Origin of the sequence: Burkholderia sp. 22088 (genome assembly GCF_052045915.1) — a bacterium.
Lineage (GTDB): Bacteria > Pseudomonadota > Gammaproteobacteria > Burkholderiales > Burkholderiaceae > Burkholderia > Burkholderia cepacia.
The window spans coordinates 444888-502558 of the sequence record NZ_JBQEPY010000004.1 but is presented as its reverse complement, the minus strand read 5'-3'; the positions used below and the strand labels follow the sequence as shown (position 1 = coordinate 502558).

Here is a 57671-nt window from a genome sequence, read left to right as displayed (position 1 = left end):
TGGCGTGTTTAGTGCGGAGGTAAACCGTAAATATCGGCGTAATGAAAATGAATGCTTCGATGTGAAGCGATGGATCCGCGGGGCGGGGCACGCGAGGCATCCGGCTGGGTTCCGGCGGTTGATGTCGAGGCTCGTTCAGATTCGGACGGCCCGTGTTGTCGAAGCAAGGCTTCCGGACGAGGCACGCTTACGTCGTTGAGTCGATGGTTCGCAATGACCGGTTCTCGCAGGCCGATGACGGTGATCGCCGAAGGCCGCAAATACCTCCCTCTTTCTGGATGTGACAATCGTTCAAATCTAGCCGTGTGCGGACGCGTACCATCGTCAATGCTCTGTTACCGGAGCACTTCCCCTCGGATTTGACGCCAAGCTCACGCTTGGCCTTTTTTCTGATCGAGGTTTTTTGCTGGGCAGGATGCTTTCGGACGGCATCCGGTCACGACCGATCTCTGGATAACGTTTGTTCAACGACGGCTCGCGGTCTGGTTGAATTTTCAAACTGACACGTCGACGTTGGAAGGGCCCCCGGAAATCGCCGGTCTTCGACGCGTGCCCATGCAACACCGGCAAATCGGCATTGAGGCGGTAATGGATATCCAGCGTCCATATTCCGGGTCCGAACTGCGCTGCGGAACGTTCACTGCTGTGGACTGCTGATCGGAGTTGCTGTGGAATCGAATCTTGAAGATATCCAGTTGTGCTACGACAAGGCCATCGACGCTTATAACGCTGGCCAGCCTGAACTCGCTCTTCGGTTGGTCGAGGACGTTCTGAAGGAATGCCCCTCAAGTGGTGATGTCCTGCATCTGAGGGGGCTGATCGCTTTTTCGTTGGGTAAGGCCGAGGATAGGGCTGAGGAGGCAGAGGACTGGTTCAAGAGGGCTATTGACGCGTCTCCCAATGCCATCTTCTACAACAGCCTGAGCGTGGTGCAAACACGATTGAGGGCATTTTCGCAGGCGGCAGCAAGTGCGCGAAGCGGTCTGGCGTTTGCCGAAGATCACCAGCCGGATCTGGACACTTCGAAGTTGTTGTACAACCTGTGTCTGGCTTTGGTGCTGGACGAAAAACCGGAAGACGGCATCGATATTTGTCGACGCACGATTGAACGAAATCCGGCACGTTCGGATGCCTATAGCTATATGGGCGTGTGTCTCAGCCTGTTGGGCGAGACCGACCTCGCGATCAGTGCGTATCGTCGAGCAATCGAGTTGGATCCCAAAAATCTCGTAGCCTGCGGCAATCTTGGATATGCATTGCTTCGCGCCGGTGAATATAGGGAGGCCTGGCCATACTTCGAACACCGGTGGGTAACCATGCTGGCGGGCGATTCGTATCCCGGGGCGAAGTACCCGGCTTTGCCGATCAGTCGGTGGCAGGGGCAAGGGCTGCCGCCTGGCGAAAACCGCCTGCTCGTTCTGGCCGAGCAGGGATTGGGCGATACGTTGCATTTTTGTCGATATCTCGAAATGGCGCTTCGGCAATTCACTGCAGTTGGCCTTTTATGCCCGAAACCACTGCGCCGGCTGCTGACTGATTCGCTCTGCTCTCGGTGGCCAAATCTGACGTTGCTCGACGACAAGTCATTCGACCCGCTTCAGTGGGACTGGTATTGCCCGCTGCTGTCGCTGCCGATGGCCTTCGGAACGCAAGTAGACAACATTCCCGCCGATCTGCCTTATTTGTACGCGAATCGGCGACGGTCGCGAAAATGGTCATCGAAGGTGGCGAAGTTGCAGCCACGCACCTTGCCACGCATCGGGGTGGTCTGGGCGGGAGGGCATTCGGGCACGCCCGATGATCGCCGGCGTAGTATCGATCTGGATACGATGGCGCCATTGCTTGCGTGGCCTCACGCGCACTGGATCAGCTTGCAGAAGGCGGATGACATTTCGAAAGAGCTTTCTCACGAGAAGTATCCACACGTAGTCGACTGGATGCACGAGGTGAGGGACTTTGCCGATACAGCGGCCCTCATCGACGCGCTGGATCTTGTCATTTCCGTTGATACCGCGGTCGCTCACCTGGCCGCAGCCATGGGGAAGCGCGTGTGGTTACTGAACCGGTACGCGGGCTGCTGGCGCTGGTTGCGCAATCGCGACGACAGTCCGTGGTATCCCGGCATGCGACTCTTTACCCAGACCGCGCGTGGAAACTGGACTGACGTAATCGAACGCGTCTTGTCTGAATTGGAGCTCACGGCCTCGGCTTTGTCGACGAGATGAAGTCAAATGTTGCGTGAGGTGTATTGGCGTGAGTAGTTGGCAAACGGGTCAATCGGAACTGCTCCCGGATCGTGCCGAACTACGGCTTCCAGGCGCTTCTGACGACCGTGTCGAGTGTCCGCTGGCCGGTTGTGACCGTTCGATGCAGCGCATGAATATTCGATATTCCGATCCAGTCAACTGAAGTTTCGATGTCTTTGGCGGAGTAAAATTCGCGAGTATGATTATTTGCATTGCTAATAAAAAATATGGTGTGGCATTAAATCCGGCCTCACCCATGGGCGTCTATGACGCCCCTCTTCCGGGGCAACGAGTGCCTCCACCGGGGATGCGTTCAGGGAGCGTCGAAAAGTCCGGTCAGCCGTCGAGACTCGGGGCGCTCGTGACCGGTACGCCACCTCGTGACCAAGGCATCTTCATTGCGATCGACGCTACCACGGTCGACGCGACCGCCCCAATCACGCATCGTGCGGCCGACCATCGGGCGTTTGAATCGAGTCGACGCTTCCAGGCGCGGTCCAAGCGTAGGTGCGCAGATTTCCCGGTGTGGGTCGATCGGCGCATTCGGCCTAACGATGCAGTGGTGGCGCTGAAATGAATAGAGCGATGTTCGGCATGTGCGGTCTGCTGATCTGCGGACTTGTCGTGGCACTGGTGATCGTCCTGGAAACGGCGCCGACACCGCAGGAAAAAATCGCGCAGGTGGCAAAGCCCGCGAAGGTGAAGTGAAGATGCGTGTTCTGTTGACATTGTGGGGAAGCGCGATCGCACTGGCTGTCTGTGTGGCCTGGCTTGCCGATCGCCCCAAACATGGTGAGCCTGTGCCGCTTGCGTCTCGACTGATTCAAGGCTCGGCGAAGTCGATCGTCACGCCGCCGCGTGAGCAGGCTCGGTAACGGCGGCTCGCGCTGTCTCTGGTGCCGGTTGCGTACGTACCGATGCCGGAAGCGAAGTTCCGGCCTTGTGCAGCACAGAGTGAGACTTCATGCGGTGATATTCGGGGGTGATCGATGCGATTCGTGGCTTCCGATGTGAGGATGAAAATGCAACATTCCCTTTATCGAGTTCTGAGCGTCACGGCGTTCGCCTGGAAGTTGACGGCACCGGCAGAGCGGGAAGTCATGGTCAAGGGTGCGTCGACGATCGATATCGACCGCCGTATCGTGCAACCAGCCGTCGGCTTGCGTGACGGTCAGTGCGACGACGCGATTGTCTGACTGCAATCGCTCGGTGCCCACCGGGCAGCCGAACGAGCCGCGACAGCGCCGGGATCGCTGCAGATTGTCGTCGATCCCGGTTGCGTGTGGTTCGCAGCTGGATTCATCGATCACGTATGGCGTCTTCAGCATCGGTCTTTGCGCCTGTCTTGAACTCAAACCGCATATGTTGCTGCTGTAACGACGCTGGCGGGCACACAGAGCCGAATGTCGTGAGCGCTCTAGGAAGCAGCTACTCCCCATCGTCCCTGTGACTGGAATCGAGCAACTCCAACCGGTACCCGTGATTGTAAACAGCGCGAAGTCGAACACCGTTTTCGGGCGTGATTCGCAGCTTGGAACGCACGCGATAGATGTGTGTATCGAGCGTCCTGGAGATGTGGTCGCTATGGCGTCCCCATATCGACTTGATCAGCGCTTCGCGAGGCATTGCGCGACCACAATTTTGAAACAGCGCAACGGCGACGTTGAATTCTCTCGATGTCAGTTTAATCGGCTCGTCACTCAGGAACACGGTTTCGGTCACGAGATCCAGACGGTAACGACCGATGTTGATCGATGTCGGCGTCGCGTTCACGGGATAGGCCCGCCGCAGGAGTGCACGGACTCTTGCGATCAGCTCATGGCGCCGGACAGGCTTGACCATGTAGTCATCAGCGCCTGCATCAAGCGCAACGACAAGCTGTTCCTCGCGCACTCGATTCGTCAGGAACAACACGGGGAGGTCTCTGCCGACTCGCGCACGAATCCAGGCAAGGACTTCCAGCCCGGAAATATCCGGCAAGTTCCAGTCGAGCACGATCAGGTTGAAGGTATCGGTTTCGAGGAGGCGTATGGCTTCTGCGCCGCGGGTAGCGCTTCGGACATCGAACCTTTCTGCGATCAGGACATCGCAGATAAACGCAGCCTGTGCTGGCTCGTCGTCAACGGTAAGAATTTTCATTGGAACCATTTTTTTCGTGTTGCTTAAATCCGTGCATACCCTCGTGCGTGGGGCAGCTTGTGTTTTCAGATTTAAGTGAAAGCTAATCGAAATATTTTGTCTGGGCGTTGTATGGCCGAATGGCAGGATTGATTTGCGAAATAGAGTGACATTCTTGAGCGGTCTTTTTGTCAACTTTTATGAACAGAATGAATATTGGGGCGCGGTTGATGTGTGACAAATGTTGTCAATCGCTATTGCTCGTCGATATAGCATGTTTCATATGGATTGTTGGGCGAGTGCGAGTTCAGGTAGTGGAGTGTTTTCGTGTTGTCGACTCGATCGGTGCTTATTTTTATGTTTTACGAGATGTAATTGTATAAATGCGCAACCTGGAGTCTCATCGGCGGTATTTGGAAAGAAGGGCGAATCTGGAGGCTCGAATTGCTGAAGAGCGGCGAGCGGCTGCTGAGGCGATTTTGCTCGAGATTAGATATTGCGTCCGTGAGTTTGGATTTTCTCCTGAGGATATATTTACGGCCGATATCCTGCGCCGTGCGACGAAACGGCGGCCGCGTTATTTCGACCCGGTCAGCGGAGCGACGTGGTCAGGAGTAGGGCGGGCGCCTGAGTGGATTCGCGATAAGGATCGCAAGCAGTTTGAGATATCCAATTTTGATCGTGAGAATTGAGCAATCGGGTTTTCCCGATGAAGCGACGGTCGCGTGTGCATGTCTCCCGGTGTTGCGTCGGCAATTGTAATTGTGTGAAGGGCCGTCAATCTCTGAAGTGTTTGGGTCACGATCCATCTTTTAATGAAGATGGGTATTGGCGTCGACGGTGAGGGGTAAATATAAATTGTCGGGGTGAGGCGCGCGGCGACTGTTCCTGTTGCTGTGTGTTCGGTGATGTTTTTCGATAAAAAGATTAATTAGTTTAAAAACATATCGAAATAATTTTCATGATTTTCACGCGATGGAACTGACGCGCCTGCAGCGGAGGAATGGGAGTCGCTGAATGTCGGTGTAGTCGTTTCGATTGCAAGCACTTTTTATATTTTTGCCAGCAGTAGATGAAATCAGCATTCGGCATCTCGTATGGCGCTATGCCGACATGACACTGCGCGACATTTTCCGCAGCGGCCGGCCCGGCGAAGGACGGGGGCTGGGTGCAAAGGCATAAAAGTCGCCCACGATGAACTCCCCGCGGGGCTGCGGGGAATTGTGTTTCTTTCACAAGAGCCGCTGTTTTTTGGTGCGAATTCCGATCGGCCGGACAGTACAACAGGGAGAACAAAATGAACAAGATTTACAAGAATGTCTGGTGCGAGAAGACGGGCACCTATGTGGCCGCATCGGAAACTGCGAAAGGGCGAAGGGCGGGTGGGACGAGCGCCGTAGTGGGGGCGTTGACTGCTGTGGTGTTGTTGGGGGGAGGATCCTTCGCGTCGCCGGACGTGTATGCCGCTGCATTTGTCGTTTGTGGCAATGCATCGACTGCTGCTCTCATTCCGACGGGCCCGACAACCAGCTACAACATGGGCTGTACCACCGGCAGCGACGTGCTTTTCATGGGCGGCTATTCAGGGGGGCCGGGAATCAATTCGGGCGCCAGCACGTCGACCACATGGATCACTGTCAACAACGCGACGACGCCAAGTTCGAGCGTCACCGGCTCCATACCGGGGCAGTCGATCGAACTGTATGCACCGGGAAGCATCATCCTGAATGGCAGTAACGTCAACGTATCCAGCAATAAAATCATCAACCTTGCGAACGGTACCGTTGCCGCCGGCAGCGGGGACGCGGTCAACGGCGGCCAACTGTTTACGCTGTCGACTTCGACGTCGACCGGCTTGTCGTCGGCCACCAGCTCGATTTCTTCGCTGTCGACGTCGACTTCGACGGGGCTGTCGTCCGCGAACAGCTCGATCACGTCGCTGTCGACCTCGGCGTCGACGGGCTTGTCGTCGGCCACCAGTTCGATTTCTTCGCTGTCCACGTCGACCTCGACGGGCATCAGCTCGCTGTCCACTGGCCTGAATTCGGCTAATAGCACGGTGTCGTCGCTGTCGACTTCGACGTCGACGGGCTTGTCGTCGGCCACCAGCTCGATTTCTTCGCTGTCGACGTCGACTTCGACGGGGTTGTCGTCGGCGAACAGCTCGATCACGTCGCTGTCGACCTCGGCGTCGACGGGCCTGTCGTCGGCGAACAGTTCGATCTCCTCGTTGTCCACGTCGACCTCGACGGGCATCAGCTCGCTGTCGACCGGCCTGAGCTCGACCAACAGCTCGGTGTCGTCGCTGTCGACCTCGACGTCGACGGGGCTGTCGTCCGCGAACAGCTCGATCACGTCGCTGTCGACCTCGGCGTCGACAGGCCTGTCGTCGGCGAACAGTTCGATATCCTCGTTGTCCACGTCGACCTCGACTGGCTTGTCGTCGGCCAACAGCTCGATTTCTTCGCTGTCCACCTCGACTTCGACGGGCATCGGCTCGCTGTCGACCGGCCTGAGTTCGACGGATAGCTCGGTGTCATCGCTGTCGACTTCCACGTCGACGGGGCTGTCGTCGGCGAATAGCTCAATCTCCTCGTTGTCGACCTCGACTTCGACGGGTCTGTCGTCCGCGAACAGTTCGATCACGTCGCTGTCGACCTCGACGTCGACGGGCCTGTCGTCGGCGAACAGTTCGATATCCTCGTTGTCCACGTCGACCTCGACTGGCTTGTCGTCGGCCAACAGCTCGATTTCTTCGCTGTCCACCTCGACTTCGACGGGCATCGGCTCGCTGTCGACCGGCCTGAGTTCGACGGATAGCTCGGTGTCATCGCTGTCGACTTCCACGTCGACGGGGCTGTCGTCGACGAATAGCTCAATCTCCTCGTTGTCGACCTCGACTTCGACGGGTCTGTCGTCCGCGAACAGCTCGATCACGTCGCTGTCGACCTCGACGTCGACCGGTCTTTCGACGGCGAACAGCTCGATTTCTTCGCTGTCCACCTCGACCTCGACGGGCATCAATTCGCTGTCGACGGGCCTGAGCTCGACGGATAGCTCGGTGTCGTCGCTGTCGACTTCCACGTCGACGGGTTTGTCGTCGGCGAATAGCTCAATCTCCTCGTTGTCGACCTCGACTTCGACGGGTCTGTCGTCCGCGAACAGCTCGATCACGTCGCTGTCGACCTCGACGTCGACGGGTTTGTCGTCAGCCAACAGCTCGATTTCTTCGCTGTCCACGTCGACCTCGACGGGCATCAACTCGTTGTCGACGGGCCTGAGCTCGACGGATAGCTCGGTGTCGTCGCTGTCGACCTCGACGTCGACCGGTCTGTCGTCGGCCAACAGCTCGATTTCTTCGCTGTCCACCTCGACTTCGACGGGCATCAACTCGTTGTCGACCGGCCTGAGCTCGACGGATAGCTCGGTGTCGTCGCTGTCGACGTCAACATCGACCGGTCTGTCGACGGCCAACAGCTCGATTTCTTCGCTGTCCACCTCGACTTCGACGGGCATCGGCTCGCTGTCGACGGGCCTGAGCTCGACGGATAGCTCGGTGTCGTCGCTGTCGACTTCCACGTCGACGGGTTTGTCGTCGGCGAATAGCTCAATCTCCTCGTTGTCGACCTCGACGTCGACCGGTCTTTCGACGGCGAACAGCTCGATTTCTTCGCTGTCCACGTCGACCTCGACGGGCATCAACTCGTTGTCGACGGGCCTGAGCTCGACGGATAGCTCGGTGTCGTCGCTGTCGACTTCCACATCGACGGGTTTGTCGTCGGCGAACAGCTCGATCTCTTCGTTGTCCACGTCGACCTCGACGGGCATCAACTCGTTGTCGACGGGCCTGAGCTCGACGGATAGCTCGGTGTCGTCGCTGTCGACTTCCACATCGACGGGTTTGTCGTCGGCGAACAGCTCGATCTCTTCGTTGTCCACGTCGACCTCGACGGGCATTAACTCGCTGTCGACGGGCTTGAGCTCGACGGATAGTACGGTGTCGTCGCTGTCGACCTCGACGTCGACGGGTTTGTCGTCGGCCAACAGCTCGATTTCTTCGCTGTCCACGTCGACTTCGACGGGCATCGGCTCGCTGTCGACGGGCCTGAGCTCGACCAATAGCTCGGTGTCATCGCTGTCGACTTCCACGTCGACGGGTTTGTCGTCGGCGAACAGCTCGATCTCTTCGTTGTCCACGTCGACCTCGACGGGCATCAACTCGCTGTCGACGGGCCTGAGCTCGACGGATAGCTCGGTGTCGTCGCTGTCGACCTCGACGTCGACCGGTCTGTCGTCGGCCAACAGCTCGATCTCCTCACTGTCCACGTCGACCTCGACGGGCATCAACTCGCTGTCGACCGGTCTGAGCTCGACGGATAGCTCGGTGTCGTCGTTGTCGACTTCGACGTCGACGGGGCTGTCGTCGGCGAATAGCTCGATTTCTTCGCTGTCCACGTCGACCTCGACGGGCATCAGCTCGCTGTCGACGGGCCTGAGCTCGACCGATAGCTCGGTGTCGTCGTTGTCGACGGGCCTGAGTTCGACCGATAGCTCGGTGTCGTCGCTGTCGACCTCGACGTCGACGGGTTTGTCGTCGGCCAACAGCTCGATCTCTTCGCTGTCCACGTCGACTTCGACTGGTTTGTCATCGGCCAACAGCTCGATCACGTCGCTGTCGACTTCGACGTCGACGGGCCTGTCGTCGGCGAACAGCTCGATATCTTCGCTGTCCACGTCGACTTCGACGGGGCTGTCGTCCGCGAATAGCTCGATTTCTTCGCTGTCCACCTCGACTTCGACGGGCATCAGCTCGCTGTCGACCGGCCTGAGCTCAACGGATAGCACGGTGTCGTCGCTGTCGACGTCAACATCGACCGGTCTTTCGACGGCGAGCAGCTCGATTTCTTCGCTGTCCACCTCGACCTCGACGGGCATCAACTCGCTGTCGACGGGCCTGAGCTCGACGGATAGCTCGGTATCGTCGCTGTCGACTTCCACGTCGACGGGGCTGTCGTCGGCGAATAGCTCAATCTCTTCGTTGTCGACCTCGACCTCGACGGGTCTGTCATCGGCCAACAGCTCGATCACGTCGCTGTCGACTTCGACGTCGACGGGCCTGTCGTCGGCGAACAGCTCGATATCTTCGCTGTCCACGTCGACCTCGACGGGTCTGTCGTCCGCGAATAGCTCGATCACGTCGCTGTCGACTTCGACGTCGACCGGCTTGTCGTCGGCCACCAGCTCGATTTCTTCGTTGTCCACGTCGACCTCGACGGGGCTGTCGTCCGCGAATAGCTCGATTTCTTCGCTGTCCACGTCGACTTCGACCAGCATCGGCTCGCTGTCCACCGGCCTGAGCAGCACGAACAGCACGATCCTGTCGCTGTCCACCTCGACGTCGACGGGTATCGGCTCCTTGTCCACGGGTCTCAGTTCGACCAACAGTTCGATGACGTCGCTGTCCACGTCGACCTCGACCGCGATCGAAGCCGCGAAAACGCACTACTTCAGCGTTAACGATGGCGGTGCGCCAGGGGCGAACTACGCGAACAGCGCCGCGACGGGCCTCTACTCGTTGGCCGCCGGCGTCGGCGCCAGCGCGGCGGGCGCGAGCAGCGTCGCGGTCGGCTACGGCTCGAACGCGCAATCGGACGGCTCGGTCGCGATCGGTCAAAGCGCGTCGGCAACAGGTGGCAAGGCCGTGTCGATCGGCTCCGGCAATACCGCGAGCGGCGACGGCGCGGTCGCGATCGGCGACCCGAGCGTCGCGACGGGCACCGGCGCAGTCGCGATGGGCGCGAACGACACGGCGACCGGTACCGGCGCAGTGGCGCTCGGCAACGCGAGCACGGCAACCGGCAACAGCGCGCTCGCACTCGGCAACTCGAGCCAGGCCACCGCGGACAACACGATCGCACTCGGCAACCAGGCCACGGCCAGCGCGATCGGCGCGCAAGCCTACGGGTCGGGCGCGACGGCCAGCGCGACCAACGCACTCGCGCTCGGTTCGAATGCCACCGCGAACGTTGCCAACTCGATCGCGCTCGGTGCGAACGCGGTCACCGGCAATGCGGTCGCGGTGTCGAGCGTCACGGTCGGCGGCGTCACGTACTCGGTCGCCGGCACCAGTCCGGTGGGCGTTCTGAGCGTCGGTGCGCCGGGCGCGGAACGCCAGATCACGAACGTCGCTGCCGGCCAGGTGTCGGCCACCAGCACGGACGCGATCAACGGCAGCCAGTTGAACGCGACGAACCAAGCGGTCAACAACCTGTCGACGTCGACCGCGACGAACGTCGCATCGCTGTCGACGGGTATCAACTCGCTGTCGACGGGCCTGAGCTCGACCAATAGCAACGTGTCTGCGCTGTCCACCTCGACCTCAACCGCGATCAACGCGCTGTCGACATCGACGGCGGCCGGTCTCAGTTCCCTGTCCACCGGCCTGAGCACGACGAACAACAGCGTGGCCTCGCTGTCGACTGGCGTGACGAACATCAACAACCAGTTGAGTCAGCTTTCCACGTTGATGACGACGAACACGACGAACACCGGCGGCATCGCCGCCGACATGAACGGCACCGGCTCCGACAAACCAACCGTCACTGCCGGCTCGAACTCGGTGGCAATCGGCGCGAATTCGAACGACGGCGGTCGCTCGAACGTGGTGTCGGTCGGCAGCGACACGCAGCAGCGTCAGATCACGAACGTCGCGCCGGGTACGCAAGGCACCGACGCGGTGAACGTGAACCAGCTGACGCAGGTGCAGACGACGCTGTCGACGGCACTGTCGGGCCAGCAGGCGCAGATCAACTCGCTGGGTTCGCAACTGCAGCAGACCGACCAGATGGCGAAGCAGGGTATCGCGGCCGTCGGCGCGATGGCGTCGATCCCGCAGCTCGATCGCGACGCCAACTTCGGGATGGGTGTGGGCACGTCGACCTTCCTCGGCCAGAAGGCGATGGCGGTCAACATGCAGGCGCGCATTACCGAGAACCTGAAGGCGTCGATCAACGGCGGTTTCAGCGGCGGTCAGAAGGTGATCGGCGCCGGCATGCTGTATCAGTGGAAATAATTGCATGTTCGCGCACGGCCGACTGAAAGCCCGGAGCGGGAGCAAGGCGTATCGGCGGGCACCGGAATTTCGAGTGCGTGCATTGGAGATCGCTGTGGATGGTGCGGCCGTGCGTTGCAATACCGATGATCTTGTCGAAGACGCGGAGCGTGGATTGGCGCGGAAGGAGTTCTTTTTCGTTTATCAGCCAAAGCTCCGCCTTCAGACCGGATTGTTGTCCGGATTCGAGTCATTGATACGCTGGCAGCATCCGGAGCGCGGCGTGTTGATGCCGGCGGCGTTCATTGACCTCGTCGAAGATTCGCATCTGACATGCCGATTCACTGATTATGTGGTCGAGGAGTCCGCGCGCGTGCTCGCCGGTTGGGCTGCGCTCGGCTATGACGATTTGTCTCTGTCCGTCAATTTGCCCGCTCATGAAGTCACGCGGCCGGGAATGGCAAGAAGACTGGCGCTCGTTCTGGATTCCTACGCCGTCCGTGCCGCGAATTTTCAGATTGAACTGACGGAGTCCATCGATCCTGGCCCGATAGAGGCACTTGCCGCGGCCGTGTCATCGATTCGAGATCTTGGGGCGAGCGTTGCGATCGATGATTTTGGTTCGGGGTGCTGGTCGTTGACCAAATTGCATGGCCTGGCTGTCGATACACTCAAGCTGGATCGATCCTTCATGCGCGACGTTCATGAAAGTGCCGAATCGAGAGCGATGGTCGAAGCGCTCGTCGAGCTTGGGAGCCGCTTGAAGAAGAACGTCGTCGTGGAGGGTGTCGAAACCAGGGCTCAGTTCGAGTGGCTGAGAGAAATGATGCAGATTGATTGCCAGGGATACTACATCTCCGAACCCGTTCGAGAGGAGCAGGTGGATCGATTGATCGAACGATGCGGAATTCCGGGGTGAAGCGAGGGCGTTGTTGTTCCGGGTGAATGGGGATGGCCGGAATGCAACGATTCCTTCTCGTATATGTCGAGGGCGACTCGTTGTTTCCATGGCGTGCTTCTCAAGTCGCGACCGAGCGTCAGCGGAGCTGGCGCTTGTGGATCGCCAGGATCCGATTGACCGCGGCTTGGCAGGGGCGTGACGAGTGTGGCACTCCGTGACGGGTCGACATGGGCGGGGTGTCCACGCGATGCCTTCAGGGGATGATGCTGTCGCGTCAAAACCGGCATGCTTACGAGCGAGCGTGCGCATTATTTGCCGGGCACAGGCGCAGGCTCGATTCATCGAAGGCGCGGGATCGAACGTGCCATGTGACGCATGAAAGGACAGGCCGCAACCTTGAGTCGATATCGCGAATCGAAACCGAAAAGTACGATCAGGCCGATACGCGTGAGTGATGCGGTTCAAAGTCGCGAGTAAAGCAATCTCGCGTGAATGCGTCGATATAGTCCATCATCAAATCGGATGAGCGTCCGGCTTCCTGCTCGTCACCGGCAGCGACTGCTCGCGCGACTCTCGTGTGCTGCAGGCTCGCCGACGGCAAATCATCCAGCTGCTTGTGATACATGAAGTAAAAGCGTCGCGACAGGGCATGTAACGGTGCGATGGCCTCGGCGGCGAACCGATTCCGTGAAAACTGCGCGATGAGTTGATTGATCGCATAGACGCATCTCAAGTAGGCGACGACGTCTCGAGATTCGCCTGCCGCGTCGAGTTTTTTGGCGATTTCGCGGATCTGTTCGCGCTCCTCTGGCAATGACCGCCGTGCAGCGCGTTGCGCGATGAGGCGTTGGAGTTCACGGCGCGTTTCAAGTACGAGCAACTGATCATGAATGTTCGGGACGGTGATCATGATGCCGTGTCGTGGAACGATCTGAAGGAGATGCGACGCAGCCAGTCGTTGCGCGGCCTCGCGAACCGGCGTTCTCCCGGTATTCAGCTTTTCTGCGAGAGAGGCCTCGGACCAGACGCTGCCGGGTGCAAGCTCCAGCGTGACGATGAGTTCCTCGAGTTTATCGTGGGCTTGTTCGGCCAGGGTACTGCCAGTCAGTCCGTTCATTTGCCTAAGTGTTTGCCTGAAGAATATCACTAACATATTAGTCAGGTCCCCCCTTGTTTTCAACTCGAGACTTAAAAAGGGCAAGGTCAAGGAACGGGTTTACCCCCCTTTGATCTCTGGCAGGTGTCTCGATATCCTACTGATATGTCAGTAACATTTGAGTGGCATGGTATGTGGATGCGCCATTTCAAGCCAGGGCGGGCGATGAGTTTGCTCGACGCGTCGATCGCTATCGAGGCCGGCATGAAATGGCAATCCAGGTGCCGGCTTGCCTGACAGGTTCGCAACGGTCTGCCAATCCGCATCGTCGACGCCGCTCTTTGGTGTTGGGCACGGAACAGCGGGTACTTGGAGAAGTTGATGACGGGCAAGGTTGCAAGGTCGTGTATCGCTGGATTTTGAGGTTGATGTAGGGGTGAGATGAGGTTGGTTTCAATCGGTCGGCATTATCAAAAACAAAACATACGTTCAGACCTGTGTATTCAGGCGATCGATTTGGAGTGCGATGAAAATCATTCGGGTCGACGAAGGCTGGGGGTGTTATGAGTATCTTGTTAGTGGAAGGGGATCACGATCAGGCGTCGGCCCTTGAAAGGGCGCTGCACGGGTCGGGTCAGGAAATTTTCCGGGTGTGCGATAGCACACGGGCTGTTCAGTTTCTGAAAAAGGAGAGGGTCGAACTCATCGTGCTCGATTGGCGAATTCCAGATGCCAACGGCCTGAATTTGCTGCACTGGATTCGGGCCAACGTCGGAGATGAGCCGGTCGTTTTGTTCCTTGCCGCGAGAACGCTTGAAGCAGATGTTGCCGCCGCGCTGGACGCAGGAGCCGACGAGTACATCGGCAAGCCGTTCCGCGAGATCGAGTTGGCCGCTCGCGTCAACGCGCTGTTGCGTCGAAATGGCCGCAACAAGAAACCCGACAGCAGGGTCGAGGTCGGAGCGTATGTGTTGAACCCGCTGGCGCGCACAATCGCCGTGCACGGAAAGATCATCGACTTGACGGCAAAGGAATTTGCGCTGGCAAATTTCCTGTTCACCAACATCGGGAGCGTGCTTTCCCGGGATTCCTTGTCGACGCTGGCGTGGGGGCGAGCGCTCGATGGAACATCGCGGAGCCTCGACACGCATATCTATCGACTTCGACAAAAATTGGCGCTTCGTCCGGAAAACGGGCTTCAATTGAGTGCCGTGTATACGCATGGCTACCGGCTCGATATGGTCGACGACTTTTCGATGGCGGAGAATTTTGCGGCCCGCGGCCCGGTCCCGCAGCGTGCGATTGCCGAGAGCCCTGCTTCCGCGCTGGTTTAGACAATTCCGGGAGATTCGTCCGTCTAATTGTGTGAAGGTGATCCGGGCTGCTCTCGGCGGTTATCGCGCGGGCAGCCCGCTTCGCGCCAGCGATTTCGTGGATCCGATGCATGACGTGTCGACGGGCAGGTCGTCCGGGTCCTGTGCGATTCCGTGCGCCAGCCATGGCGCAGCAAGATGATGAACTTCTCTTGTCCAGAAGGGACGAATGCGGGGCAGTGCTTCCTCCCCGCAAGCGCAGTGGGGTATCCGTACCCCATATAATTTGCCTGGGTTTGCCCGGATACGCGGGATATCCCTGAGGGATCGTGGCCGTGCGGTTTTCCGGTGGGGACGGATCGAGCAAGTGGCGCGCGGCGTCTTCCCGGTTTCTCGGGCTGTCGCCCGGGTTTATGTCCAAGCTATTGTTTTTGCAGGACATATCGGGGGTGTTCCTGGTTCGTCGAGGTTGTCCCGGGTTCACGTTCGGGTGAGCAACGTTCGAGGTCGAGCGGGCTTCGCCGGCCCGAAAAAAACCGTCAATCCCCCTTCTTGAATTTGTCAAAACCCGTCCATATAATTAGCACTCGCTGCACGAGAGTGCTAACAATTCTCTGCCGGGCGATAAGCCGGGCAGATTCCCTAAGCGTTCTTCAATCTCAGTCAAGAGAGGAGTGAATATGAACCTTCGTCCTTTGCACGATCGCGTGATCGTCAAGCGCCTGGATCAGGAAACCAAGACCGCCTCGGGCATCGTGATCCCCGACGCCGCTGCTGAAAAGCCGGACCAGGGCGAAGTCCTGGCGGTCGGCCCGGGCAAGCGTGACGACAAGGGCGCCCCGATCGCGCTCGACGTGAAGGTCGGCGATCGCGTCCTGTTCGGCAAGTACGCAGGCCAGACCGTGAAGGTCGACGGCAACGAACTGCTGGTCATGCGCGAAGAAGACATCATGGCCGTGGTCAACGCCAAGTAAGCGTCCACCGACGGTACATATTCCCAAGAATTCAAGGAGTTAGAAGATGGCAGCTAAAGACGTCGTATTCGGCGATTCCGCCCGTTCGAAGATGGTCGAAGGCGTGAACATTCTCGCCAACGCAGTCAAGGTCACGCTGGGTCCGAAGGGCCGCAACGTGGTGCTCGAGCGCAGCTTCGGCGGCCCGACGGTCACCAAGGACGGTGTGTCGGTCGCGAAGGAAATCGAGCTGAAGGACAAGCTCCAGAACATGGGCGCGCAAATGGTCAAGGAAGTTGCTTCCAAGACCAGCGACAACGCAGGCGACGGCACGACGACGGCAACCGTCCTCGCGCAATCGATCGTTCGCGAAGGCATGAAGTACGTCGCATCGGGCATGAACCCGATGGACCTGAAGCGCGGCATCGACAAGGCAGTCGCAGCGGCTGTCGACGAGCTGAAGAAGATCAGCAAGCCGTGCACGACGAACAAGGAAATCGCACAGGTCGGCTCGATCTCGGCGAATAGCGACACGTCGATCGGCGATCGCATCGCTGAAGCGATGGACAAGGTCGGCAAGGAAGGCGTCATCACCGTCGAAGACGGCAAGTCGCTGGCCGACGAACTCGACGTCGTCGAAGGCATGCAGTTCGACCGTGGTTACCTGTCGCCGTACTTCATCAACAACCCGGAAAAGCAAGTCGCCGTCCTCGACAACCCGTTCGTGCTGCTGCACGACAAGAAGGTGTCGAACATCCGTGATCTGCTGCCGGTGCTCGAGCAAGTCGCGAAGGCTGGCCGTCCGCTGCTGATCATCGCGGAAGACATCGAAGGCGAAGCGCTCGCAACGCTGGTCGTGAACAACATCCGCGGCATCCTGAAGACCGTTGCGGTCAAGGCGCCTGGCTTCGGCGATCGTCGCAAGGCGATGCTGGAAGACATCGCGATCCTGACGGGCGGCCAAGTGATCGCCGAAGAAACCGGCCTGACGCTCGAGAAGGCAACGCTGGCAGAACTGGGCCAGGCGAAGCGCATCGAAGTGGGCAAGGAAAACACGACGATCATCGACGGCGCAGGCGAAGCCGTGAACATCGAAGCACGCGTGAAGCAAGTGCGCGCGCAAATCGAAGAAGCGACGTCGGACTACGACCGTGAAAAGCTGCAAGAGCGCGTGGCCAAGCTGGCCGGCGGTGTTGCAGTGATCAAGGTCGGCGCAGCGACCGAAGTCGAAATGAAGGAAAAGAAGGCACGTGTCGAAGACGCACTGCACGCAACGCGCGCAGCTGTGGAAGAAGGCATCGTGGCAGGTGGCGGCGTTGCGCTGATCCGCGCTCGCACCGCGATCGCAGGCCTGACCGGCGCGAACGCCGACCAGAACGCCGGCATCAAGATCGTGCTGCGCGCAATGGAAGAGCCGCTGCGCCAGATCGTCACGAACGGCGGCGAAGAAGCCAGCGTCGTGGTGGCGGCAGTTGCTGCAGGTACGGGCAACTACGGCTACAACGCAGCGACGGGCGAGTACGTCGACATGGTCGAAGCCGGCGTCGTCGACCCGACCAAGGTCACGCGTACCGCACTGCAGAACGCAGCTTCGGTTGCAGGCCTGCTGCTGACGACGGACGCAGCTGTTGCCGAACTGCCGAAGGAAGACGCACCGATGCCGGGCGGCATGCCGGGCGGCATGGGCGGCATGGGCATGGACATGTAATCGACTTCGGTCGATGGTGTCCGGAGCGCGCAGCGATGCGCGTTCCAGCCAAAAGAAAAGACCCGCAGCGATGCGGGTCTTTTTTTATTGGTGCCGTTGAATCGGCGGCGGGTGCGGGACGGCCGGGTGCGGCAAGGATGGCGCCGCGAGTTCGCCGCGACGGCGGGACGTGCCCGCCGTGTTCGGCTCAATGCCGGTGCGACGTCCTCGGCACCGGGTCGACCTTCACCGCCGGCGGGGTATCCGCGTCTTCATTGCTGCGCGCCCAGAAGAACCGGTCGGGCAAATACGCGCCCATGCCGGGCCGGAACGCGTCACGCACGGCCTGGTACAGGTATTCCTGCGCTTCACGAACCGCTTCGGGCGGCTCCTGGCCGTTCGCGAGCAGTGCCGCGATGGCCGCGCCCAGCGTGTCGGTGATGCCCATCAGCCGATGCGGCGAACGATCCCACATGTCCTCGCGCAACTGGCCTTCTTCGCCGTACAGCGTGTTGACGAGCCGATGCGAGCCGGTCTCGGACGACAGGATGTACTCGCAGCCCTGCGACAGCAGGTGCGACACGGCTGCGTCGAGATTCGGCGCCTCGGCGTCGCCGTCCGGTTGCGCGAGCGCGATCAGCGTCGCGTAGTCGGCAACCAGCAGCGTGGTTTGCGGCGCGAGCAGGTCGGCGATCGATTCGCGCAGGTCGTCGGCGGCGAGCACGTGTTCGTCGTCGAGCGTGAAGTCCGGCGCGAGCACGAGCGGCACGCCGTCGTAGTCGGCGACGACCTCGGCGATCGCGCTCACGACTTCCGCACGCGTCGCCGCGCCGATCTTGAACGCGGCAACCGGCATGTCTTCGAGCAGCATGCGGGCCTGGGCGGCGACCACGTCGGGATCGAGGCCGGTGACTTCGTCGCAGGCGGCCGAGTCGCGCACCGTGTAGCCCGTCAGGACGGACACGCCGTGACAGCCCATGCTCGCCAGGGTCATCAGATCGGCTTGGAGGCCGGAGCCGCCGGTGGGATCGGACAGGCCGAAGGTGAGGACGATCGGAGGGGCGTTGCTGGACATGTAAAAATGGGGCAAGAGAAAAACGGGAAAGCGACGGACATGCGGACGGCGAGGCGAAATGGGCGTTTTCGGCCCTGTGTTGCCCGGCAGGCCGCACTTTTCAGCCATTATGCGGCGGAATCCGGCCCGCACGACGGATTTTTTAGCGCAGCGCAACGTAGTCGCCGTACTCCAGCGCGATTGCTAGGCAGTCCGGCCCCGACACGGTACCATCATGGCTCCCGAATTTACCGACTTTCCCGACGCGGCTTAAGATGGAATACAAGAGCTGGATGTGCCTGATTTGTGGCTGGATTTATGACGAAGAAGCCGGGCTGCCCGAAGAGGGCATTGCCCCGGGCACGCGCTGGGAAGACGTCCCGATCAACTGGACGTGTCCTGAATGCGGCGCCCGCAAGGAAGACTTCGAGATGGTCCAGATCTGACCGGACCCTCGGCCCACGGCACACCGCTCAGGCCTCGCATCGGTCCGGCGCTCGCGCGCCGAGGCCTGCGCGAGCGACTTGACGATGACAGGCGCGCGTGTGCATGAGGCCCGAACCGGCGAACGTTCCCCACCCTGACGCATTGCCCAACCCGCGCGGCGGGGCCGTGCGCGCGGCCGACGCGTGGCTTGCGGCGGCTGCCGACGCATTCGAGCGTCGCGACGACGCAGCCGCGCCGCTGTCCGCCGCGGCGGCCGTGCTGGCGGAAGCCGGCTGGCTGCCGGCCGCGCGATTCGCGGGGCAGTTGTCGGCCGCCGTGCCGCTCGTCGCCGTCGAGCCGACTTCGGCCGGCTGGCGGGCCGCGCTGCGCGATTTCCGCGCGGCCGTCGGCCGCCACAACCTGCGCGAGCTCGCCTGCTCGCCCGTTCTCTTCGAACATTTCCGTGCCTTGCGCGCGCAAAGCGCCGCCGACCTGCGCGCGAGCGCGCCGCTCGACGCGCTCGCGCTCGTCGGCCGTGCGGTGCCGCCGGCCACGCTGCGCGCGTTGCCCGATGCGTTTGCGACCCGGATTCGTGCCCGCTACGAACAGGCGCTGCTTGGCGTGCTGCGCGCGGGACACGGCGCGCCCGATGCGGCACTCGCCGAACTCGACGCGATGATGGCCGTGCTGGCGGGCGACGATCCCTACGATTTCTGGCGGCTCGCGGCCGCGTGCGTGCGCGCGCTGCGCGCCAGCGGCGCGCCGGAGCTGAAGCGCTTTCTCGCGCGGACGAATTTGCTGCTAGGCGAGCACGCGCAGGGCCGGCGCAGTGCGCCGCCGGAACTCGTGCGCGAGACGGTGGCGCTGCTGTGGCGCGATTTCGCGCTGTTCGGCGCCGCAGCCGAGGATGTCGCACTCGTCGACGTGCTGCACGACTACGGGCTGACGGTCGACTGGCACGTCGCCGGCACGCCCGCATCGGAGGCGCTGTGGGAGGCCGATGCCGCCCGGGCCGAGCACGATGCGGTTGCCGCCGCGCCGACCCGCGCGCTCGGTGTCGTGACGGTCAATGCGCATGCTTATGAGGATTTCCTGCAGACGGCCGATGCGTCGATGGCCGACCTCGCTGCCGATCCGGCCGCGGCCGACGCGGGGGCCGCATGGCACGCGTCCGGCGCTGCCTACCGGGTCGGTACGGCCGCATGCGCGCTCGGGCTCGGCCATGCGGCGCTCCTGGCCGACACGCTGGGCCTGGCGTGGCGGCGTGCGGCGCACGGCGTGCCGCTCGCCGACGGCGGCCTCGATGCGCACGGCCACGCGTCCGACATGCTGCGCGCGGCGCTGCTGAAGATCGCCGCCGGCGTGGCGCCGCCGGACCTCACCGCGGCGTCCGGCGCGCTCGGCGCGGCGCTCGGCCGGGCCTGACGAACAGGGGGACGAGCAAGGGGGCGAACACGCGGCGGTGGCCCTTGCCGCGCGGGCCTGCAACACGCTGCCGACAGCGCCCGCGCGCGTGTTAGAGTGCCGTGTGATCCGCGCGCGCCGTTGCCAGCGCGGCGCGGCGTTGCTTGTTGATCGCGGCCCGGTCAGGCCGCGGCGTCTTTGCTAAAATTCAAACCATGTCAAAGCCTTCCGATCGCATCAATCTCACCAACCAGTTCCTGATCGCCATGCCGAACATGGCGGATCCGACGTTTTCAGGAACGGTGGTCTATCTTTGCGATCACAGCGAGCGCGGTGCGCTCGGCCTCGTCATCAATCGTCCTACCGACATCGACCTCGAATCGCTGTTCAACCGCATCGACCTGAAGCTCGACATCGAGCCGCTGCTGCACATCCCGGTGTATTTCGGCGGCCCGGTCCAGACCGAGCGCGGTTTCGTGCTGCATGAACCGGTGGAGGGCGCGAGCTACAACTCGTCGATGTCCGTCGAGGGCGGGCTGGAGATGACCACGTCGAAGGACGTGCTCGAGGCGGTCGCGACGGGCAACGGCCCGAAACGCTTCCTGCTGACGCTCGGGCATGCGGGCTGGGGGGCCGGGCAGCTCGAGGAAGAAATTTCCCGCAACGGCTGGCTGACGGTTGCCGCCGATCCGCGCATCGTGTTCGACACGCCGGCCGAAGAGCGCTTCGAAGCCGCGCTCGGCCTGCTCGGCGTCAGTTCGTCGATGCTGTCCGGCGAAGCAGGGCACGCATGAGTGGCGCGAGCGCGCGCGATGCGACGCTGCTCGCGTTCGACTACGGCGAAAAACGTATCGGCGTCGCGATCGGCAATGCGCTGACGCGCTCGGCCCGTGCGCTCGTCGTGATCCAGAACCTGAACCGCGAACACCGCTTCAAGGCGGTCGGCGACCTGCTGGCCGAATGGCGGCCGGACGCGCTCGTCGTCGGCCTGCCGATGCATCCGGACGGCACGCCGCACGACATGACGCAGCAGGCGAAGCGCTTCGGCAACCAGCTGAACGGCCGCTTCGGGCTGCCCGTCACCTGGGTCGACGAGCGTTATTCGTCGGTCGAGGCCGAGGCCGGGCTGCGCGAGCGCAACGTGCGCGGCCGTGCCCGGGCCGAGATGCTCGATGCCGAAGCCGCGCGCGTCATCCTTCAACAGTATCTCGATCAATTGTCCGACCATGAGCACCATTGACGCCGAGGCGCTTTACCGCGTCCTGCTCGACCAGATCCGCGCCGCGTACGGCACGGCTTTCGCCGAACCGGGCGGCCCGCGGCTCGCCGGCATTCACAGCGGCGGCGCATGGCTCGCCGAGCGCCTCGCGCGCGATCTCGGCGCGCCGGCGTTCGGCGTCGTGAACGTCGCGCTGCACCGCGACGATTACGCGAAAAAGGGGCTGCACAGCCAGGCCAGCCCGACGTCGCTCCCGTTCGAAATCGACGGCGCGCGCATCGTGCTCGTCGACGACGTGTTGTATACCGGGCGCACCGTGCGCGCGGCGCTCAACGAGCTGTTCGACTACGGCCGTCCGGCCGCGGTCGAGCTCGCGGTGCTCGCCGATCGCGGCGGCCGCGAGCTGCCGGTCGCCGCGCGCTTCGCGGGCGGCACGCTGGACGTGCCGGCCGGCGCGACGCTCGTGCTCGCGCGCGACGACGCGCAGTTCACGCTACGCGTCGAGGCGCACGGCGCCTGAGCGGCACGCGAACCGTATCCCGGGCCGCTGGTTTGCACCGCGGCCCGTTTGCATAGTTGGAATCACGCACACCATGACCACCGACACCACTGGCCGCACCGGCAATCCCGCTGCGGCCGCGAGCCCCGACCGGTTCCGCTACGGCTTCCTGAAGGGCAATCCGCAGCTCACGAAAAACGGCGAGCTGAAGCACCTGCTGTCGATCGAGGGCCTGCCGCGCTCGATCGTCAATCACATCCTCGATACGGCCGAGCAGTTCGTCAGCGTGACGGACCGTGAAGTGAAGAAGGTGCCGCTGCTGCGCGGCAAGTCCGTGTTCAACCTGTTCTTCGAGAACTCGACGCGTACCCGCACGACCTTCGAGATCGCCGCGACGCGCCTGTCGGCCGACGTGCTGAACCTGAACATCAATGCGTCGTCGACGAGCAAGGGCGAATCGCTGCTCGACACGATCAACAACCTGTCGGCGATGCATGCCGACCTGTTCGTCGTGCGTCATGCGTCGAGCGGCGCGCCGTACCTGATCGCCGAGCACTGCGCACCGCACGTGCACGTGATCAACGCAGGCGACGGCCGTCATGCGCACCCGACGCAGGGCCTGCTCGACATGTACACGATCCGTCACTACAAGCGCGACTTCACGAAGCTGCGCGTGGCGATCGTCGGCGACATCCTGCATTCGCGCGTCGCCCGCTCCGACATCCACGCGCTCACCACGCTCGGCGTGCCGGAAGTGCGCGCGATCGGCCCGCGCACGCTGCTGCCGGGCGGCCTCGAGCAGATGGGCGTGAAGGTGTTCCACAACCTCGACGAAGGGCTGAAGGGCGTCGACGTTATCATCATGCTGCGCCTGCAGAACGAGCGGATGAGCGGCGCGCTGCTGCCGTCGGCGCAGGAGTACTTCAAGACCTGGGGCCTGACGCCCGAGCGCCTCGCGCTCGCCGCGCCCGACGCGATCGTGATGCACCCCGGCCCGATGAACCGCGGCGTCGAGATCGACTCGCAGGTCGCCGACGGCCCGCAGTCGGTGATCCTCAACCAGGTCACGTTCGGCATCGCCGTGCGGATGGCGGTGATGGGCATCGTCGCCGGCAACAGCGACTGAGCCCGCTTTCGCGCATCCTGATCCAGGCACTCAACGCATTCAACGCATTCACAGACAGCGCATGAAGATTCATATCAAAGGCGGCACGCTGATCGACCCGGTCGCCGGCACCGAACGGCAGGCCGACGTTTTCGTCGCGGACGGCAAGATCGCCGCGATTGCCGACGCTGGCACCGCCGCGCCGGCCGGTTTCAACGCCGGGAAGACCATCGACGCATCGGGCCTGATCGTCGCGCCCGGCCTCGTCGACCTGTGCGCGCGGCTGCGCGAGCCGGGCTACGAGCACAAGGCGACGCTCGCGTCCGAAATGGCCGCAGCCGTCGCGGGCGGCGTCACGACCCTCGTCTGCCCGCCGGATACCGACCCCGTGCTCGACGAGCCGGGCCTCGTCGAGATGCTCAAGTTCCGCGCACGCAACCTCCACCAGGCGAACGTGCATCCGCTCGGCGCGCTGACGGTCGGCCTCAAGGGTGAAGTGATCACCGAGATGGTCGCGCTGACCGAGTCCGGCTGCGTCGGCTTCACGCATGCCAACGTGCCGGTGCGCGACACGCAGGTGCTGCTGCGTGCGCTGCAGTACGCGAGCACCTACGGCTACACGACGTGGCTGCGCCCGCAGGACGCATTCATCGGCCGTGGCGGCGTTGCCGCGAGCGGCGCGCTTGCGTCGCGGCTCGGGCTGTCCGGCGTGCCGGTCGCGGCCGAGACGATCGCGCTGCACACGATCTTCGAATTGATGCGCGTGACGGGCGCACGCGTGCACCTCGCGCGGCTGTCGTCGGCGGCCGGCCTCGCACTCGTGCGCGCGGCGAAAGCCGAGGGGCTGCCCGTGACGTGCGACGTCGGCGTGAATCACGTGCACCTGATCGATGTCGACATCGGCTACTTCGATTCGCAGTTCCGGCTCGATCCGCCGCTGCGCAGCGAGCGCGATCGCGAAGCGATTCGCGTGGCGCTCGCCGACGGGACGATCGACGCGATCTGCTCCGACCACACGCCGGTCGACGACGACGAGAAGCTGCTGCCGTTCGGCGAAGCGACGCCGGGCGCGACGGGGCTCGAGCTGCTGCTGTCGCTGACGCTGAAGTGGGCGGACGAAACGCGTACGCCGCTCGCGCAGGCGCTGCGCCGCATCACGTCCGCGCCGGCCGACGTGCTGCAGCTGCCGGCTGGCCGCCTCGCCGAAGGCGGCGCGGCCGACCTGTGCGTGTTCGACCCGCGCGCGCACTGGCGCGTCGAGCCGCGTGCGCTGAAGAGCCAGGGCCACAACTCGCCGTTCCTCGGCTACGAACTGCCCGCCTGCGTGCGCACGACGCTCGTCGCCGGACAGATCGCGTTCGAGCGCCCCTGAACCACGCCGGACCTTCGCCATGATTGCCCTTCGCAAGTTGCGTCTCGTCTTTCACCTGTTGCGCGGCATGGCGATCGTCGCGCTGCGTTTTTCGCACGTCACGCCCGCGCGGCGTGCCGAGATGACCCGCCGCTGGTCGCTCAAGCTGCTGCGGATCTGCGGGATGCGCCTCGTCGTCCACAACGACGGCGCGCGGCTTGACGCGAGCGCGCTCGTGGTCGGCAACCACGTGTCCTGGCTCGACATCTACACGATCAACGCGTGGCGGCCGACGCCGTTCGTGTCGAAGGCCGAGGTGCGGCAATGGCCGGTCGTCGGCTGGCTCGCCGAGAAGCTCGACACCGTGTTCCTGCAGCGCGAGAAGCGCACCGAGGCGATGCGGGTCATGCACGAAATGGCCGAGCGCCTGCGCAACGGCGGGCTGATGTGCGTGTTTCCGGAAGGCACGACGACCGACGGGCAGGAGCTGCTGCCGTTCCATGCGAACCTGTTCCAGGCCGCGGTATCGGCAGGCTGCGCGGTGCAGCCGATCTGCCTGATGTACGAGGACGCGCAGCGGCGGCAGTCGGTCGCGCCGGCCTACACGGGCGAGCTGGCGCTCGGCAAGTCGCTCGACATGGTGTTGCGCGGCGGCCCGATCGTCGCGCATCTATACGTGTGCGAGCCGATCGCGCCGGGCGGCGACCGGCGGGCGACGTCCGCCGCGGCGCGCGATGCGATCGCGGCCGCGCTCGCGACGCTGCAGGAGAAGGTCGGCAAGCCGTCGGCCGAGTCGCTCGCGGAACTGGCGAAGCATGCGTATCCGGCGACCGAGGTCGGTGCCGGCGCGGCAGGCAACGAGGCGGCCGACGCGCCCGTGCCGGGGCGAGAGGGCTGACGCGTTGGGGCCGACCCACCTCCGGCCCCGCGAATCAGTCTCTCGTCACTCTCCGCCCGGTGAGCGGCACGCTTCGCACTGCACCTGCGTGACCGTGCGCTGCGCCGGATCGGCCGTCAGCCGCACGGCCGACAGCTGGTTACCCCACACACATCCCGAATCGAGCGCGACGAGGTTCTCTCGCAGCATCAGGCCGAGCGCGGCCCAGTGCCCGAACACGACCGTCACGTCCTCCGTGCGGCGCCCCGGTACGTCGAACCACGGCAGGTAGCCGGGCGGCGCGCTGTCGGGGCCGCCGTTCGCCTTGAATTCCATCGCGCCGTCGGGCGTGCAGAAGCGCACGCGCGTGAATGCGTTGAACGCGACGCGCATCCGGTCGCGTTTCTTCAGGTCCGGGCTCCATCGATTCGGCTCGTTGCCGTACAGCTGCTGCAGCGTATCGCGCCAGTCGGGCGCGCGCAGCGCGCGCTGGAGTTCGTCGGCGAGTTCGAGCACCAGCGTGGTGTCCCACTGCGGCAGCACGCCCGCGTGCACGAGCAGCATTCCGTTTTCCGCATGCACGAACGGGCGATGGCGGACCCAGTCGAGCAGCGCGTCGGCGTCGGGGTCGTCGAGGATTTCGCCAATCGTGTCGCCCGGGCGCTCGGTGCGCAGGCCGGCGGAGACCGCAAGCAGGTGGAGGTCGTGATTGCCGAGCACGACGGTCGCGCGCGGGCCGAGGTCGACGAGCGCACGCAGCGCGGCGAGGGAGCCGGGGCCGCGGTTGACGACGTCGCCGGCGATCCATAGCGGGGTGTCGGCAGGCGGGGACAGCTTGTCGAGCAGCGACTGGAGAGCGGAATGACAGCCCTGGATGTCGCCGATTGCGATGGGGGTGCGGGTCATGAGAGGTAGGTTGTTACAAATCCTGACGCGGGTCGAAAAAGGATGCGATCGCTGCAACGCAACTGCGAACGTATTCGGGGAATTTTAACGTATTGATTTGAATGAAGATTTTTTCGGGGGAGGGTCCGGGGCGCTGTTTCAAGTTGTTAGCGACGTGGATTTTGACCCAACCCGCTTCTTATAATTGGTGGCCCCTCAACAAAATTAGCATTTCATGGTTTTGAGGGTTACGGTCAGCAGTTAGAATGCCCGCCTTGGGGGGACGTGCACGTCATCGTCGCGTCCGGAGTTCGTGGCGGCTCGCGCTTGAGGCACGCCATGCATGACTAGAGGGAGCCTCATGATTCTGGTGACGGGCGGCGCGGGTTTTATCGGCGCCAATTTCGTAATCGACTGGCTTAGTCAATCCGACGAGGCCGTGCTCAATGTCGATAAATTGACCTATGCAGGCAACCTTCGCACGCTGCAATCGCTGAACGGAAGCCCGAAGCACGTATTCGCCCGCGTGGACATCTGCGACCGCGCGGCACTCGACGCGCTGTTGGCCGAGCACCGGCCGCGCGCGATCCTGCATTTTGCGGCGGAAAGTCACGTCGATCGCTCGATTCACGGTCCGGCCGAGTTCGTTCAGACCAACGTCGTCGGCACCTTCACGCTGCTCGAGGCCGCGCGCCAGTACTGGAGCGCGTTACCCGACGCGGAGCAGGCCGGCTTCCGGTTCCTGCACGTGTCGACCGACGAAGTGTTCGGTTCGCTGTCCGCGACGGATCCGCAGTTCTCTGAAACGACACCGTACGCGCCCAACAGCCCGTACTCGGCGACGAAGGCGGGCTCCGATCACCTGGTGCGTGCGTATCACCATACGTATGGCCTGCCGACGCTCACGACCAACTGCTCGAACAACTACGGCCCGTACCAGTTCCCCGAAAAGCTGATTCCGCTGATGATTGCGAATGCACTCGCGGGCAAGCCGTTGCCGGTCTACGGCGATGGCCAGAACGTGCGCGACTGGCTGTATGTCGGCGATCACTGCAGCGCGATTCGCGAAGTGCTCGCACGCGGCACGCCGGGCGAGACCTACAACGTCGGCGGCTGGAACGAAATGACGAACCTCGACGTCGTGCATACGCTGTGCGATCTGCTCGACGATGCCCGACCCAAGGCACAAGGCACGTATCGCGACCAGATTACGTACGTGAAGGATCGTCCGGGGCACGATCGCCGTTACGCGATCGATGCGCGCAAGCTCGAGCGCGAACTCGGCTGGAAGCCGGCCGAGACGTTCGCAACCGGCCTCGCGAAGACGGTCTCCTGGTATCTCGACAACCAGGCGTGGTCGGACGAGGTGGCTTCGGGCGAATACCGCAAGTGGGTCGAGACCAATTACGCAGCACGCGTTTGACAGGAGAGGCGATGGCACGCAAGGGCATCATTCTCGCCGGCGGTTCAGGCACACGGCTCTATCCGATCACGCATGCAGTATCGAAGCAGCTGCTGCCGGTGTACGACAAGCCGATGATCTACTATCCGCTGTCGACGCTGATGATTGCAGGCATCCGGGACGTGCTGATCATCTCGACGCCGCAGGACACCCCGCGCTTCGAGTCGATGCTCGGCGACGGCAGCCAGTGGGGGATGAATATCCGGTATGCGACGCAGCCGTCGCCGGACGGGCTCGCGCAAGCGTTCGTCATCGGCCGGGACTTCGTTGGCAACGAGCCGTCGGCGCTCATCCTCGGCGACAACATTTTCTACGGGCACGATCTCGCGAAGCAGCTCGAGCGGGCCAGCGCGAAGGATACGGGCGCGACCGTATTTGCGTATCACGTTCAGGACCCCGAGCGGTATGGCGTGGTCGAGTTCGACCGCGAATTCCGCGCGATATCGATTGAAGAGAAGCCGGCAAAGCCGCGTTCGAGCTATGCGGTCACGGGGCTGTATTTCTACGACAGGCAGGTTTGCGACATCGCAGCCGACATCAAGCCGTCGGCGCGCGGCGAGCTCGAGATCACCGATGTCAATTCGCGCTACCTGGCGGCGGGCCAGCTCGACGTCGAGCTCATGGGGCGCGGTTATGCGTGGCTCGATACGGGTACGCACGATTCCTTGATCGAGGCGGCGACGTTCATCGCGACGCTGCAGAAGCGTCAGGGGCTCATGGTTGCGTGCCCCGAAGAGATCGCGTACCGCCGCAACTGGATCGACGCGGAGCAGGTGCTGAAACTGGCACAGCCGCTCGCGAAGAACGCCTACGGGCTGTATCTCCGGAACCTACTCACCCATCAGGTCGCATGGCAATCCACGTAACGTCAACGGCACTGCCCGAAGTCAAGCTTATCGAGCCGAAGGTATTCGGAGACGCGCGCGGGTATTTCTACGAGAGCTTCAACGCGCGCGAGTTTGCGGAGCACGTCGCTCCGGGTATCGAGTTCGTGCAGGACAATCACTCGCGGTCCGCAAAAGGCGTGCTGCGCGGGCTGCACTACCAGATCGAACACACGCAGGGCAAGCTGGTGCGCGTGGTTGAGGGCGAGGTGTTCGACGTCGCAGTCGATGTGCGCCGCAGTTCGCCCAATTTCGGCAAGTGGGTCGGCGTGACGCTGTCCGCCGACAACCATCGGCAGCTTTGGGTTCCGCCGGGGTTCGCGCATGGCTTCCTTGTGGTGTCCGAGTCTGCTCAGTTTCTCTACAAGACGACCGATTATTGGTTTCCCGAGCACGAGCGCAGCATTGTCTGGAACGATCCGGATATCGGGATCGCGTGGCCGCTGGATGGCGAGCCGCTGCTGGCCGTCAAGGATGCCGCGGGCATGCGGTTGATGGACGCAGATCTTTTTGAGTGAGGTCGTGATGAATTCCGAGTCGACGATCCTCGTAACCGGTGTCACGGGTCAGGTAGGTTTTGAACTGCTGCGCTCGCTGCAGGGGCTCGGCCGCGTGGTGGCGTGCGACCGCTCGATGCTCGATCTGTCTGATCTCGACCGGATCCGTGCTGTCGTGCGGGCGTTGCAGCCGGCCTTCATCGTGAATCCGGCTGCCTATACGGCCGTCGACAATGCCGAGGACGACGTCGATGCGGCAAGACGCATAAATGCCGATGTGCCGCGGGTCCTGGCGGAAGAGGCTGCGCGCAGCGGTGCGGTGCTGATTCACTACTCGACCGATTACGTGTTCGACGGAGCCAAGGCGGGCGCGTATACCGAGACCGATGCAGTGAATCCGCTGAACGTGTATGGGATGACCAAGCTTGAGGGCGAGCGTGCGATCGAGAACGCAGGGTGCGCGTACCTGACCTTGCGAACCAGCTGGGTATACGGGCGACGTGGCAGGAATTTCTTGCGCACGATGCTCAAGCTGGGCGCGGAGCGACCCGAATTGCGTGTGGTTGCCGACCAGGTCGGCGCGCCGACCTGGTCGAAAACAATTGCAGCCGCGACTGCGCACATCCTCTCCAAAGGGCTGGCGGCCCATGATGAGGCCTGGTGGCAGGCGCGCTCCGGAACCTATCATCTGAGTGCGGCCGGCGAGACGTCCTGGCACGGTTTCGCCAAGGCGATTCTCGGCATCGCGATGGGGGATGACGCACCCGCTGTGGTGCCGATTTCCGCGAGCGAGTTTCCGGTGCGCGCACGTCGCCCGGCGAATTCGCGCTTGTCCCACGGCAAACTCGCCGAGACGTTCGGCTTGCACCTGCCCGATTGGGAATACGCGCTGGGCCTCTGCATGGCCGACTGAAAGGGATCGCCGGTGGTCGGACCCCTGCATCGCCAGGTATTGACCGGGCGCGTCAGGGTAACGGGCAGTCGAGCAAGCGGCGGATCCCGTCACCGAGTTTTATCGTCTTGTCAGCCTTGCGTGCCGAAGCGAACCGCGATCAGGCAGTGATAGAACACTAGCCGAGAATGCCTGTTGCCGCGAAACGGGCGGCCCAGCTGTTTGCGCTCCGGATCCGCGATACCTCGTCGTGCGTCGTCCGGTATTCGAGTGCCTCGACAACGATTGAAGACAGGTTCTCGGATCCGCCCGAGAGGAATGTACCGGGTTCGTCGCACCGTGTTGCCATTTCTCCGAAGGGGGTCGAGATGACCGGTAATCCGAGCGCTCTGTATTCGTAATACTTGATCGGATCGACACCGTCCGTGAGCGAGTTGCGCAGGAACGGAATCAGGCCGACGTCGAAGTCCGACATCGCGGCGAGAGCGGCGGCGTGTTTCAGCGGCGGAAGAATCTGCACGTTCTCGGGCAGCGCGATTTGCGGGGGATGGAATAACGGCCCGATCAATCGAATCGTGTCCGCGGGGCGGCATTGCGCAAGCGCAGCGAGCCATTGCCAGTCGAACCAAGGCCCCATGGTGCCCAAGTAACCCAGTACATGCGGCCCGGCATGATCCGACGTCTTTTCGCGGAACGCCGGAAGGACGGCTGGATCGAGCCCGTTGTGGACCAGCTTGGCGTCAGGCCGAATACTGCTCCAGCTCGAGCGCAAGCCCGAAGACGATACGAAAACCGTGTCGACCTCGCGCGCGACAGCGAGTTCGGTGCGTTTCATCGCCGAGCGCGAAACGCCTCGATAGAACGACGGGAAGTCGTCCATCCTGTCGTAGAGCGACCGGGCGGGACGAGCCGCTCGTAACAAGTCGAGCGCGAGCCCGGACGGCTTCCCGACCGCGAGAAGCGTGTTGCGCTCGGCGCAGAATTGCACGACGCGACGCGTGATGTCACGCCATCCGAATCGATTGATTGCGGTGCCGAGGGGCAGTGGCTCAAGCGGAAGGCTGCGGATGCGGACGACGTCGAGCCAAGGCGGCGCGGCGGTATGCGCGTCGGACTTGCCTTCGCCGGATGGACGGCGCAAGTCTTGAAGCATGGGCAGGCGGGTTGGATACGGATCGATCCAGAGCACACGGCCATGGGTTTCTTGATGAAACCACTCGACGAACTTGTGAGGTCGCTGTGCAAAGCTGCTCCATGGCACCGGCGACAGATAGACGAGTTGTTCGATCACACGCATTGTTCCCGGATGACGTCGAAAATCCGCTGGGCTGCCTTTCCGTCACCGTAGGGCGAGACGCCGCGTGCAACCTTGCCGTATTCGTCGGCGTTGTCGAGCATCAGTTGGACCGCATTGACGATCGTATCGGTTTGAGTGCCGACGAGCCTGACGACACCGGCTTCGACAGCTTCCGGGCGCTCGGTCTCGTCGCGCAACACCAGGACCGGTTTGCCCAGAGCTGGCGCTTCTTCCTGCACGCCGCCCGAGTCGCTGAGGATGAGGTACGAGCGCTGCATGGCGGCGACGAACGGCACATAGTCGAGCGGCGGGCAGAGTCGGATCCGGGCGTGGTGCGACAGCAGTTCGCGCGTCGTACGCTGGACGTGCGGATTGGGATGTACGGGAAACAGCACCTCGATGTCGTCGTTGGCGTCGACAATCTGGCGAATGGCATGGCAGATCCGTTCGAGCGGGGCGCCGAAATTCTCCCGGCGATGCGCGGTGACCAGAATCAGCCGTTTCGTGTCGTCGATATCGACGCCGCAGGACGGATGTGTCCGCAAGACAGTGTGAAGCGCGTCGATGACGGTGTTCCCGGTCACCCAGATCTGGTCGCTGGGGATGTTTTCATGCAAGAGGTTGTCGCGCGAACTCGCTGTCGGCGCGAAATGCAGCCTTGCGAGACGCCCCGCGAAAACGCGGTTCATCTCTTCAGGAAACGGATTGCCGAGATCGCGGGTACGCAGGCCCGCTTCAATATGACCGAACGGTATATGCCGATAGAAGCATGCAAGCGCCGTGGCCATGACCGTCGTGGTGTCGCCTTGTCCCAGTACGAGATCGGGACGCTTGTCCACGAGCACGGCATCGATACCGTCAAGCAGACGCGACGTCAGGCTGGCAAGCCCCTGATTCGGACGCATGATGTCGAGATCGACATCCGGTTTGATATCGAAACAGGTCAGGATCTGGTCGAGCAGATCGCGGTGTTGCGCGGTCGCGAGCACGTGCACCTTGAATCCCGGATCCGCTCGCAAACGCAGGATGACCGGCGCCATCTTGATGGCCTCCGGTCGCGTACCTACGACGCACAGTATGGTTCTAGACATGCTGTCGCTACGAATCAATCGATGTAGTCCAGATAGAAATGCGAGTAATCGCGCCACTTCTCCTTGAAGTAGTTCGCGTTGCGAAGGAATAGCTTGCGATAGGCCTCGCTGCCGCTGTCGGCGCCGGTCGTTTGATGGGGCTGATGGCGGATTCCGGACAAATCCCGGTAAGTGACCTTCATTCCGAGTGCCTTGACCTGGAAGCACAGGTCCGTATCTTCAAAGCAGGTCGGGTCATAGAAGGTATCGAATCCTTGCGTCGCATCGAACGTGCGCCGACGCATGAAGAAGCCGCTGGTGCCGAGGAAGCCGATGTCGGCACGATAGCCGTCGCGGATTGCCGCCGCGTTCATCGCCCGATTCGGACAATAGTCGGCGATCATGCCGCCGAGATCGGTGCGCGTGGCGTCGAACCATCCTGCATTCCATCCGATGACACCGACGCTCGCGTCGTTTTCCAGGACGTGCAGCGCTTCCTCGAAACCCGACGCGCCCACAAACCACTGATCGCTGTCGAAGAAGACGATGTACTTGCCCGTGCTGTGCTGAACGCCGAGATTACGTCCCGACGAGCAGCCATTCTCCGGGTTGCGGACCAGCCTGACGTTGGGAAATTCGCGCTCGACGAGTTCTGCACCACCATCGGAACTTGCGTTGTCGACGACAATCACTTCCGCTATGTACGGCGCAGCATGCTGGAGCAGGGTCTGCAGGCAGCGTGCGATGATGCCCGCGTTGTTGTGAATCAGGATAACGACGCTGACGTCGTGCCGGGGCTGCGGCGGGCACAGCTGCTCGACGCGGCCGAGCCAACTGTTGCCCGCAACGAAGATGTCGTCGTTTTGTGTGACGGGTTCTGCCGCAGCGAGTGCGCCGCATTGCGCCGCGAACGACGCAAGGTCCGTGCGAACGTGTAACAGCGGGGTGGCTGTCACGCCAAGTTCCATCGAACACACGACCGGCTTGCGCTGAAGCAGTGCTGCATAAATACCTGCGGTGGAGTCGGCGCTGCGCAGGCTCCGCGCGCCAAGCGGGAAGAACATGAAATCCGCATGGGCGATGTAGGCCGGCACTTCGCTCGTGTGCCGCATGCCAAGCATGACGACGTTATCCGGCAGGCCCGGCGTCAGTTGCCCATCGGCGATCACGCAGAACGTGACGTTGACGTTGCGCTCCGCGGTTTCCTTGAGCCACTGGTAATCCACCGAGTCGAGTCCGTCGACCGAGTAGAACAGTGCGACGCTGCGGCGCTTGGACGGCATGTCGCCCGGACGGTTGTACTGCTTGTAGACGTCGAAGACCGTATGAACCGCGGCACCGGGCAGCAGCTCGATTTTTTCCCGGGCACGCTGCGGGATGGTGTCTGCAAGTGCCGGCATGCCGACGGTGCATCGATCGGCATCGACGGCGATCGACTCGAGGATGCGCATGGCCTGGCCATCGTGGCTCCAGTCCTGTGCGACGTCGAGGATTGTTTCGAGCCCGCGATTGCGCGCGAACTCGAAAAAGGGTGTGACCCGGGAGTCGGGCACGCCGATGATCAATTTCGCGCTTTCCGATACCTGACCGAAAATGTCCTCGATCTTCGTCGGATCGATATATTCGTGAATCAATCCGGGAATGCGGGGCGTGAGCGGCGCGGGTGTCGATCCCGTATCCGGAGGCGCGACCAGATAGACAACGCGATGGCCCGCGGCGAGCGCCGTCGTGGTCAGTTGTGCGTAGCGATGCCCGGAACCAGCCCAGTCGTACGCGTGAGCGGCGATGACGATGATTTCTTCGCGTTGCAGCTTGGCTGCTGCGCGGAACGAGAGGCGTTGATCTTCCGCAGTCGGAGTGCCGCTTGCCACTTCGATGGCGGCCTGCTGGATCTGCTGCTGTGCTTGCTGATACCGGTAATGGCGTCGTGCAGCAGACACGAGCGCGCGTACGCCGCCATTGCGCAGAATATAGGCGGCACGGCTCATGTAGGTGAGAGGGGCGGACATGTACCGGCGAAAAAGCATAGAGGATCCCGAAGTGGAGTGAATTGCGGCTGCGGCCACATTGGGTTGCGGGGGTGCTTCGGACTCGGCGTGACCCTGCTCGAATTGCCGGATCGTTGCCTTGAGGCTTGAAATTTTATCAGCTTGTTCCTCCGCCGCTTTTCGAGCGGAGTCCTTGAGCGTCGTCGTTTGCGCGGCATGCACTTGTGACGCGTGCTTGACGAACGCTTCCGCCGCGAGCAGTTTATGGTTCGCCAGTTCCAATCGGTTCTGAAGCTCGGCGACCTGTTCTTCCTGTTGCGCAAGCTGTGCGTCGCGGAAATGCAGCAAATCCACTGTTTTCCCGAGTTCCGTCTCAAGCTGGCCGACCCGTGCGTCTTTCTCGGCGAGTTGTGAATCGCGGTAGCGCAGCAGGTCGAGCGCCTTCTCGCTCATGCGAGCGGCGCCATTCTTTTGCCAGACGAGCTGCTCGAGCCATGTGCTCATCCAATCCAGCTGCTGGCTGCTCCAGCGGCGCGGGGCTCCGCCCGACGCGGAGCGAACGGCCGCAAAAGCGTGGTCCAGGACGGTTGAATGTACGCACGCCGAAGCGTTTAGCGCATCGAGCTTTTCCTGCGCGATGATCCAGGGCGCGCCATCCGGGTGTGTCAGCCTGCGCACCGCGGCAGTGAAGTCTGCTGCGTCGTCGTTCAGTTGAAGGCGCAGCGACGCCGGAAGGCCCGCCATATCGTGCGCACGCGCCATCTTGACGTCATATTCCAGCGCCGCGACCGGGATCGATTTTCCGAGTGCGAGGATGCTTCCGTGCAGGCGCATCGAGAACGCGGCGTCGCACTCGCCGATAACCGCGAATGCCTCGTCGGGCGTGATCCCGTCAATGATGACACTTTCGATATGGGGCGACACCGCGAGCTTGAGGTGCTCGAGAAAGGATCGATCGGTGAGACGCTCGTGGTCGCCGACGCTCCATTGGAAGCCGAGCCACACGATCGACCAGCTGTCGTCCAGCGCTTCATTCAACGCGGAGACGAGTTTTTCTTCCCAGTTCCGGTTGAACTCCCACGATCGGGCAATGACCGCCAGCTTCTTCTTTGTCCCCAACGGGGCGAGTGTGCCGGAAACGTCGACTTCGGCGGGCGGGCGGCTGACGAATGCCCAGCCCGGATCGGCGCCGACGGGAATGTCCCGACTTACGCCGATATCGTGCAGAAGCGCCTCGGAGTCCGTATCGCGCAGCGAAACGTGATCCACATGCGTGAACACGTCGCGCGTGATGTCGCGGCTGTCCGGGTTGACCAGCGGTCCGACGCCGTGTGCCCAGATGACCGTGCGGACCCCGAACTGCCGAGCCATGTAAAAAATCCGCGCATAGCCCGCGATATCGTTTTGGGTCGGGTCGTAAAGTGCCTCGACGTTGAACGGATGATGATCCTGAAAGATGCCGCCACCGCCGAATACCAGCAGATCGGCGTCGGACAGTGCGCGGCCGACGGCACCGAGATTGAAATAGTCGACGGCGGCGATGCCGTGGGCATGCGTCGTATATTCGGGGTTGATGCTCAGTGCGACGAGCTCGCCGCCGCGCTCCCGAACCTGGCGAGCGAGCAGGCCCAGCAACAATTCGTCGCCGACGTTGGGTGCGCCGTAATAGCCGACCGCGACGACCTTGATGCTGCGCGCTTGCATGGTGTCGTTCTCCGTCATCATTCGAACTCGAATACCGGACACGGCGCGAGCCACCCCGATCCACTGTTGTTTTCCGGAAGCACGTCGATGTGGCCGCCATAGGGCAGGCGCGCGTGCCGCTTGTATTCGCCGGAGGCGATATCGCCGACGCCGACCGCCAGCACATAGCGGTTGCCGGAGAAGCTCGCGCGCATCTTCCAGGTGAACTGGTACGTTCCGGCGGACAGGGGCGGCAGCGCAATATTCATGTGCTGGGTGGTCGCGCTCCACAGCACGATATCGTCGATGCTTTTGATCTGAAGTCCGAAGCAAGGCTTCGGGTTCGGCTCGGACACGCTGATCGATACGACGACGCGGAACGCTTCATTGAACGAGAAGGTCGTGCGTTCCTTGCCGTTCGCATCCTCGATCTTCACGTCGAGAATCGACGTCCGGTCCGACATGGCCGTCATGGCATCGCTTACCGCCGAGCTGGCGGGGGAATCGGTGTCGGTGTGCTGTGTCGGCACCTCGATGTCGATCGCGCTCCCGCCTTCTTCGTCGACGAGGTCGTTCGCATAGAGCTTGACCACGTCGCGGCACGGACCGTCCTTTACCAGCCGGCCCCGCTTCAGGTAGATGGCCCGGTCGCAGTACTCGACGAGGGTGTTGGTGGAGTGTGTTACCAGCAGGATCGTGACGCCTTCCTTCTGCATCTTCCGGATCCGCGTCAGGCATTTGGTCTGAAACGCGGTATCGCCGACCGCAAGTGCCTCGTCGACCACCAGGATATCGGGGGAGACGTGAATGGCTACCGCGAATGCGAGCCGGACGTACATGCCCGACGAGTAGGTCTTGACGGGCTGATCGATGAATTCGCCGATGTCGGCGAACGCTTCGATTTCGTGAAAACGCGCGCGGATTTCTTCCGACGTGATGCCCATGATCCGTGCAGACAGCATCACGTTCTCGCGGCCGCTGAATTCCGGATTGAACCCGGCGCCGAGTTCCAGCAGTGCGGAGATCCGGCCGTTGACCGTGACCGAGCCGTCGCTCGGCGACAGCGTGCCGGCAATGATTTGCAGCAACGTCGACTTTCCGGAACCGTTTCTGCCAATGATTCCGATGGTCTCGCCCCGCCGGACGGGGAAAGAGACGTCGTGCAGCGCCCAGAAATCGCGACCGTATTGCCGGGAATTGCTCCCAGGGAGCTTGATGCGAGTCGCGAGCGAGTGCCGCAGCCGGTCCGCCGGTTTGTCGTAGATACGGAAGCACTTGGAAAGGTGCTCGACGTTGACGAGCAGCTGTTCCGTTTGGCTTGTAGGTTCAGGCTCGCGAGTTTGCATGAGAGGGAGCGAGTTAGCTTTCACGTGTTCAGCGCAGGCGGAAAAAAGACGATCGCACAGTAGGCTCAGGGGTCGGATGCTGACTTGCCTCGCGGCCACCACGGTGGCACCGCGAGGTCAGCATTCGTTCGGTTACCGCGAATGCATCAGCCTATTGTAGAGGTCCCGTTTGGTGCGAACGCACGCATCGAGATCATACTTGTCCTTCAGGAGCTGACGGGCGTTCGTGGACAGCGTCGCCAGCATCTCGCGATTCTGGGCGAGCTCGATGATCGAGTCGGCAAATTCAGCCGCCGTATCGCAAATGACGATATCCCGACGGTTGACGGCGCCCAGCCCCTCGCAGCCCTTTGCCGTGCTGAGAACGGGAATGCCGTTGCTCATCGCTTCCAGAATCTTGACGCGCACGCCGCCGCCTGAAAGCAGGGGAACAAACAGTAGATGTGCATCCGCCAGAATCGGGTCGAGCGACGGCACGAAGCCGTGAACGAAGATGTGTCGTCCGTCGTGCAGCGCCTTGAGATCGTCCGGCGGGTTGCCTCCGGTGAAATGGAGCTTGATGTTGTGCGTCTCGAGCTTGTCGCGTACCAGTGGGAGAATGTCGCGGACAAACCACGCAACGCCTTCCGCATTCGGATACCACCAGAAGCCACCCATCCAGAGCAGGTTGACCTCGTTGGTCGGCTTCGCTCGGTAGTCGGTGTCCTTGATCGGGAAGCACAGCGGCAAATAGTGCTTCTCCACGGGCGCCTTCACGCGCTCCATGTCTTCGCGTGAAATGAACGTCATGGCGTCGAAGCGCCAGACGTTGTCGATTTCGACGCGTCGGGCGTTGCGGCGGCTGATCTCGGCGATGCGCGCGACCGCTGCTTTTTTCCAGCCTGTCAGCTGCGCGGGAATCCAGAACGGGAAGAGATCGGATTCGATGTTGTGACTGACCAGGACGGCCGGCAACGCCGGGAAGAACTTGCGGAAAAACGCCAGATGACTGCTGTGCACCTCAAGCATGTCGATCTTCTTTTCCTTGACGATCCGGCGCGCACTGCGAATTGCCGCAGGGCTGAAGTAGCTCGCATCCATGAACGGAAGGCCATGGAAGCAGTGGACCAGTGAATGCCATGCTCGTCCGGGCGTACCCATGTCGGCAGGCATGGCAGCCCGCGGCTCCACGTGGACCGATTTGAAATGTCGTTCATATAGCGAACGATTTTCCTCGATCTTCTTTTTTTCCTCGTCTCCACCGATGGTGAACAGATGGAAATCATACTCGTCGACCAGCGGCGCGAGCGTATTCATCACGTAGATCGGGCCCCCCGCGCTGGCAGGAAGCGGCGGAGATAGCGTAAAAACGAGGATGCTCTTTTTCTGCATATTAGCCACGGGATTCGTCAAACACGTCGGTGTCGAAGAAAGGAGAAAAGTCGGTCAGATAGGCAATGTCGGGATTGCGTTGACCGATGATTTTTGCAGGCACACCACCGACCACGGTGAAATCCGGGACGTCCTTCGTGACGACCGCGCCGGCCGCGACGACTGCGCCTTTGCCGATCGTCACGCCTGGCAGGATAATGGCGCGCGCGCCCAGCCATGCGTGGTCGTGGATGGTCACGACGCCGCCGATCGACATGAAACCCGGGTGGTTGTGATCGTGATGCAGGCTGAGAAGGCAGCACTGGAACGAGATGTTGACGTTGTTTCCGATCTCGATGCCCGTGCGACCGTCCAGGTAGATCTCACGATTGAGCACGCAGTTGTCGCCGATGCGCACGTTGCAGCGCGTGTGGTACCCGGTGAAGAACTGCCGCATGCTGACGTGCGTTCGTTGGCCGATGACGATACCCAGCACGCGTCGATAGTAGAAGTTGCGGACTCTTTCAATCGGCATGCGCGCAATGAAGTTGTTGCCGATGTAGTACTTGAGCGCGGCCAGAAAAAAATACGTCGACGACGCTAGCAGGCGGGCCTTGATCCTGCTTTTCATGCGGCCTCGGAAGCTTGCATTGGTCATGATGTGAGGGAGCGGTTGATCAGACGGTTGCTGTCGTCGCGCGCCGGAAAGGACGACGACTGCAACCGCCTTTGCGCGATGGCAGAAGGCTAGCTTCGACCGTAGTTGTCGTCGAAGCGGACGATGTCGTCTTCGCCGAGGTAGTCGCCGCTCTGGACTTCGATCATCACGAGGTCGACGACGCCCGGATTGGTCAGACGGTGCTTGTGTCCGGCCGGGATATAGGTCGATTCATTGGTGCGCAGGTAAAACTCCTCGTCGTTGTTGACGACGAGGGCCATGCCGCTCACCACGATCCAGTGTTCGCTGCGATGATGATGCAACTGCAGGCTGAGGCTTGCGCCCGGTTTGACCTCGATTCGCTTGATCTTGAAGCGGGTGCTTTCTTCGAGAACCGTATACATGCCCCACGGACGGCCTACCGTTCGATGTACGCGGAAGGTTTCGTGTCCTTGCGACTTGAGGGCCGCGTAGACGTGCCGAACGTCTTGCGCGCGATTGCGATCGGCAATGAGGAGTGCGTCTGGGGTGTCGACGACCAGGAGGTCCTTGACGCCTACGGCGCCGACCAGCCGGTTGTCGCTACGGATGTAGCAATTGCTGACATCGTGGAGCAGCGCTTCGCCGTCCACACGATTGCCGTGGTCGTCCGGTTTCAACAGGTCGCCGAGCGCATTCCACGAACCGATATCGCTCCAGCCGATATCGCAGCGCACGACCTCAACCTTGTCGGAGCGCTCCATCAGCGCGTAGTCGATCGAAATATCGGGCGTGCGATTCAGCAGGTCACCGTTCAGTTCGACCAATGAAACGCCGCCGCCTTCCGACTGACGAGACTGCGCGATGCATGCACGCGTGGCTTCGAGCACGTCGGGGCAATGTTTTGCCATTTCCGCCAGCAGGAATGCGGCGGTAAAGCAGAACATGCCGGAGTTCCACAGGAACGATCCCGACTCGACGTATTGCCTGGCCACGTCCACCGTCGGCTTTTCCACGAATCGCTTGACCCGCGTGCCGTCTGCCTCGATGTATCCGTATGCGGTTTCCGCAAACGTCGGCGTGATGCCGAAGGTGACCAGCGCACCCTTGAGCGCCAGGGCGGCAGCTTCCTGGACGGCGGTCGCGAAGGCGGCATCGTCTGTCACGAGGTGGTCCGCGGGAAGCACCAGCAGGATTGCATTTTCGCCGAGCGTTGCGGCAACACGCAGCGCGGCGGCGGCGATCGCGACGGCCGTATTGCGGCCGAACGGCTCGAGGATGAACGACGTCGACAGATGCCCGGTATTGACGGTGCTGAATTCGTCGCTCGTCTTGAAGTACAACTCGCGGTTCGTGACGGTCACGACTTCGGTGACGCCCGGAAGCTGGGCGCCGCGCTTGAATGCCTTTTGCAGCAGGCTCTCGCCATCTTCGAGGCGGATGAACGGCTTCGGATGGGATTCGCGCGAAACGGGCCACAGGCGAGAGCCTGCGCCGCCACACAGGATGGTGGGAACTATTTGGGGCTGCGTCGACATGTGCAGAATATCTCCGGTGATTGCTCTATCGCGTCATGATCCGATCGGTCGGCGATCTATCCGCGTGCCCGGCCACTGCCACTGATGCAAGGCGGCAGGCGAGCGCGCTGGCATGGATTACAGGACGTCTGCGAATCCCTTTCGGGTCCGCTGGAACCACCAGAATCCGAACCACGCGAGAAGCAGCGATGCGATCATGCAGGTTAGCCAGTTCGTCCAGTCGGGGGGGTGCCCGAAGATCAGCGTGTTGCGTCCCTCTTCGATGATGAACGTAAGGGGGTTGAGTTCGATCCAGGACCGATACTGTGGCGGCAGATTCGACACGGGGTAGAAAACCGGCGACAGGAACATCAGCACTGACGTGATGACACCGGTAATCTGCGAAATGTCTCGAATGTAGACGCCCAAAGCCGACAGAAACCATGCGAGCCCCAGTGAGCCGACGATCAGCGGCAGCATGACGACGGGGAACAGGATGGCGGTCCAGGGCAGCGAGTGGATAAGGATGCACTCGGCGATGATCAGGACCAGCAGGCTGATCGCGCTGTGGAACAGCGCTGACGCGAGCGCGACCACCGGCAGTATCTCGAGCGGGAAAATAACCTTCTTGACGTAGTTGACGTTTGCAAGGATCAACGTCGGCGCCCGGTTGATGCACTCTGCCAGCAGGCTGTGGAGGATCAGGCCGACGAACAGGACGATCGCGAAGCTTGCCTTGTCGTCGCTCGTGGTACCCCACCGCGACTTGAAGATGACGGAGAAGAAGAAGGTGTAGACGACGAGCATCAGCACGGGATTGAAGAACGACCACGCAAGACCCATTGCTGACCCGCGATAGCGCCCGACGACCTCGCGTTGAGTCATTTGCAGAATCAGTCCGCGATTACGGTAAATGCTACGGGCGATCGCCATCGGCGATGCCGGGTGCTTCGAGTTCGGATTCATCAAGTTGCGTGTCGTTGCATTCGGATCGGTGATGGAGCCCCCAACCCCTCGCCCACGTGGCGCAGCCATTGTTGCGGGGTGTCGTGAGTCTGAAAAAGGCGGCAATCCAGTTGACCGCGACGTTTCAATGTGCTCCCGACTTCAATCCTGAGCGATCGGGCAAACAAGGTGCCATCGCCCGCAACGTATTCTAATGCAGGCCATCCGTCCAGCCCTGGACTGAAGCGCTCTCTGCCTTGATTGGCGGCGCTTGGTGACGCTGGGTTGAGACCGGACCGGTACCGACTGACGACGGCTCGCCCATGGAAACCAAGCATGATCGCCGGAATGCCGATGACGCGCAATAGATGTTAATGTTTTCACATCTTTTAACAACTAGGCGTCCGGCGGGGGATTGACATGCTCAGGCCTCCTGGTGTTTATGAGATACGGCATTCGGCGCCGCGAGAGAGGCGCGTCCTGGAAGGGGGCGTATCTCGTGCTGGAACCCGTCCGGCCGTGGCTCGCCCTGGTCGCCGATCAGGGCCGAACGCGTTGGGCCGGCACGGATCGAGGGCAGCGGCATTGCACGGCGTCCCGGGACGGGCGCGTCCGGCAAGGGTGCGAGCAGTTAGAATTGCACCCGTATCGCGAGCACGCGGCAGGCATTCCCTGCACGCCTGACAAATGAGTAAGCCCGCTGTCTCCCAGACGGGCCAGCCAACCCATCGCGCTTGCTGCAGTCAAGCGCTTAGCCGAATTCCGGATGAATGTCATAAGCGCCCCACAACGTCAGTCCGATGACGTCGATGGTCTCTCCATTTCCCTGGTCGTATACCGCCCCGATATCGCGCAGCTGCGGCAGACGCTCGACAGCCTCGGCGCAGCGTGCGAGAACCTGCGGGTGGTTTCACCTGAATACCCCGTCGAGCTGTTCCTGGTCGACAACGGCGGACTCTGCGACATTTCGGGGGCGGTCGACCGGCTCAGCGCGCAAGGCGTGGTATGCCGAATATTGACGGGGCATGGCAACGTCGGTTATGGGCGTGGCCACAATCTTGCGATCGAGCATTCCAGCGGGTCGTTGCACTTGATCCTGAATCCGGATATCGATCTGGATCCGCAGGCATTGGTGTTGGCCCGTACGTTTTTCAAATCGCACGCCGATACGGGCTTGATCGCTCCCTGGGTCGGGGATGGAGCAGGCGGGTTTCAGTATCTCTGTCGACGGTTTCCGTCGATCGTCGACCTGCTGGTTCGCGGCTTCTTGCCGACCTGGGCCAGACGGCCGTTCCGGAAGCGACTTGCCCGCTATGAAATGCGCGATACCATCGACGGCATGTCCGTCGTCTGGGATCCCCCAATCATCAGCGGTTGTTTCATGCTGTTTCGAACGAACGTGCTGAAGACCCTAGGGGGCTTTGACCCTCGTTATTTCCTGTATTTCGAGGACTATGACTTGAGCTTGCGCACCCACAATGTCGCGCGTGTCGCCTATGTCCCGTCCATCCGCGTGATTCACCACGGCGGAGGCGCCTCGCGCAAGGGCTTCGCGCACATTCGGATGTTCGCAGTGTCCGCGCTGAAGTTCTATAGCCGGTTCGGCTGGAGGTTGTGGTGAGCCGCATTGTCGTAACCGGTGCGAACGGTTTCGTCGGCCACGCTGTGTGCCGACTTGCGCTGGCGGCGGGGCATACCGTCACGGCGCTGGTGCGCCGGCCGGGTGGGTGTATCGAGGGCGTGCGAGAGTGGGTGCACGACGCACCCGACTTCGAGGGAGTCGCTGGTGCGTGGCCCGATGATTTGCAGGCCGATTGCGTGATCCATCTGGCCGCGCGGGTACACGTGATGCACGACAAATCCTCCGATCCGGACGCCGCCTTCGATGCGACCAACGTAGCGGGCACGTTGCAGGTTGCCGATGCCGCGCGCATGCATGGTGTGCGCCGGTTCGTCTTCGCGAGCAGCATCAAGGTAGTGGGCGAGGGCGACGCGGGCGTACCGCTCGCGGAGGATGCCGTCCCGGACCCGCAGGATGCATACGGGCGCTCGAAGCTGCGTGCCGAGCAGCAGCTGGCCCGGCTCGGTGAGGCCGGTCTCGAAGTCGTCGTCGTCCGTCCGCCGCTCGTCTACGGGCCGGGGGTACGCGCCAATTTCCTCCGGATGATGGATGCCGTATTCCGCGGTGCGCCATTGCCCTTGGCCGCGATTCCTGCTCGTCGCAGCGTTGTCTATGTCGACAACCTTGCCGATGCCCTGCTGCACTGCGCAATCGATCCGCGTGCGGCGGGCGAGTGCTTCCACGTCGCTGACGACGATGCGCCCTCGGTTGCCGGATTGCTGCGGATGGTCGGTGACGCGCTCGGCAAGCCGGCAAGGCTGTTCCCGGTGCCGGCAGGTGCGTTGCGCGCGCTCGGTCGGCTGACCGGTCGAAGCGCTGTCGTCGATCGCCTGACGGGCAGCCTGCAGCTCGACACGGGGCGCTTGAGGCGGGTACTGAATTGGCATCCGCCCTATACGACGCGGCAGGGCCTCGAGGCAACGGCCGCATGGTATCGTTCGCGCCACTTACAGAAATAGGCAACATGCACTTCACGATTAACACGTGGTTTGCCGCGGTAGCAGTGGCAACGGGCGCGGCCGTCGCCACGACGACGATCCTGCGCGTGCTGCTCGCCACCGGACTGGCGTGGCGACTTGCCACCGACATCCCAAATGAACGCTCGCTGCATACGCGCCCGACGCCGCGCGTCGGTGGCTGGGGCATCGTGCCGGTCTGCGTTGTCGCATTGCTGTGGCTCGCGCCACAGATGTGGTTCATCGCCGTGGCGGCGGCGGGGCTGGCGGCCCTGTCGCAGCTCGACGATCGGCGCGGGCTACCCGCTCGTGTGCGGTTTGCGGCGCATTTGACCGCGGTCGTGGCGCTGATCGTCATCTACCCGGCCGCCGCCCCATGGTGGCTGCTCGTGGGGATTGGTTTCGTGATGGTCTGGCTGACCAATCTCTACAATTTCATGGACGGAGCGGACGGCCTCGCCGGCGGCATGGCGCTGTTCGGCTTCGGAGCCTACGCCGTTGCGGCACTGGCCGGCGCGCAACCGTCCCCGGATCTCGTCGTCGCGGGCGGGGCGATCGCGGGGGCCGCGTTCGGCTTTTTGCTGCTGAACTTCCATCCGGCGCGACTGTTTCTTGGCGACGCAGGTTCGATCCCTCTCGGATTCATGGCCGGCGCGCTCGGCTATTGGGGCTGGCACGGTGGCATTTGGCCGGTCTGGTTTCCGGCGGCGGTGTTCGCTCCGTTTATTGCCGATGCATCTGTAACGCTTCTGAGACGTTTGTTACGCGGAGAAAAGTTCTGGCAAGCGCACCGGGAGCACTATTATCAGAGGATGGTGCGTTCCGGCATGAGTCACGAGCGTACTGCCGTTTATTGGTACCTCATCATGCTCCTGGGCATCGTCGTCGCTTTCTGGGCGCTCGGTCGTCCTGTCCTGCTGCAATGGTTGGTGTTCCTGGCGTGGTATGGCGTGCTGATGTGTATCGGCGTGGCGATCGACATGCGCTGGCGCCGGCTGCGGACGGTCATTGATAACAATTCGTGAGGTCTCTCGCCGATGTTGCGATCCAAAGCATCATGGCTGTCACTCAGTGCTTTCCTGTTCGATCTGCTGGCGGTTGTCGTCGCGTGGTTGTTCGCCTATCTCGTTCGCTTCAACGGTAGCGTTCCGCCCGATTTCCTGAGGGGCTCGCTGACTGCGCTCGCCTGGGTGCTTCCCGTCTATGCGCTGACGTTCCACCTGTTCGGCCTGTATCGCGGACTGTGGGTGTTCGCGAGCCTGCCGGACCTGGTGCGGATTTCGAAGGCGCTTGCGGGCGGCGGCGTGATTGTGATGATCGGCGCCGTGATGTTCCAGCCGTCGCCGATCATCCCGCGTTCCGTGCTGCTGGTCTCCCCGCTGATGCTGTTCCTGATGATGGGCGGCGCTCGTGCGCTGTATCGCGCGATGAAGGAGTTTTACCTGTACGGCGGCCTCGTCGGGCAGGGCAAGCCGGTGCTCGTGATCGGCGCGGGCACGGCAGGCGCGAACCTGGCGCGCGAATTGTCGCGCTCGGGCGAATGGCGTCTCGTCGGCCTGCTGGATGACGACAAGACGAAGCAGGGCCGCGAAATCTACGGCTACAAGGTGCTCGGCTCGCTCGACGACGTCGCGCACTGGACCGAGGCACTGAAGATCGAATACGCGATCGTGGCGATTCCGTCCGCGTCGGTCGAGGTGCAGCGCCGGACGGCGACCCTCTGCGTGCGCGCCGGCTTGAAAGTGATGGTGCTGCCGTCGCTGACCGCACTGATGCCGGGGCAGGGCTTCCTGTCCCAGATCCGCGAGATCGACCTCGAGGATCTGCTCGGCCGCGACGCCGTGACGATCGACACGCCGCACGTCGAGGCGCTGCTTCGCGGTCGTGTCGTGATGGTGACGGGCGCTGGCGGCTCGATCGGTTCCGAGCTGTGCCGGCAGATCCTGCGTTTCGCGCCAGCGCAACTCGTCGCGTTCGACCTGTCCGAGTACGCGATGTACCGCCTGACCGAGGAACTGCGCGAGCGCTTCCCCGATCAGCCGGTCGTGCCGATCATCGGCGACGCGAAGGATTCCCTGCTGCTCGATCAGGTGATGTCCCGCCACGTACCGCATATCGTGTTCCATGCGGCGGCCTACAAGCACGTGCCGCTGATGGAGGAGCACAACGCATGGCAGGCGCTGCGCAACAACGTGCTCGGCACGTATCGCGTGGCCCGTGCGGCGATCCGCCACGACGTGCGTCACTTCGTGCTGATCTCGACCGACAAGGCGGTCAATCCGACCAACGTGATGGGCGCGAGCAAGCGCCTCGCGGAAATGGCCTGCCAGGCGTTGCAGCAGACGAGCGGGCGCACCCAGTTCGAAACCGTGCGTTTCGGCAACGTGCTGGGCAGCGCGGGCAGCGTGATTCCGAAGTTCCAGCAGCAGATCGCGAAGGGCGGCCCGGTGACGGTCACGCACCCGGAGATCACGCGCTTCTTCATGACGATCCCGGAGGCGTCGCAACTCGTGCTGCAGGCGTCGAGCATGGGGCACGGCGGAGAGATCTTCATTCTCGACATGGGCGAGCCGGTGAAGATCGTCGATCTCGCATGCGACCTGATCCGCCTGTACGGTTTCTCGGAAGATCAGATCCAGATCGAGTTCACCGGGCTGCGGCCCGGCGAGAAGCTCTACGAGGAGCTGCTCGCGGACGACGAGGCGACGACGCGCACCCCGCATCCGAAACTGCGGATCGCGCGTGCGCGGGAAGTACCGGACAATTTCCTCGACGAGCTGCTGCCGTGGCTGATGCAGCATCGTGTCCTGCCCGATGACGAAGTGCGGCGAGACCTGCGGCGCTGGGTGCCGGAATACCAAACGGCCGTTACCCCGACGCTGCAGAGCGTGCCGTCGGTGCGCGTCGTATCGAACGGGTAACTTGGCCGGGCGGCGGTTCGAACCGCATGGCAATGACGAAAAAAAACGCCCCGCGGGGCGTTTTTTTGATGAAGCCGGCAGGCCGTTCAGTGGCTGCGCCGCTCCTTCCTCACCACCATCCACCGCGGCACGCGGAACCGCACGATGCTGAGATACAGCCACACGTAGGTCAGCGCGAACAGCAAGACGAACACGAACAGGTGCACCGTGTGCCGCCAGAACAGCGTCGCGGGTATCACCGCGACGAGACACAGCAGCCACAGGTACGGCGACGTCAGCGAATTGCGGCGCGTGAGGTCGTGCGCGTGTTTCGTGCCGACGGCCCAGCGCATCAGCCGCTTGTACACGAGCATGTGCAGGTGCACGCCGTCCGGAATCCCCGGCGACATCCCACGAATGAATTTCTTCCGGTAGATCGAGAAGCAGGTCTCGAAGATCGGGTACATGAACAGCAGCACCGGGTACCAGGCCGACACTTCGCGGTTGCGCATCACGAGCATGATCGCGAGTTCCGCGAGCATGAAGCCGATGAAATACGCGCCGCCGTCGCCGAGGAAGATCAGCCCGGCCGGGAAATTCCACAGGAAGAAGCCGAGCACGGCACCCATCATGATGATCGACGCCGACATGACGACCGGGTCGCGGACCTGGAACGCCACGTAAGCGAGCGATGCGAACATCATGAAGCTGACCATCGACGCGAGCCCGTTGAAGCCGTCGATGATGTTGACCGCGTTCGCGAGCGCCGCGACCGCGAGCACGGTGATGAACGCCGAAATGGCCGCGTAGTGGAGCAGGAAATCGAGCGGAGGCACGCTGATGCGCGTGACCGCGATACCCATCAGCCAGAACGCGAGCGCGGCTGCGCCCATCGTGCAGAGCAGCCGCGCGCGCGGCGACACGCGTTTGGTCAGGTCCTCGACGAGGCCGGACAGAAACGCCGGCAGCCCGCAGGCCGCGATGCCGAGAATACTGCCCGCGATCGTCGGATAGTGCCGGGACAGAATCAGCGCGGCCACGACGACCCCGGCGAGGATCCCGATGCCCCCCACGCGCGGCACGGGCCGCACGTGGAATTTCTGCACGCCGGCCAGGTCGCTGTCGACCGAGAATTTCTCGTGAAGGTGCGCGTAGCGCACGATGAACAGCGTGACGAGCAGGGAGACGATGAAGCCGGACGCGAAGCTGAGCATGGGATCGCTCGAAAAATGGACAGCGGATTATACAAAACCGCGCGGGTTCCCCTCCTGCCATCGCCAGTGGTCGACACACATTTCCTCGATGCCGAGCGTCGCGCGCCAGCCGATGATGTCGGCCGCGGCCTGCGGGTTCGCGTAGCACTCGGCGATGTCGCCCGGGCGGCGCGCGACGAGTTCGTACGGCACCGGGCGGCCCGATGCCTTCTCGAACGCGCGCACGACTTCCAGCACGCTGTAGCCCTGGCCCGTGCCGAGGTTCACGACGAAGCTCGCGTCGCGTTTCGCGAGCGCGTCGAGCGCGGCGATGTGCCCCTTCGCGAGATCGACGACGTGGATGTAGTCGCGCACGCCCGTGCCGTCCGGCGTCGGGTAGTCGGAGCCGAACACGCGCAGTTTTTCCAGCTTGCCGACGGCAACCTGCGCGACATACGGCATCAGGTTGTTCGGGATGCCGGCCGGATCCTCGCCGATCAGCCCGCTCGCATGCGCGCCGACCGGATTGAAGTAGCGCAGCGTCGCGATGCGCCACGTCGGGTCCGACACCTCGAGATCGCGCAGGATCTGCTCGGCGATCAGCTTCGACTGGCCGTAAGGATTCGTCGCGGACAGCGGGAACGACTCGTCGATCGGCGAGCGCTCGGGCACGCCGTACACGGTCGCGGACGAGCTGAACACGAACTGCTTCACGTTGCGCTCGCGCATTACCTTGAGCACGGCGAGCAGGCCGCCGAGGTTGTTCTGGTAGTACTCGAGCGGCTTCTCGACCGATTCGCCGACGGCCTTGAGCGCCGCGAAATGGATCGTGCCGGTGATCGGATGCGCGTCGAACACCTTGGCGAGCGCGGCTTCGTCGCACACGTCGACCTGATGGAACGCGGGCGTCTTGCCGGTGATCCGCTCGATGCGGCGCACGGATTCGGCCTTGCTGTTGACGAGGTTGTCGACGATCACGACATCGTAGCCGTTGTCGAGCAACTCGACGGCCGTGTGCGAGCCGATGTAGCCCGCACCGCCGGTAACGAGGATGGTGCCTTTAGCGGTCATTGCAGATGCGCTCCTTCAGAGGGTGATGCCGGTTAGCGAATGGATGGTTCGCCGGTAGCGTTCGACGACCTGCTGTTCGTCGAATTCCGCCACGACCTTCTGCCGGCCGCGCGCGCCCATCGCGTCGCGTCCGGCCGTTCCGAGTTCGATCATGCGGAGCAGCTGCTCCGCGAGGCTCGCGCTGTCGCGCGCGCGGCACAGGAAGCCCGTGTCGCCGTCGGCGACGACGTCGCGGCAGCCCGGCACGTCGGTCGCGACGATCGGGCGCCCCATCGCCGATGCTTCCATCAGCGTGCGCGGCACGCCTTCGCGGTACGACGGCAGCACGACGCAGTCGGTCGCCGCGATATGGGGGCGCACGTCGTGCGCTTCGCCGAGATACTCGACGACGCCTTCGCGGACCCACGCATCGACATCCGCGCGGCCGATCGCGCTCGGATTGTCGACGCCGAGCGGCCCGAGCAGCTGGAAGCGCGCGTTCGGGAAGCGCTCGCGCACGACACGCGCGGCCTCCACGTATTCGCGCACGCCCTTGTCCCACAGCAGGCGGCCGATCAGGATGAAGACGGGGGCGCTGCCGGCCGGCAGCGGCACCGGCGCGAACTGTTCGAGATCGACGCCTTCGCCGTGCAGCAGCCGCGCGCGATCGGGATGCGCGAGCAACTGCTCGTCGGTGAAGGTGGCGAGATCGTCGCGGTTCAGGAACCACACTTCACGCGGGAAGCGGAACGCGAACCGGTACAGGCGCTTCGCGACGCTCGCCGCGCGGCTCTTCTGGATGAAGACGTAACCGAGCCCGGTCGTCACCGCGATCGACGGCACGCGCGCGAGCCACGCGGCGACCGAGCCGTAGATGTTCGGCTTGATCGTGTAGTGAAACACGAGATCGGGCTGCAGCGCGCGGTAATGACGGAACAGTGCGGCAAGCGTGCCGAGATCCTCGCGCGGGCTCGTGCCTTTCGACGCGACCGCGAGCGCCACGTAGCGGCAGCCCATCTGCTCGAGCAGGGGCACCGTGCGGTCGTGCGGTGCGATCACGATGACGTCGGCGCCGCGCGCGACGAGTGCGCGGATCAGCCCGTGGCGATACGTGTAGATCGCCCAGGCCGTGTTGCAGACGAGCGCGATGCGCAGCGGGGAGGTGGCGGACATGAAAAAAAGAAAAAATAAAGCGTCGAAATGGCAGAAAACGCCGGCTGCGCGTCAGGCGGACGGCCGAGCGGCGAACAGCGTCTGCTTGATCCGCTGCAACGTACGGTACGGCGTCACGAAATGCAGCAGGTTCTTGGCGAGGCCGGCCCAGTCGTACGGGTTCAGCGCGTTGAAGTGGCTCAACAGCAGCGTGAGCGTCGACACCAGCTGGCGCCGGCGCTTGGTCGCACTGATCCCGCCCTCGTTCAGTTCGTAATAGAGGCCGAGTTCCGGCAGGTTCGCGCAATCGTAGCGTTGCATTAACCGCAAAAAAAGATCGAGATCCTCGGCCGCACGGTATTTCGCACGATAGTTCCCCACTTCGCGCACGGCGTCGATGCGCAGCATGACCGACGGATGCACGAGCGGCGAGCGCAGAAAGCGCGTGCGGCGCAGCGTGCGCGGATCGGCGGGCGGCGTCAGCATGAAGCGCGGTTCGCCGGCGCGCGACACGACCTGCGTCCACATGCCGACGCAGGCCACGCGCGGGTGGGCGCCGAGATACGCGCGCTCCTTCGCGAGGCGCTGTGGCGCAGCGAGATCGCCTGCGTCGATGCGCGCCGCGAAGCGGAAGCCGCGTGCGGCGAGCGCGTCGATGCCGGCCGCGAGCGCGCGTTCGATGCCGCCGTTCTCCGGCATGCGCAGCACGTCGATCGTGAGGCCGGGCAGGTCGGGCGCGACGATCGGCGGCGTGCTGCCGTCATCGACGACCAGCACGTGCACGGGCGTGTCCTCGCGAAACGATGCGAGGGTCCGGACGACGTCGTCGTGCCCGTTGTAGGCCGGCATCAGCACGGCCACGTCGTCGAGCGGGGTCGGGCAATCAGGGGACGTCATGGTCGCAGCTTGAAACGGATGTAATAAAAATTGACGGCGGCGGCGGCCAGATAGCCGGCCGCCAGCCCGACGAGCGCGCCGTACAGGCCGAGCCGCGGGATCGCGAACAGGTTGACGAGCGCGGCGATCGCGAGCGCGAGCAGCCATTTCGACAGCAACACGAATTTTGCTTGATATTTGAGAACGATAAGATTGCCTATCGCCTCGATGCCGGCCGGCACCGACAGCCAGACCGCCCAACGGAAGATGTCGACCGACGCCTCGTAGCCGCGGCCGAACACCTTGCCGACGATCAGCGGGGCGGCGGCGTCGAGCACGAGTGCGCCGGCCGTCATCAGGCAGGCCGTCATCGCGATCAGCCGGACGATGTTGCGGCGCAGCCGCGCGACGTCCTGCACGCGATAGACGAAGGCGGGCGCGATCGTCTGCGCGAGCATCAGCGCGAGCGTGATCCAGTTCTCGTTGAGCTGCTGCGCGGCCGAGTAGCGGCCGAGATCGGCGAACGACACGTGACGCTCGAGCATCAGGCGGTCGAGCTTCAGGAACAGGTACATGCAGATGAGGCCGAGCCAGAACACGGTGCCGGCCGTCGCAAAGTGCCTGAACAGCGGCTTGTCGAACGTCCAGCCGAGCGAGCCGCCGTTACGATGCCGGTAGTACAGCATCAGCGCGAAACCGATGGCGGCGGCCTCGAGCGCCCACAGCCATGCGAAGCGGGCCGGGCCCGCGGCCGCACGGACGAGCAGCCAGACGAGCAGCGCCTTCGCCAGCGCGGTGACCATGCTGGTGACGAGCTGCGGCTTGCTGTAGGTCATGCTCTGCAGCCACGCGTTGATGACGCCGACGAACGGCTCGCGGAACACCATCGTGACCGCCAGGCCCGCGAGCATCGCGCCGACCAGCGGATCGAAGGCGCCTGCGGCGATCGCGATCCAGGTCGCGACGAGCGCGGCGGCGGAGACGGCGATGCGCAGCGCGAATGCGCTGCCGAGTACCGCGCCGAGCTGGGCGGGCGGGCGCTGGACGATGGTCGGGACGAGGATTTCCGCGCCGCACACCCAGGTGAGCGGTGCCAGTACCAGGAGGAGCGTATTCGCATACTGCCATTTGCCGAACACATCCGGCCCGAAATAACGGGCCAGCAGGCCGCTGATCGCGATCGCGACGCCGATCTGCGTGAGCCGTTCGAGCCCCAGCCAGACGAGATTCGCGACGGCCTTCGCGACGTCCGGGTTGCCGAAGCGCTTCAGCATGCGCTGTGGCGGCGTGCGCGCAAGGGGGCCGGCAGGGCGCCCGGGGGCTGCAGGTCGGCGGCGGCGGGACGGCTAGGCATTAAAATGGGCGGCATGCGCGTCATCAAAACCCGCGATTATAAGTGGGATCGGGGTGGCTTCCGCCGTTCTGCGCCAGCGGGTGCGCTCCTCGCCGGGCGGGCATGTATCATGCGCGGCACCGGCGAGCGGCGGCCAGGCAAGCCAGACAATTTTCCATGCACGCAACTGAGAGAAGTGAATCGATGATCTCCCAATCCATCTTCAAGGCATATGACATTCGTGGCGTGGTCGGCAAGACGCTCGACACCGACACGGCGCGCGGGATCGGCCGGGCATTCGGCAGCGAAGTGCGTGCGCAGGGCGGCGATGCGGTCGTCGTCGCGCGCGACGGCCGCCTGTCCGGGCCGGAGCTCGTCGGCGCGCTTGCCGACGGCCTGCGTGCGGCCGGTGTCGACGTCGTCGACGTCGGCATGGTGCCCACGCCGGTCGGCTATTTCGCGGCGAACGTGCCGCTCGCGCTGAAGGACGGCGAGCGCCGAGTCGATTCGTGCATCGTCGTCACGGGCAGCCACAACCCGCCCGACTACAACGGCTTCAAGATGGTGCTGCGCGGCGCCGCGATCTACGGCGAGCAGATCCAGGCGCTATACCGCCGCATCGTCGACGAGCGCTTCGAAACGGGCAGCGGCTCGTACGAACAGTTCGACGTGGCCGACCAGTACATCGCGCGCATCGTCGGCGACATCAAGCCGGCCCGTCCGATGAAGCTCGTCGTCGACGCCGGCAACGGCGTGGCCGGCCCGCTCGCGACGCGCCTGTTCAAGGCGCTCGGCTGCGAGCTCGTCGAGCGCTTTACCGACATCGACGGCACGTTCCCGAACCACCACCCCGATCCCGCCCACCCGGAAAACCTGCAGGACGTGATCCAGGCGCTCAAGGACACCGACGCCGAGATCGGCTTCGCGTTCGACGGCGACGGCGACCGCCTGGGCGTCGTCACGAAGGACGGCCAGATCATCTATCCGGACCGCCAGCTGATGCTGTTCGCGGAAGAAGTGCTGTCGCGCAACCCGGGCGCGCAGATCATCTATGACGTGAAGTGCACGCGCCACCTCGCGCAATGGGTGAAAGCGAAGGGCGGCGAGCCGCTGATGTGGAAGACGGGCCACTCGCTCGTGAAGGCGAAGCTGCGCGAGACGGGTGCGCCGCTCGCCGGTGAAATGAGCGGCCACGTGTTCTTCAAGGATCGCTGGTACGGCTTCGACGACGGCCTCTACACGGGCGCACGCCTGCTCGAGATCCTCGCGAAGACGGCCGACCCGAGCGCGCTGCTCAACAGCCTGCCGGACGCGATGAGCACGCCCGAGCTGCAGCTCTGGCTCGACGAAGGCGAGAACTTCCGCCTGATCGACAAGCTGCAGAAGGAGGCGAAGTTCGACGGCGCCGAGGAAGTCGTGACGATCGACGGCCTGCGTGTCGAGTACCCGGACGGCTTCGGCCTCGCGCGTTCGTCGAACACGACGCCGGTCGTCGTGATGCGTTTCGAGGCCGAGACGCAGGAAGGGCTCGAGCGCATCCAGGAAGACTTCCGCCGCGTGCTGACGGCCGCGAAGCCGGACGTCAAGCTGCCGTTCTGAGTGCCGGTGGCGGCGCGGCCGCCACTGGTGCTAAACCGCCCCCAGGGCTGGGTCCGAAAAGCGGCGCACGCGCATCGCGTGAGGCCGCTTTTCGCACTGTGTGCGGCTAGACTGCAATTCCAGTCGCAGCGGGGTGGGTTTGTCCTTGTGCCGCAAGCATTCGATGTGATTTTGAGGCCCCGGTTTCTGTCTACGGCCAGGCCTGCCTGATCAGATCGAGTGCGTTTGTTTGGGCGTGGTGGCAATGTCGAAGGTCGGCGCCCGGTCCGGGGGGCGACAGATGTGGCGCATGATGCCGCCCAGCTCAGCCATCAGCGTGGAGAAGCGGTGGACGGGCGTTGTGGTTGACCATCTTGTCTTGCAGCTTGCCGCGAACGCTGCGCCGGTGTCACCGGGTTGCATGCGGCCTTGGCTGCTTGCTCGGTGTCGGCGAACGTCAGCTCACGCCGGAGCGTGTTACGAACCTTGCTTCAGATGGTGCGTGACCTGCGAGAACAGCTGCGCGTGTGCGATGAATGCAAAGCTCAACCCAGTGCAATGATCCCGGACAGCTTCGCGTTTCGTGTTGCTGCCCAGACATTGGGTAGTCGAGTGCAGCTTCGCCTGTCGGATGCACACCCAAATCATCGACTTCATTTATATAGGTTCATATCGGATCCAGAATCCAAGCGGGCCAGATAGCGCGCAAATACGGGAAAATCTGTGTATTCGACGAGCCTAAAGGCTCCCGGGCTGGCGTTCATGGCTATTCCGAATATCTGACTCATCCGGTCGATGTGGAATATGCCGATAAGGCGGCTAACGCAGAGACGGGTTTGCGCCCTATCATCACTGCGTTGGTTGGTGCAATTCGGAAATAGCGGAGGATGCTATACAATGTCCTGACCGAACATTCCCACCAGCTGTCAACAGAGCATTGACATATGGAAACCATTGCCGCAGGAATGAGGTTTGATTCGCCATATATAAATCAGGAGACAATCACCGAAGCGACGAGGCGCGTCGACGAGGAGGGCCGACGTCTTGGCGTCGGCGGCGGAGGTCTTCATTTCGATACGAGGCGTTTCGCGCTGACGGTCGAATACATGAAAGCGTTCGAGCTTCACCGAGGGTATTGTGTCGAAATCGGTAGCCTCGAATACTTGAGCTCCAAAGTGATATGGTCGTTCTTTCCAGGCTCAACCGTCCGCGGGACCAAAAGCGATCTGCGATATGATCCGCTTCCTTTTGCCGATAATTCAGTCGACAACGTAATCTGTACCGAAGTCATCGAGCATATTTCGGACATTTCTTATCGGCAGGCTACGACGCTGAACGGAATATTCTTTTTCCTCGATGAGGTCTACAGGGTTCTTCGAGTTGGGGGGCGTGCGCTAATCTCAACTCCGAATGCGACCAGCCTATGGGCAATTCAGCGGGCGATGATGCAACAAGCGCCATTGATGTATGACTGGCACTTCCGTGAATTCACGAAACACGAAATGCGTCAGATCGTTGAATATGCCGGATTTGAGGTCGTTGAACATAACGCCGAGTTTGTATGGCATTTATGGGATTTCAGTCCGGTTGAAGAGTTCATGAGGAACTCAAACTACGAATTGTCCGACCGGGGGGATGATCAGTTCATGATCATCGAGAAGCCGGCCCAGCGAATCCGGAGGCCGCACAATCTCAATCTGCCGTCCGAGAAAATCTGGAAAGAGGGTGGCCTACGGCTGGTCAAGAATCAAATTCGACGGAAGTTATATAACCTCGACCTTTGGCTAAAGCTTGCAGCGAGGCGATTCGCTGGGCGTAATTAATTTACGAAACCAAATGTCCGGCGGGGAGAAAGTCGGCGTAAGCATCCAGCCGCTCGCCAGTGTCTGATCGGGCCCCTTGATACGGCCACGTCTCGAGATCCAGCACGCAACCGAACGAGACGGTATGCCGAAACGGTTCTGCGGCCGATTGTGATCAGCGCATTACGAGCGAACCAGAGGCGATTCGCGATGTGAGAAAATTGGCGCAACCCGCAACATGCGATTGCGCCCCTTCCCGATTCGACCCGTCAACATGCTCGGAGCACTCCGCACTTTTCTAGCGCTGATCGTCATGGCCGCTCATCTTGGGCGATGGACTGATCTCACGGCAACCTATGCTGTGTCGACGTTCTTCGTGATCAGTGGCTATCTGATGACCGCAACGCTCCATCGCAATTATGGGTTCGGGTCATCGGGATTCTTTCGATTCTTCCTGAACCGCTTCCTGAGGCTCTATCCGATGTACTGGATTGCAGCTGGCATGTCGGTCTTGCTGATTGCCCTTGAGCCCACGCTTGCGGAGGCATATCACCGAAATTTTCTGCTGCCCGATTCGCTGCGATCGTGGGCTTGCTTGGCCATGAACTGGTACTGGCGCCCGGATTTCCCCCTACCCGGCAAGCCGAGCGTATCGCACGTCGTGCCGCCGGCATGGGCGCTAGCCGTTGAATTTGCCATGTACGTGGTGCTCGCATTGGGTGCTGCGCGCAACATCAAAACCGGCGTGCTGTGCCTGCTTGTCGGCGTGTTGTTCCATGTTGCGATGGCTCATGACGTGAACGAGCGGATATATGCGATACCTGCGGCTGCACTTCCGTACGGCATCGGAATATGCCTCTATTTCGCAGTCAAGGCATGTCGGGCTTCCGTCACTACGTATGCCTCGGTTACCGCTACGCTCCTGTACGCAGGATTTATATGCGCGCTGCATTTCCTCCCGCTCGATGCTGCAGGAATCCCTTACTACCTGAATCTGGCGGGATTCGCGGTGGCATTCTTCTTCATCGCGTCCGCGACGGAAGGGCGCTATTTCAGATGGATCGATCGAAATATCGGAGGCCTGTCTTACCCGATCTATCTCATCCACTATCAGGCTGCCTTCGCCATCCAGTTCCTTCTTTCTACGAAGGCAACTGGCTGGACGTTGTTCTGGTTCACGCTCCCCTTGGCCGTGGCTTTATCGGCGGCGCTCGAATACTTGAACAGGCAGATAGTTGACCCTTGCAGAAATGTGGTTCGCGCAAAAGGTGGCGTCGTGTCTGGCGGCGCACCGAGCATGAGCCAATCAGGCACCAGGTGAACTTAATGTGTCTGGCGGAAACTGGGCAGCGTAAGACGTCCATCGTGGATCAGCTTGCGCAGGACCATCCGCAGGTTGTGCTTGGCGCCGCACGGCACTGCGTGGATCGCGTCACCCAGCGCGCCCTTGAGCCGGT

At 62.5% G+C, this 57671-nt stretch carries 47 protein-coding genes and 1 pseudogene (1 of these 48 only partly in view); 29 read left to right on the top strand and 19 right to left on the bottom strand.

Going from position 1 to position 57671, the window contains the following annotated elements:
• Positions 1-668: 668 nt before the first annotated feature.
• From ACTJLD_RS10735 to ACTJLD_RS10725, 3 genes are all read left to right on the top strand, one after another.
• A complete protein-coding gene (locus tag ACTJLD_RS10735) occupies positions 669-2225 on the top strand; it encodes a tetratricopeptide repeat protein (protein WP_440658680.1) in 1557 nt (518 codons plus the stop codon).
• A 606-nt stretch (positions 2226-2831) separates the two neighbouring features.
• The gene (locus ACTJLD_RS10730; RefSeq protein ID WP_257943103.1) at positions 2832-2954 is read left to right on the top strand and encodes a hypothetical protein; all 123 of its coding nucleotides are present in this window, start codon (positions 2832-2834) and stop codon (positions 2952-2954) included.
• 314 nt (positions 2955-3268) lie between these two features.
• Positions 3269-3442, top strand: a complete 174-nt coding sequence (locus ACTJLD_RS10725; protein WP_155633678.1) for a hypothetical protein — start codon at positions 3269-3271, stop codon at positions 3440-3442.
• Between the two features lie 232 nt (positions 3443-3674).
• On the opposite strand, the gene ACTJLD_RS10720 is transcribed toward ACTJLD_RS10725, so the two are convergent.
• Positions 3675-4385, bottom strand: coding sequence for a response regulator transcription factor (locus ACTJLD_RS10720; RefSeq protein WP_440658679.1), 711 nt, complete (start codon positions 4383-4385; stop codon positions 3675-3677).
• Positions 4386-4747: 362 nt separating this feature from the next.
• On the opposite strand from ACTJLD_RS10720, the gene ACTJLD_RS10715 reads away from it, so the two are divergent.
• From ACTJLD_RS10715 to ACTJLD_RS10700, 4 genes and pseudogenes are all read left to right on the top strand, one after another.
• Positions 4748-5056: an H-NS histone family protein gene (locus ACTJLD_RS10715; RefSeq protein ID WP_226152138.1), complete on the top strand. Its 309-nt coding sequence runs from the start codon at positions 4748-4750 to the stop codon at positions 5054-5056.
• A 605-nt stretch (positions 5057-5661) separates the two neighbouring features.
• A pseudogene (locus ACTJLD_RS10710) lies at positions 5662-5784 on the top strand (ESPR domain-containing protein); the annotation flags it as partial.
• Between the two features lie 117 nt (positions 5785-5901).
• On the top strand, positions 5902-11436 hold the full coding sequence (locus ACTJLD_RS10705; RefSeq protein WP_440658687.1) for a YadA family autotransporter adhesin: 5535 nt from the start codon (positions 5902-5904) through the stop codon (positions 11434-11436).
• Between the two features lie 82 nt (positions 11437-11518).
• Positions 11519-12334 carry an EAL domain-containing protein gene (locus tag ACTJLD_RS10700; RefSeq protein ID WP_060084006.1) on the top strand — a complete coding sequence of 272 codons (816 nt, stop codon included), beginning with the start codon at positions 11519-11521 and terminating at the stop codon, positions 12332-12334.
• A gap of 415 nt (positions 12335-12749) precedes the next feature.
• Here ACTJLD_RS10700 and ACTJLD_RS10695 read toward each other — a convergent pair whose 3' ends face one another.
• Positions 12750-13433: a GntR family transcriptional regulator gene (locus ACTJLD_RS10695; protein WP_049098221.1), complete on the bottom strand. Its 684-nt coding sequence runs from the start codon at positions 13431-13433 to the stop codon at positions 12750-12752.
• A 542-nt stretch (positions 13434-13975) separates the two neighbouring features.
• On the opposite strand from ACTJLD_RS10695, the gene ACTJLD_RS10690 reads away from it, so the two are divergent.
• The 3 genes from ACTJLD_RS10690 (at position 13976) to groL (ending at position 17386) form a co-directional block, all read left to right on the top strand.
• The gene (locus tag ACTJLD_RS10690; protein WP_440658677.1) at positions 13976-14746 is read left to right on the top strand and encodes a response regulator transcription factor; all 771 of its coding nucleotides are present in this window, start codon (positions 13976-13978) and stop codon (positions 14744-14746) included.
• 659 nt (positions 14747-15405) lie between these two features.
• The gene (groES, locus tag ACTJLD_RS10685) at positions 15406-15699 is read left to right on the top strand and encodes a co-chaperone GroES (RefSeq protein WP_011351136.1); all 294 of its coding nucleotides are present in this window, start codon (positions 15406-15408) and stop codon (positions 15697-15699) included.
• Between the two features lie 46 nt (positions 15700-15745).
• Positions 15746-17386 carry a chaperonin GroEL gene (gene groL / locus ACTJLD_RS10680; protein ID WP_021163332.1) on the top strand — a complete coding sequence of 547 codons (1641 nt, stop codon included), beginning with the start codon at positions 15746-15748 and terminating at the stop codon, positions 17384-17386.
• Positions 17387-17573: 187 nt separating this feature from the next.
• On the opposite strand, the gene ACTJLD_RS10675 is transcribed toward groL, so the two are convergent.
• A complete protein-coding gene (locus ACTJLD_RS10675) occupies positions 17574-18440 on the bottom strand; it encodes a hydroxymethylpyrimidine/phosphomethylpyrimidine kinase (RefSeq protein ID WP_027788204.1) in 867 nt (288 codons plus the stop codon).
• A gap of 254 nt (positions 18441-18694) precedes the next feature.
• Between ACTJLD_RS10675 and ACTJLD_RS10670 the strand changes: the two genes are divergently transcribed.
• From ACTJLD_RS10670 to ACTJLD_RS10635, 8 genes are all read left to right on the top strand, one after another.
• Positions 18695-18865, top strand: a complete 171-nt coding sequence (locus ACTJLD_RS10670; RefSeq protein ID WP_004186709.1) for a rubredoxin — start codon at positions 18695-18697, stop codon at positions 18863-18865.
• 103 nt (positions 18866-18968) lie between these two features.
• Positions 18969-20270: a hypothetical protein gene (locus ACTJLD_RS10665; RefSeq protein ID WP_124839573.1), complete on the top strand. Its 1302-nt coding sequence runs from the start codon at positions 18969-18971 to the stop codon at positions 20268-20270.
• Positions 20271-20464: 194 nt separating this feature from the next.
• On the top strand, positions 20465-21043 hold the full coding sequence (locus ACTJLD_RS10660; RefSeq protein WP_027788202.1) for a YqgE/AlgH family protein: 579 nt from the start codon (positions 20465-20467) through the stop codon (positions 21041-21043).
• Positions 21040-21489 (top strand): Holliday junction resolvase RuvX, encoded by a 450-nt coding sequence (ruvX, locus tag ACTJLD_RS10655; RefSeq protein WP_027788201.1) that lies wholly within the window; start codon positions 21040-21042, stop codon positions 21487-21489. The genes ACTJLD_RS10660 and ruvX overlap by 4 nt, the downstream gene beginning before the upstream one ends.
• Positions 21476-21988 carry a bifunctional pyr operon transcriptional regulator/uracil phosphoribosyltransferase PyrR gene (gene pyrR / locus ACTJLD_RS10650; RefSeq protein WP_059695976.1) on the top strand — a complete coding sequence of 171 codons (513 nt, stop codon included), beginning with the start codon at positions 21476-21478 and terminating at the stop codon, positions 21986-21988. Before ruvX ends, pyrR begins: the two co-directional genes overlap by 14 nt.
• 73 nt (positions 21989-22061) lie before the next feature.
• Entirely contained in the window at positions 22062-23093 is a 1032-nt protein-coding gene (locus ACTJLD_RS10645; RefSeq protein ID WP_006476735.1) for an aspartate carbamoyltransferase catalytic subunit, read from the top strand.
• Between the two features lie 61 nt (positions 23094-23154).
• The gene (locus ACTJLD_RS10640; RefSeq protein ID WP_059590372.1) at positions 23155-24444 is read left to right on the top strand and encodes a dihydroorotase; all 1290 of its coding nucleotides are present in this window, start codon (positions 23155-23157) and stop codon (positions 24442-24444) included.
• A 19-nt stretch (positions 24445-24463) separates the two neighbouring features.
• Positions 24464-25321, top strand: coding sequence for a lysophospholipid acyltransferase family protein (locus tag ACTJLD_RS10635; RefSeq protein ID WP_060084001.1), 858 nt, complete (start codon positions 24464-24466; stop codon positions 25319-25321).
• 45 nt (positions 25322-25366) lie between these two features.
• Here the strand turns inward: ACTJLD_RS10635 and ACTJLD_RS10630 are convergent, their stop codons facing one another.
• Positions 25367-26206, bottom strand: a complete 840-nt coding sequence (locus tag ACTJLD_RS10630) for a symmetrical bis(5'-nucleosyl)-tetraphosphatase (RefSeq protein ID WP_060084000.1) — start codon at positions 26204-26206, stop codon at positions 25367-25369.
• Positions 26207-26546: 340 nt separating this feature from the next.
• Here ACTJLD_RS10630 and rfbB point away from each other — a divergent pair, with 340 nt between their 5' ends.
• Genes rfbB through rfbD form a run of 4 tightly spaced genes read left to right on the top strand, consistent with a single transcriptional unit; the run spans position 26547 to position 29941 of the window.
• Entirely contained in the window at positions 26547-27608 is a 1062-nt protein-coding gene (gene rfbB, locus ACTJLD_RS10625; protein WP_027788195.1) for a dTDP-glucose 4,6-dehydratase, read from the top strand.
• 11 nt (positions 27609-27619) lie between these two features.
• The gene (gene rfbA / locus ACTJLD_RS10620) at positions 27620-28513 is read left to right on the top strand and encodes a glucose-1-phosphate thymidylyltransferase RfbA (protein WP_027788194.1); all 894 of its coding nucleotides are present in this window, start codon (positions 27620-27622) and stop codon (positions 28511-28513) included.
• Positions 28498-29049, top strand: a complete 552-nt coding sequence (gene rfbC / locus ACTJLD_RS10615) for a dTDP-4-dehydrorhamnose 3,5-epimerase (protein WP_027788193.1) — start codon at positions 28498-28500, stop codon at positions 29047-29049. Before rfbA ends, rfbC begins: the two co-directional genes overlap by 16 nt.
• A gap of 7 nt (positions 29050-29056) precedes the next feature.
• On the top strand, positions 29057-29941 hold the full coding sequence (gene rfbD, locus ACTJLD_RS10610) for a dTDP-4-dehydrorhamnose reductase (RefSeq protein WP_175756369.1): 885 nt from the start codon (positions 29057-29059) through the stop codon (positions 29939-29941).
• 157 nt (positions 29942-30098) lie between these two features.
• Here the strand turns inward: rfbD and ACTJLD_RS10605 are convergent, their stop codons facing one another.
• The 8 genes from ACTJLD_RS10605 to ACTJLD_RS10570 form a co-directional block, all read right to left on the bottom strand.
• Positions 30099-31217: a glycosyl transferase gene (locus tag ACTJLD_RS10605; RefSeq protein WP_440658674.1), complete on the bottom strand. Its 1119-nt coding sequence runs from the start codon at positions 31215-31217 to the stop codon at positions 30099-30101.
• The gene (gene wecB, locus ACTJLD_RS10600; protein ID WP_059695965.1) at positions 31208-32308 is read right to left on the bottom strand and encodes a non-hydrolyzing UDP-N-acetylglucosamine 2-epimerase; all 1101 of its coding nucleotides are present in this window, start codon (positions 32306-32308) and stop codon (positions 31208-31210) included. Before wecB ends, ACTJLD_RS10605 begins: the two co-directional genes overlap by 10 nt.
• A gap of 14 nt (positions 32309-32322) precedes the next feature.
• Entirely contained in the window at positions 32323-35997 is a 3675-nt protein-coding gene (locus tag ACTJLD_RS10595; RefSeq protein WP_440658673.1) for a polysaccharide pyruvyl transferase family protein, read from the bottom strand.
• Positions 35997-37304, bottom strand: coding sequence for an ABC transporter ATP-binding protein (locus tag ACTJLD_RS10590; protein WP_059695960.1), 1308 nt, complete (start codon positions 37302-37304; stop codon positions 35997-35999). Before ACTJLD_RS10590 ends, ACTJLD_RS10595 begins: the two co-directional genes overlap by 1 nt.
• Positions 37305-37436: 132 nt before the next feature.
• The gene (locus tag ACTJLD_RS10585; RefSeq protein WP_440658672.1) at positions 37437-38600 is read right to left on the bottom strand and encodes a glycosyltransferase; all 1164 of its coding nucleotides are present in this window, start codon (positions 38598-38600) and stop codon (positions 37437-37439) included.
• A 76-nt stretch (positions 38601-38676) separates the two neighbouring features.
• Positions 38677-39285, bottom strand: a complete 609-nt coding sequence (locus tag ACTJLD_RS10580; protein ID WP_027788186.1) for an acyltransferase — start codon at positions 39283-39285, stop codon at positions 38677-38679.
• A gap of 116 nt (positions 39286-39401) precedes the next feature.
• Positions 39402-40829: a mannose-1-phosphate guanylyltransferase/mannose-6-phosphate isomerase gene (locus ACTJLD_RS10575; protein ID WP_059695955.1), complete on the bottom strand. Its 1428-nt coding sequence runs from the start codon at positions 40827-40829 to the stop codon at positions 39402-39404.
• Between the two features lie 117 nt (positions 40830-40946).
• Complete coding sequence (locus ACTJLD_RS10570) at positions 40947-41774, bottom strand: ABC transporter permease (protein WP_027788184.1); 828 nt, start codon at positions 41772-41774, stop codon at positions 40947-40949.
• A gap of 745 nt (positions 41775-42519) precedes the next feature.
• Here ACTJLD_RS10570 and ACTJLD_RS10565 point away from each other — a divergent pair.
• The 4 genes from ACTJLD_RS10565 to ACTJLD_RS10550 are packed head-to-tail and all read left to right on the top strand — an operon-like array spanning position 42520 to position 47251.
• Entirely contained in the window at positions 42520-43374 is an 855-nt protein-coding gene (locus ACTJLD_RS10565) for a glycosyltransferase (RefSeq protein WP_124536362.1), read from the top strand.
• The gene (locus ACTJLD_RS10560; RefSeq protein ID WP_440658670.1) at positions 43371-44333 is read left to right on the top strand and encodes a UDP-glucose 4-epimerase family protein; all 963 of its coding nucleotides are present in this window, start codon (positions 43371-43373) and stop codon (positions 44331-44333) included. The genes ACTJLD_RS10565 and ACTJLD_RS10560 overlap by 4 nt, the downstream gene beginning before the upstream one ends.
• A gap of 5 nt (positions 44334-44338) precedes the next feature.
• On the top strand, positions 44339-45355 hold the full coding sequence (locus ACTJLD_RS10555; RefSeq protein ID WP_175853319.1) for an MraY family glycosyltransferase: 1017 nt from the start codon (positions 44339-44341) through the stop codon (positions 45353-45355).
• Positions 45356-45367: 12 nt separating this feature from the next.
• Positions 45368-47251 carry a polysaccharide biosynthesis protein gene (locus ACTJLD_RS10550; protein WP_027788180.1) on the top strand — a complete coding sequence of 628 codons (1884 nt, stop codon included), beginning with the start codon at positions 45368-45370 and terminating at the stop codon, positions 47249-47251.
• An 86-nt stretch (positions 47252-47337) separates the two neighbouring features.
• On the opposite strand, the gene ACTJLD_RS10545 is transcribed toward ACTJLD_RS10550, so the two are convergent.
• The 5 genes from ACTJLD_RS10545 to ACTJLD_RS10525 are packed head-to-tail and all read right to left on the bottom strand — an operon-like array spanning position 47338 to position 52775.
• Positions 47338-48444 (bottom strand): MraY family glycosyltransferase, encoded by a 1107-nt coding sequence (locus tag ACTJLD_RS10545; protein ID WP_027788179.1) that lies wholly within the window; start codon positions 48442-48444, stop codon positions 47338-47340.
• Positions 48445-48471: 27 nt separating this feature from the next.
• Positions 48472-49494, bottom strand: coding sequence for a UDP-glucose 4-epimerase GalE (galE, locus tag ACTJLD_RS10540; RefSeq protein WP_027788178.1), 1023 nt, complete (start codon positions 49492-49494; stop codon positions 48472-48474).
• A gap of 15 nt (positions 49495-49509) precedes the next feature.
• Entirely contained in the window at positions 49510-50646 is a 1137-nt protein-coding gene (locus tag ACTJLD_RS10535; protein ID WP_440658669.1) for a glycosyltransferase family 4 protein, read from the bottom strand.
• Positions 50647-50697: 51 nt separating this feature from the next.
• Positions 50698-51522 carry a glycosyltransferase gene (locus tag ACTJLD_RS10530; RefSeq protein WP_027788176.1) on the bottom strand — a complete coding sequence of 275 codons (825 nt, stop codon included), beginning with the start codon at positions 51520-51522 and terminating at the stop codon, positions 50698-50700.
• Complete coding sequence (locus ACTJLD_RS10525) at positions 51519-52775, bottom strand: lipopolysaccharide biosynthesis protein (RefSeq protein ID WP_027788175.1); 1257 nt, start codon at positions 52773-52775, stop codon at positions 51519-51521. Before ACTJLD_RS10525 ends, ACTJLD_RS10530 begins: the two co-directional genes overlap by 4 nt.
• A 263-nt stretch (positions 52776-53038) precedes the next feature.
• Between ACTJLD_RS10525 and ACTJLD_RS10520 the strand changes: the two genes are divergently transcribed.
• Positions 53039-54433 (top strand): phosphomannomutase/phosphoglucomutase, encoded by a 1395-nt coding sequence (locus ACTJLD_RS10520; protein ID WP_021161706.1) that lies wholly within the window; start codon positions 53039-53041, stop codon positions 54431-54433.
• 210 nt (positions 54434-54643) lie between these two features.
• On the opposite strand, the gene ACTJLD_RS10515 is transcribed toward ACTJLD_RS10520, so the two are convergent.
• The gene (locus tag ACTJLD_RS10515) at positions 54644-54835 is read right to left on the bottom strand and encodes a hypothetical protein (RefSeq protein WP_371141979.1); all 192 of its coding nucleotides are present in this window, start codon (positions 54833-54835) and stop codon (positions 54644-54646) included.
• A gap of 521 nt (positions 54836-55356) precedes the next feature.
• On the opposite strand from ACTJLD_RS10515, the gene ACTJLD_RS10510 reads away from it, so the two are divergent.
• Together ACTJLD_RS10510 and ACTJLD_RS10505 are read left to right on the top strand one after the other, a co-directional pair.
• Positions 55357-56235, top strand: a complete 879-nt coding sequence (locus ACTJLD_RS10510) for a class I SAM-dependent methyltransferase (protein ID WP_440658667.1) — start codon at positions 55357-55359, stop codon at positions 56233-56235.
• Positions 56236-56488: 253 nt separating this feature from the next.
• Entirely contained in the window at positions 56489-57535 is a 1047-nt protein-coding gene (locus tag ACTJLD_RS10505) for an acyltransferase family protein (protein WP_059695940.1), read from the top strand.
• A gap of 2 nt (positions 57536-57537) precedes the next feature.
• On the opposite strand, the gene ACTJLD_RS10500 is transcribed toward ACTJLD_RS10505, so the two are convergent.
• On the bottom strand, positions 57538-57671 hold the 3' portion of the coding sequence (locus ACTJLD_RS10500) for a hypothetical protein (RefSeq protein ID WP_091923146.1). It continues 73 nt past the right edge of the window; 134 of the gene's 207 nt are visible here — the last part of the coding sequence; the start codon falls outside the window, past its right edge; it ends in the stop codon at positions 57538-57540.

What these genes read in the sequence shown, in the direction of transcription:
- ACTJLD_RS10670 (WP_004186709.1), top strand. Translation starts at nt 18,695, where the DNA reads ATGGAATACAAGAGCTGGATGTGCCTGATTTGTGGCTGGATTTATGAC.
- pyrR (WP_059695976.1), top strand. Translation starts at nt 21,476, where the DNA reads ATGAGCACCATTGACGCCGAGGCGCTTTACCGCGTCCTGCTCGACCAG.
- ACTJLD_RS10510 (WP_440658667.1), top strand. Translation starts at nt 55,357, where the DNA reads ATGGAAACCATTGCCGCAGGAATGAGGTTTGATTCGCCATATATAAAT.
- ACTJLD_RS10695 (WP_049098221.1), bottom strand. Translation starts at nt 13,433, where the DNA reads ATGAACGGACTGACTGGCAGTACCCTGGCCGAACAAGCCCACGATAAA.
- ACTJLD_RS10590 (WP_059695960.1), bottom strand. Translation starts at nt 37,304, where the DNA reads ATGCAAACTCGCGAGCCTGAACCTACAAGCCAAACGGAACAGCTGCTC.
- ACTJLD_RS10575 (WP_059695955.1), bottom strand. Translation starts at nt 40,829, where the DNA reads ATGTCGACGCAGCCCCAAATAGTTCCCACCATCCTGTGTGGCGGCGCA.
- ACTJLD_RS10630 (WP_060084000.1), bottom strand. Translation starts at nt 26,206, where the DNA reads ATGACCCGCACCCCCATCGCAATCGGCGACATCCAGGGCTGTCATTCC.
- groES (WP_011351136.1), top strand. Translation starts at nt 15,406, where the DNA reads ATGAACCTTCGTCCTTTGCACGATCGCGTGATCGTCAAGCGCCTGGAT.
- ACTJLD_RS10555 (WP_175853319.1), top strand. Translation starts at nt 44,339, where the DNA reads ATGCACTTCACGATTAACACGTGGTTTGCCGCGGTAGCAGTGGCAACG.
- ACTJLD_RS10530 (WP_027788176.1), bottom strand. Translation starts at nt 51,522, where the DNA reads ATGACGTCCCCTGATTGCCCGACCCCGCTCGACGACGTGGCCGTGCTG.
- groL (WP_021163332.1), top strand. Translation starts at nt 15,746, where the DNA reads ATGGCAGCTAAAGACGTCGTATTCGGCGATTCCGCCCGTTCGAAGATG.
- rfbA (WP_027788194.1), top strand. Translation starts at nt 27,620, where the DNA reads ATGGCACGCAAGGGCATCATTCTCGCCGGCGGTTCAGGCACACGGCTC.
- ACTJLD_RS10515 (WP_371141979.1), bottom strand. Translation starts at nt 54,835, where the DNA reads ATGCAACCCGGTGACACCGGCGCAGCGTTCGCGGCAAGCTGCAAGACA.
- ACTJLD_RS10715 (WP_226152138.1), top strand. Translation starts at nt 4,748, where the DNA reads ATGCGCAACCTGGAGTCTCATCGGCGGTATTTGGAAAGAAGGGCGAAT.
- ACTJLD_RS10665 (WP_124839573.1), top strand. Translation starts at nt 18,969, where the DNA reads ATGAGGCCCGAACCGGCGAACGTTCCCCACCCTGACGCATTGCCCAAC.
- wecB (WP_059695965.1), bottom strand. Translation starts at nt 32,308, where the DNA reads ATGTCTAGAACCATACTGTGCGTCGTAGGTACGCGACCGGAGGCCATC.
- ACTJLD_RS10675 (WP_027788204.1), bottom strand. Translation starts at nt 18,440, where the DNA reads ATGTCCAGCAACGCCCCTCCGATCGTCCTCACCTTCGGCCTGTCCGAT.
- ACTJLD_RS10705 (WP_440658687.1), top strand. Translation starts at nt 5,902, where the DNA reads ATGGGCTGTACCACCGGCAGCGACGTGCTTTTCATGGGCGGCTATTCA.
- ACTJLD_RS10690 (WP_440658677.1), top strand. Translation starts at nt 13,976, where the DNA reads ATGAGTATCTTGTTAGTGGAAGGGGATCACGATCAGGCGTCGGCCCTT.
- ACTJLD_RS10725 (WP_155633678.1), top strand. Translation starts at nt 3,269, where the DNA reads ATGCAACATTCCCTTTATCGAGTTCTGAGCGTCACGGCGTTCGCCTGG.
- rfbD (WP_175756369.1), top strand. Translation starts at nt 29,057, where the DNA reads ATGAATTCCGAGTCGACGATCCTCGTAACCGGTGTCACGGGTCAGGTA.
- ACTJLD_RS10585 (WP_440658672.1), bottom strand. Translation starts at nt 38,600, where the DNA reads ATGAATACGCTCGCGCCGCTGGTCGACGAGTATGATTTCCATCTGTTC.
- ACTJLD_RS10535 (WP_440658669.1), bottom strand. Translation starts at nt 50,646, where the DNA reads ATGTCCGCCACCTCCCCGCTGCGCATCGCGCTCGTCTGCAACACGGCC.
- ACTJLD_RS10605 (WP_440658674.1), bottom strand. Translation starts at nt 31,217, where the DNA reads ATGCGTGTGATCGAACAACTCGTCTATCTGTCGCCGGTGCCATGGAGC.
- ACTJLD_RS10545 (WP_027788179.1), bottom strand. Translation starts at nt 48,444, where the DNA reads ATGCTCAGCTTCGCGTCCGGCTTCATCGTCTCCCTGCTCGTCACGCTG.
- ACTJLD_RS10565 (WP_124536362.1), top strand. Translation starts at nt 42,520, where the DNA reads ATGAATGTCATAAGCGCCCCACAACGTCAGTCCGATGACGTCGATGGT.
- ACTJLD_RS10640 (WP_059590372.1), top strand. Translation starts at nt 23,155, where the DNA reads ATGAAGATTCATATCAAAGGCGGCACGCTGATCGACCCGGTCGCCGGC.
- ACTJLD_RS10660 (WP_027788202.1), top strand. Translation starts at nt 20,465, where the DNA reads ATGTCAAAGCCTTCCGATCGCATCAATCTCACCAACCAGTTCCTGATC.
- ACTJLD_RS10580 (WP_027788186.1), bottom strand. Translation starts at nt 39,285, where the DNA reads ATGAAAAGCAGGATCAAGGCCCGCCTGCTAGCGTCGTCGACGTATTTT.
- galE (WP_027788178.1), bottom strand. Translation starts at nt 49,494, where the DNA reads ATGACCGCTAAAGGCACCATCCTCGTTACCGGCGGTGCGGGCTACATC.
- ACTJLD_RS10570 (WP_027788184.1), bottom strand. Translation starts at nt 41,774, where the DNA reads ATGAATCCGAACTCGAAGCACCCGGCATCGCCGATGGCGATCGCCCGT.
- rfbC (WP_027788193.1), top strand. Translation starts at nt 28,498, where the DNA reads ATGGCAATCCACGTAACGTCAACGGCACTGCCCGAAGTCAAGCTTATC.
- rfbB (WP_027788195.1), top strand. Translation starts at nt 26,547, where the DNA reads ATGATTCTGGTGACGGGCGGCGCGGGTTTTATCGGCGCCAATTTCGTA.
- ruvX (WP_027788201.1), top strand. Translation starts at nt 21,040, where the DNA reads ATGAGTGGCGCGAGCGCGCGCGATGCGACGCTGCTCGCGTTCGACTAC.
- ACTJLD_RS10720 (WP_440658679.1), bottom strand. Translation starts at nt 4,385, where the DNA reads ATGAAAATTCTTACCGTTGACGACGAGCCAGCACAGGCTGCGTTTATC.
- ACTJLD_RS10505 (WP_059695940.1), top strand. Translation starts at nt 56,489, where the DNA reads ATGCTCGGAGCACTCCGCACTTTTCTAGCGCTGATCGTCATGGCCGCT.
- ACTJLD_RS10645 (WP_006476735.1), top strand. Translation starts at nt 22,062, where the DNA reads ATGACCACCGACACCACTGGCCGCACCGGCAATCCCGCTGCGGCCGCG.
- ACTJLD_RS10525 (WP_027788175.1), bottom strand. Translation starts at nt 52,775, where the DNA reads ATGCTGAAGCGCTTCGGCAACCCGGACGTCGCGAAGGCCGTCGCGAAT.
- ACTJLD_RS10635 (WP_060084001.1), top strand. Translation starts at nt 24,464, where the DNA reads ATGATTGCCCTTCGCAAGTTGCGTCTCGTCTTTCACCTGTTGCGCGGC.
- ACTJLD_RS10550 (WP_027788180.1), top strand. Translation starts at nt 45,368, where the DNA reads ATGTTGCGATCCAAAGCATCATGGCTGTCACTCAGTGCTTTCCTGTTC.
- ACTJLD_RS10520 (WP_021161706.1), top strand. Translation starts at nt 53,039, where the DNA reads ATGATCTCCCAATCCATCTTCAAGGCATATGACATTCGTGGCGTGGTC.
- ACTJLD_RS10730 (WP_257943103.1), top strand. Translation starts at nt 2,832, where the DNA reads ATGTTCGGCATGTGCGGTCTGCTGATCTGCGGACTTGTCGTGGCACTG.
- ACTJLD_RS10595 (WP_440658673.1), bottom strand. Translation starts at nt 35,997, where the DNA reads ATGACGGAGAACGACACCATGCAAGCGCGCAGCATCAAGGTCGTCGCG.